The sequence below is a fragment of the Ferrovibrio sp. GW821-FHT12E11 genome (genome assembly GCF_058806975.1).
Genome location: NZ_JBXAQG010000001.1, coordinates 1,334,026 through 1,390,464, shown reverse-complemented (window position 1 = coordinate 1,390,464; position 56,439 = coordinate 1,334,026). Strand labels below are relative to the sequence as shown.

Below are 56,439 nucleotides of genomic sequence, written 5' to 3'. Positions count from 1 at the left end.
GGTGTCAGGATGGCAGCAGCCGTGCCGATCGGCGTCGGCACGCCCTTGGTGGCGATGTTTTCCTTCAGCGTGATCGGCACGCCGTCCAGCGGGCCGAGCGCTTCGCCCTTCTTCCAGCGTTTTTCGGCGGCCTTGGCCTGCGCCAGCGCGCCCTCGGCGTCGATGATGTACATGGCGTTGATCTTCGGTTCCCAGGCCTCGATGCGCTTGAGCGCGGCCTTGGTCGCCTCCACCGGCGAGAGACTGCCGGTGCGATAGCCCATCCACAGGTCATGGGCGGTCAGGTCATGCAGATCGGTCATGGCGGAGTCCTGTCTTCGCGAGCGGATGGTTTTTTGTGTCTTAAAGCCGATTGAGCCCGCACCAGCGTGCGGTGAACAGCGCCAGCACGGTGGCAACTTCCATCATGCTGTCGATCGATACCCATTCATCGATGCCGTGGATATTGGCGGCCTTCGCGCCATAGCAGGTGGCCGGGATGTTGCCGTAGAGATTGAAGAAGCGGGCATCGGTGGTGCCGGTGAAGGCGTTGAACTCGACCTCGCTGCCGGCGACGCTGCGATGGCAGTCGGCCAGCGTGGTGACCATCGGCGTGTTGATGTCGAGCACGAAACCTTCGGCCTGGAAGCCTTCGTAGATCACCTTGTACTCGATGCTGTTGTTCTGCGGATGCTGGCGATGGGCCTCGGCGAGCAGGGTTTCCACCGTCTCGCGCACTTCCGCCGGCGTGATGCCGGGATAGAAGCCGAGCCGGATATCGGCGCGGCAGGCCGTCGGCACCGAGGAGGCCCATTCGCCGCCCTGGATCTTGCCGAGGTTGAAATTCACCGGATGCTCATGGGCGTGGTATTCCGCATGGCGGCCGTCCGGCGCATTCCACTTATGCTCCAGTTTCTTCAGTTCGCCGAACATGTAGAGGGCGAAATCGATGGCGGCGACGCCGGTATGGGCCACCGAGGCATGCACCGGCTTGCCCGCCACTTCCAGCGCCAGCCACATGACGCCCATCTGCGCATGCATGATGCCGTTGAAGGGTTCCGGGATGATCGCGGCATCGGCGCGATAGCCCTGCACCAGGCAGGCGAGCGCGCCATTGCCGGTACATTCCTCTTCGACGACAGATTGCAGGATCACGTTGGCGGCGGGCTCGACGCCCAGCTTTTTCAGCGCCTTCATGGCAATGATATAGGCGACGATCCCCGATTTCATGTCGCCGCCGCCGCGGCCATAGAGTTTGTCGCCGTCCACCGAGGGCTCGAAGGGCGGCCGGGTCCACAGCGCCTCGGCGCCGACCGGCACCACATCGATATGGCCGTTGAAGATCAGCGATTTGCCTTTGGTGCCATGGCGGGGTTCATGCACGCCGACGATGTTGTGGCGCCCGTCGTAAGACACGATGGAGGGCGAGTAGCCCGGATGGTCTTTGATCTTCGCCTCGTCGATGGCGAATTCGTCCACCCGCAGGCCCATAGTCTCGAAATGGCCGCGCACCAGGGCCTGGGCCCCGGCCTCATCGCCCAGCAGGGAGGGTTCAGCCACCAGATCGGACAGGATCTGCACGGCCTCGTCGTGCAGGGACTGCACGGCATCGGCCAGATCGGCAGTCCGGGTATCGGCCAGCGTGGTCATCGTATCCTCCCCTGACAGCGTCGCAGTGGATACGGCCGCTGCGGTCAGTTGCTGCGTTCGGCCTCCAGCCAGTCGCGGCCGGGCAGGGCGGCGAACAGCTGCTGGGTATATTCATGCTGGGGCGCGGCAAACAGCTGCGCTGTCTCGGCGAATTCCACGATCTTGCCGCGCTGCATCACCGCGATGCGGTCGCACAGCCGGGCGGCAACGCGCAGGTCATGGGTGATGAACAGGATGCTGATGCCGAACTGGTCGCGGATGCTTTCCAGCAGGTCGAGCACCTGGGCCTGCACCGAGACGTCGAGCGCCGATACGGCCTCGTCGGCGACCAGGATTTCCGGCTCCATGGCCAGCGCGCGGGCAATGGCCAGGCGCTGGCGCTGGCCGCCGGAGAACTGGTGCGGATAGCGTTCCAGCGCATTGACGTCGATGCCGACGATGTTCAGCAGCCGGCGGGCGCGGTCCAGGGCTTCCTTTTTCGAGATGCCGTAATTCAACGGCCCCTCGATCAGCGACTGGCCGACGGTGCGGCGCGGATTGAGCGAGCGATACGGATCCTGGAACACCACCTGGATGCGGCGGCGGTAGGGATGCAGCTTGCGCACGTTCATATGGGCGATGTCGGTGCCGTCCAGCAGCACCTTGCCGCCGGTGGGATCGATCAGGCGGGCGACGCAGCGGGCCGCGGTCGATTTGCCCGAGCCGCTTTCGCCGACGATGCCGAGCGTCTGGCCCTTGTAGAGCTGCAGCTGGATGCCATCGACGGCGCGCACCTCACGGGTGCCCTTGAACATGCTGCGGCTGACATAGAGCTTGCTGAGGTTTTCCGCCGTCAGCACCGGCTCGGCGGTGATCGGCGTCGCCTGCCGGGGTTTCAGCCGTGGCACGGCCTTGATCAGCATCTTGGTATAGTCATGCTGCGGTCGGTAGAGCACGTCCTCGGTCTTGCCGCTTTCCACCACCTCGCCGTAGCGCATCACCACCACGCGGTCGGCGATATCGGCCACCACGCCGAAGTCATGGGTGATGAACAGCACGCCGGTGCCGCGCTTCTGCTGCAGCTCGCGCAGCAGGGTCAGGATCTGGGCCTGCGTGGTCACGTCCAGGGCGGTGGTCGGCTCGTCGGCGATCAGCAGCGCCGGTTCCAGTGCCAGTGCCATGGCGATCATCACGCGCTGGCGCTGGCCGCCCGAAAGCTGGTGCGGATAGGAATTGAACAGGCGCTCGGGATCGGGCAGATGCACGTCGGCGAACAGCTGCTGCACGCGCTCCTCGCGGCTGACGCCGCGGCCGGTCCAATGGTGGGCTTTCAGCAGTTCGACCACCTGCTCGCCAACCCGGTGCACCGGATTCAGCGCCGTCATCGGCTCCTGGAAGATCATCGACATGCGGCTGCCGCGCAGGTCGCGCAGGCGCGCCTTGGAGGCTTCACGCAGATTCTCGCCTTCCAGGCGGATTTCGCCGCTGACGATGGGCAGGCTGCCCAGCCCCATCACGGTGCTGGCGGTGACCGATTTGCCCGAGCCGCTTTCGCCGACCAGGCAGACGATCTCACCGGGCATGACCTCGAAGCTGACGCCCTGAACGGCGAGGCCGCGGTCGCCGCCCTTGGGCAGGGCGACGGACAGATTCTTGACGCTGAGAACCGGTGCAGGCATGGCTTCGGGCATCGGTTCAGGCCCCCAGCCGCTTTTTCATGCGCGGATCGAGCGTGTCGCGCAGGCCGTCGCCGAGGATGTTGACGGCCAGGATGGTGCAGGCGAGGAAGCTGCCGGGGAACAGGATGATCCAGGGCGCACGCTGAAACACCGAGCGGCCTTCGGCAATGATGTTGCCCCAGGTGGGGATTTCCGGCGGCAGGCCGGCGCCGAGGAAGCTGAGGATCGATTCGGTCAGGATGGCGGAGGCGCAGATATAGGTGCCCTGCACGATCAGCGGCGCGATGGTGTTGGGCAGGATATGCTGGATCAGGATTTTCACCGTCGGCGTACCCAGGCCAACGGCAGCCTCCACATAGGGCTCTTCACGGATCGACAGCACCACGCCGCGGACCAGTCGGGCAACGCGCGGGATTTCCGGAATGACGATGGCGACGATCACGGTGGAAAGCGAGGCGCCGCTCAAACTGACCAGCGCGATGGCCAGCAGGATGCCGGGGATCGCCATCAGGCCGTCCATGGCGCGCATCACCGGCCCGTCGAGCCAGCGGATATAGCCGGCGACCAGGCCGATGGTCAGGCCGATGGAGATCGCGGTGATGGCCACCACGGTGCTGACCAGCAGCGAAACGCGGCCGCCATGCACGACGCGGGTCCAGACATCGCGGCCCAGCATGTCGGTGCCCATCATGAATTCGCCCGACGGCATCCGCAGCCGGAAGCGCGGCGCGATCTGGCTGGGATCGAATGGCGTGAGCAGGGGCGCCAGCAGCGCGACGATCAGCAGAACGACCAGGATGCCGCCGCCGATCAGCACGGACGGATTGCGGAAGGCCGGGTGATGGAGAAGGCGCGGCATCAGTACCTGATTCTGGGATCGAGCAGCACATAGGCGATATCGATCGCCAGGTTGATCAGCACATAGATGCCGGAGAACAGCAGGATCACACCCTGGATGATCGGGTAATCGCGGGCCAGCACGGCATCCACCACCAGGCGGCCGATGCCGGGGATGTTGAACACGGTTTCGGTGATCACCACGCCGCCGATCAGCAGCGCGAAGCCGATGCCGATCACCGAGACGATCGGGATGGCGGCATTGCGCAGCGCATGCTTCACCAGCACCACATGATCCTTCAGGCCCTTGGCATGGGCGGTGCGGATGTAATCCTCGCCCAGCACGTCCAGCATGGCGGCGCGGGTGATGCGGGCGAACAGCGCGATATAGATGAAGCTGAGCGCGACGGTGGGCAGGGCGATGCGGGCCAGGAAGCCCGGCAGGCCGTCGCGCAGGCTCGAGAAGCCCTGCACCGGCAGGAGATCGAGTTTCATCGAGAAGATGAAGATCAGCACATAGCCTAGCACGAAGACCGGGATGGAAAAACCGGCCACCGAGACGGCCATGATGCCGCGATCCAGCCAGCTGCCCTGTTTCCAGGCGGCCAGAATGCCGGTCGGCACGGCGACGATGATAGCAAACAGCAGTGTGCACAGCGCCAGCGACAGGGTCGGCTCGACGCGCTGGCCGATCAGGGTGGTGACCGGCTGCTTGGAAAAGACCGAATGGCCCAGATTGCCCTGCACCAGCTGGCCGATCCAGGTGACAAACTGCTCCGGGATCGGGCGGTCGAGGCCAAGATCGCTGCGGATGGCCGCGATCATGTCCGGGGTGGCGGTGTCGCCGGCCAGGATCGCCGCCGGATCGCCCGGGCTCAGGCGCAGCAGAAGGAAAACGAAAATGGCCACCACCCCCATGACGGGGATGGCGGCCACCAGACGTGAAAGAATCAGACGAAGCATGGAAAAACGCTACGCAACAACTATGCCATGCTTGGAGATTACTTCTTTTCGACGTTCCACAGGGCGAGCGCCGGAGTCTGCAGCGTGCCTTCGACGTTTTTCCGCATGGCGCTGACCTGGTGGTATTCGCCCAGCGGGATGTAGATGACCTGCTCGTAGGCGCGCTTCTGCACGGCTTCGGCCAGGGCCTTCTGCTTCGCCGGATCGGTCTCGCGGGCATAGGCGTCGCGCAGCTTCTCGATCTCGGCATCTTCAGTCCAGCCGAAGAAGCCGCCGACCTTGCCCAGACCCTTCACGCCGGCATTGGCGATCGGGTTCATCATGTCGGCAGTGCCCCAGGCGGTATGGAAGATATGCCAGCCGCCCTGATCGATCGGGTCCATCTTGGCGCGGCGGCCCACCAGGGTCTGCCAGTCCATCGACTGCATGTCGATGTTCATGCCGATCGACTTCAGTGCCGCGGTGGTTACCAGCGGCAGCTGGTTGATGCTGTTCAGGTCGGTCGGGGCCATGATGACGATCTTCTCGCCCTTGTAGCCGCTCTCGGCCAGCATCTTCTTGGCGAGCGCCATATCGGGCTTCTTGACGCCGACGGCGCCGGCATCGGTCTTCAGCGGGGTCGAGCAGCCGAAGAAGGCGCCGCAGACGTTATAATACTCGGGATCGCCGATCTGCGCCGCCAGGTAGTCTTCCTGGTAGACGGCATGCAGGATCGCCTGGCGGACCTTGACGTTGTCCAGCGGCGGCTGCAGCCAGTTCATGCGCAGCATGTAGTTCATGCCGAGCGGCAGCAGGTCCTTGATGACCACGTCTTTCGACTTCTTCAGCTCTGGCAGCAGGTCATAGGAGGCCTGCTCGATCATGTCGATTTCGCCCTTGAGCAGCGCATTGGTCGAGGTCTGCGCATCGCTCATGGTGATCCACTCGACGCGGTCGACCTTGACGACCTTGCCGCCCGACAGGCTGCTGGCCGGCTCCGAACGCGGCTTGTAGTCGGGGTTCTTTTCGTAGACCACCTTCACGCCGGGCTGGAATTCGGCCTTGACCATGCGGAAGGGACCGGAACCGATTTCATCCGGCACATTCTGGTTGGCCGGGGTATCGGCCATTGCCTTGGGCATGATGAAGGGCACGTTCGAGCTGGGCTTGCCCAGCGAGTCGAGCACCAGGCCGTAGGGCTCCTTGAGGATCAGCTGGAAGGTCTTGTCGTTCACCGCCACCAGTTCCTTGGTGTAGCTGAACAGCTTCTGGCCCATGGCGTCGTTCTTGCCCCAGCGGGTCAGCGAGGCGACCACGTCGGCCGAGGTGACCGGCGCGCCAGTGTGGAATTTCAGGCCGTCGCGCAGGGTGAAGCTGTAGGTCAGCTTGTCGCCGCTGACCTCATATTTATCCACCATCTGCGGCTTCACAGCCATCTTGTCGTCCACACTGAACAGCGTGTCGTAGATCATGTAGCCGTGGTTGCGGGAGATGAAGGCGGTGGTGATGATCGGGTCGGTGATGCGCAGGCCGGAATGCGGCACCATCTTGAAGACTTTCTTGTCCTGGGCGGCGGCATCCGTGGCGGCGCCAGCCAGCAGACCCAGCCCGATGCTCAGACCGATGGCGGAAACGAGCATATGGAATTGACGCGAACGCATGGCACTCCCCCTTGTCATTGTTTGACCTCTAATGAAAGCTGACCATGGTATGTGTGTTCCGGTCAAGGGAGTCTTTGCCGATTGTTGAGGCACTCCCCGTAATGCCCTTTCGCTGTGCAGCATGCCTGTTGCCATGGCGGCCTTTGTATAACCAGGAGACATTGGTCCATGACGAAGACTCGTGACGGTTCCGGGATTTGCCGCAAACGGGAGAACGCCTGATGAAAGTCTTCATCGCCTGTCTCGGCACCGAGACCAACACCTTCTCGCCGCTGCCCACGGCCGAGGAAGGCTTCCGGGAATGGATGCTGTACCGCGGCGATGCAACCAAACGGCCGGAAAACCTGTTCTCGGCCCCGTTGCATGTCTGGCGCCGCAATGCCGAGGCCCAGCAGGCCCAGGTGGCGGAAAGCCTCTCGGCCTTCGCCCAGCCGGCCGGAATCACCGTGCGCAAGGTTTACGAGGGCTTCCGCGACGAAATCCTGGACGATCTGAAAGCTGCCATGCCGGTCGACATTGTGCTGTTCAGCATGCATGGCGCCATGGTGGCCGATGGGTATGACGACTGCGAAGGCGACCTGCTGGAACAGGCGCGGCAGATCGTCGGGCCCAAGGCCGCCGTCGGCGCCGAGCTGGATCTGCATTGCTCGATCACGGAAAAGATGCTGCAGAATGCCGATGCGCTGATCACCTTCAAGGAATATCCCCATATCGACAGCAAGGAGCGGGCTCAGGAGCTCTACGATATCCTGCTGGCCAAGCATCAGGGCACGGCGAAGCCGGTGATGGCGGTGTTCGATACCCGCATGATCAACCTGTGGCGCACGCCGCTGGAGCCGATGACCTCCTTTGTCAGCGAAATGAAGGCGCAGGAAGGCAAGGACGGTATCCTTTCCGTCTCCTTCGCCCATGGCTTCCCGATGCAGGACGTGCCCGACGCCACCGCCAAGATGATCGTCATCGCCGATGGCGATGCCGCCAGGGCCGCAGCCACCGCGGAGCGCTTCGGTAAAAAGATCTGGAGCCTGCGTGAACAGACGGCGGCGCAGAATCTCAGCATCGATGCGGCGCTGGATCGCGCCACGGCGGCCACGGCGAAGCGCCCGGTGGTGCTGGCCGATGTGACCGACAATCCCGGCGGCGGTGCTGCCGGCGATGCCACCTTCATCCTACGCCGCATCATCGAACGCGGCATCGGGAATGTGGTGAGCGGCCTGTACTGGGATCCGATGGCGGTGCGCTTCTGCCGTGATGCCGGGGAAGGCGCCACCTTCGCATTGCGGCTCGGCGGCAAATGCGGGCCGACCTCGGGCGATCCGCTCGATCTGACGGTGACGGTCAAGCGTATCATCACCGATGGCATGCAGCCGGCCCTGAGCGGCGCGGTGCCGATTGGCGATGCGGTCTGGGTGCAGCTGGCGGGCGATATCGATCTGGTGCTGATTTCCACGCGCACGCAGACCTTCCATCCCGGCGCGTTCGAGCAGTTCGGCATCGATGTGAAGGCCAAGGCGATCATCGTGGTGAAATCGACCCAGCATTTCCATGCCGGCTTCGCGCCGATTGCGGGCGAGATCCTGCATGTGGAAGCGCCGGGCGCCATGCGCTCGGACTTTGCCGATATCCCGTTCCAGAAGGTGCGCGGACCCTACTGGCCGCGCGTCGCCGATCCCTTCGCCGCCGAGTAATTTCTAAAAACGGAAGAGTCTCGCCATGTCCTCGAATCTCAATCGTACCCTGCAGTTCCGCAAATCCGCGGCCAGCAGCCGTCGCGGCGTTGTCGCGGCCCAGAACCAGAAGGCGGCCGATGTGGGCGCCGAGGTGCTGCGCGCCGGTGGCAACGCCATCGACGCCGCGGTCGCCACCTCCTTCGCGCTCGGCGTGCTGGAGCCATGGATGAGCGGTGTTGGCGGCATCGGCTATATGCAGGTCTGGGATGCGAAGGCAAAAAAGGCACATGTGATCGATTTCAGTGCGATCAGTGCGTCCGGGCTCGATCCGGCCGACTACCCGCTGGCGGGCGGCCAGGATGACAGCATGTTCGGCTGGCCGAGCGTGCTGGAGGACCGTAACATCTACGGCTATTCCTCGATGGCCGTGCCCGGCGTGGTCGACGGCATGCGGCTGGCGCTCGAAACCTTTGGCACCCGCAGTTGGGCCGAACTGCTGGCGCCGGCCATCGCGCTGGCACAGCGCGGCATGGAAGCCGACTGGTTCCTCAGCCTGCAGGTTACCGGCGCGGCGCGCAACCTCATCAAGTCGCCGGCGGCGAAGGCGGTCTTCCTCGCCGATGGCCTGCCGCCCAGCGCCGAAGCCGGCGGCTATCTGAAAAACGATGCCCTGCATGCCACGCTGGAGCGTCTGGCCAAGGCCGGCGCGCGCGACTTTTACGAGGGTGAGCTGGCGAAGAGCATCCTTGCCGATCTGGCAGCCGGCGGTTCGAAGATTTCCGCCGCCGATCTGAGCGGCTATCGCGCCCGGCTGCTTGAGCCGCTGCGGTATGAGTATGGCGGCAAGACCGTGCTGCTGCCGCCCAATCTCACCGCCGGTCCGTCCCTGCGCGACGCCTTCGAAGTCGCCGGGCCGAAGCTCGACCGCAAGGGCCTGAGCGCCCAGAGCTATGTCGCCTATATCGAGGGCCTGACGGCGGCCTACGAGAAGCGGCTGGCCGGCATGGGCGATGCCGATAATGGCAAAAGCTGCACCAGCAATTTCTGCATCGTCGATGGCGATGGCAACATGGTGGCGGTGACGCAAACGCTACTGGCCGCTTTCGGCAGCTGCACCATGCTGCCGGCCAGCGGCATCACCATGAACAACGGCATCATGTGGTTCGATACCCGGCCGGGCAATCCCAATTCGATCGGCGCCGGCAAGCGTCCCTTGAGCAACATGCTGCCCACCCTGGTGCTCGATAACGGCAGGCCCTGGCTTGCGGTCGGCGCTTCCGGCGGTCGCCGCATCATGCCGGCGGTCATGCAGATCATTTCCTTCCTGGTCGATTACGGCATGCCGCTGGAGGCTGCGTTCCATCAGCCGCGCATCGATGCCAGCGTGATGGGGCAGCCTTGGTACGATCCGCAGCATGACCAGGGCGTGCAGGAGGCCGTGAAGGCGCGCTTCCCCGGCGCGGTGCCGAAACGCCGCGATCCGCTGCCGCTGCATTACGCCTGTCCGGCGGCCGTGATGTTCGGGGCCGACGGCCTCTGCAGCGGCATGGTCGAGATCGCCCAGCCCTGGGCCAGTGTTTCGGCCGCCTGAGGAAAAGATCAGGCGGATCAAAGGCTAATCCGGCCGGACTTGCCTCCGGCCGGGGCTGGCCGTATATCCCGCCGCGCGTTTTCATTCAGGGACCAGGATCATGGATCGCCAGCGTTTCGAGGGCTTTGCCTATCTCGCCGCCTTTATCGCCTGCGTGCCGGCGGCCAACTGGCTGATCGGCAATGTCGGTACTGTCTGCATCCCGAAAGGGCCCTGCCTGATCCCGGTGGCGCCCTTCGGTATCACGGCGCCCAGCGGTGTGCTGATGATCGGCCTGGCGCTGGTGCTGCGCGATCTGGTGCAGCGCCGCCTGGGCAAGGGCTGGACACTCGGCGCGATTATCGTGGGTGCGGCGCTCTCCGGTCTGGTGGCGCCGCCCGCGCTGGTGGCGGCGAGCGTTGCCGCCTTCCTGCTGTCCGAACTGGCCGATTTCGCCGTCTACACGCCGCTGCAGAAGCGCGGCCTGATCCGCGCCGTGCTGCTGTCCAGCCTGGTCGGGCTCTGTGTCGATTCCGTGGTCTTCCTGCAGCTTGCCTTCGGCAGCCTCGATTATCTCGGCGGCCAGATCATCGGCAAGCTGTGGATGGTGCTGCTCAGCATTCCGGTGATCCGGCTGCTGCGCGACCGCGACCAGCGGCTGGGCATCGCGGCGGCCTAAACGCCGCGTTTCGCCTTCATGTCAGCGATGGCCTGCAGCCAGTAATCGGCATCCTCGTACTGCGTCGGGTCGGGCACATCGGCCAGATGGAAGGCTTCGCGCCGTTCCACGCAGGTACCGCAGCGGCCGCAATGTCTTTCGCCGCCCTTGTAGCAGCTCCAGGTCAGGTCATAAGGCACGCCGAGCCGTGACCCTTCGGCGACGATGCCGGCCTTGTCGGTACCGGTGAAAGGCGCGTAAAGCTCGATCTCCCACATGTCTTCCAGTGCGCAGTCCTGCATGGCGCGGAAGGCATCGACGAAAGCCGGACGGCAGTCGGGATAGATGAAATGGTCGCCACTATGCACGGCGATGCCGACGGCCTCGGCCTTGGCGCCGGCGGCGATGCCGAAGGCGATGCTCAGCATGATGGCGTTGCGGTTGGGCACCACGGTGGACTTCATGTTGTCCTGGGCATAGTGCCCGTCCGGCACCGCATCGCCGCCGCTGATCAGCGACGAGGAGGTGAGGAAACGGCCCAGCCCGGCGATATCCACCACGTCATGGCGTGCGCCCAGTTCGGCGGCGATCCGTGCGGCATGTTCGATCTCGCGGCGATGGCGCTGGCCATAGTCGAAAGAAATGAGGCGGTCGAGCTTGCGCTCGACCGCCACTTTGTAGGCCAGGGTGACGCTATCGATGCCACCCGAACAGAGAATGACGGTCTTCATGGGACCGTTTTTTACGCCGATCAGGCGGCTTGCGCCACTCCCTGATCGATCCGGCGGCGGCGGATCTGCCACAGGATGATCAGGCCGTAGAGCAGAATGGCCGGCGCTGCGACCCAGTAGGGATTGGGGCGCGGATTGGGCACCTTCACCCCGATCACCGCGTTGCCGGCGCGCACCTGCAGCTTGGCGGCTTCCGAACTCGGCCGCACCGAGCCGACGACGAAGCGGTCGCCCTGCTGGGTCACGGCGATGCCGGCGGCCTGCAGTTTCTCGGCCGCCGTGGTGCCGCTGGCCAGATTCAGGCGGATCGACTTCTCGACATCGTCGCCATCGCGATCCTGCGCCAGCAGGCGGAAGCGCACGGCATCGCCGGCCGGGGTCCGGTCGACCACCTGCAGGAACTGGGCGGCCGGCACATCCTGGTACGGCGGGATGATCTGATCCATCCAGTAATTCGGCCGCAGTAAGGTGAAGCAGACCAGCAGCAGCAGGATCACTTCCGCCCAGCTGCATTTGGTCAGCAGCCAGCGCTGGGTGGCCGCCACGAAGGCGCCCATGGCGATGGTGGCGCAGATGACCACGACGAGGAATTCGCCCACGCCGCCCACATCGATCATCAGCAACTGGGTGTTGAAGATGAACATGAAGGGCAGCACGGCAGTGCGTGATTCATAGATCGTCGCCTGCCAGCCCACCTTCATCGGGTCGGCGCCGGCAATCGCGCCGGCGGCATAGGCGGCCAGGCCCACCGGCGGCGAGACGTCGGCCATCAGGCCGAAGTAGAAGACGAACATATGCACGGCGATCAGCGGCACGATCAGGTCGTTCAGCTGGGCGATTTCCACCACCACCGGCGCCATCAGCGTGGCGACGACGACATAGCTGGCCGTGGTCGGCAGGCCGGTGCCCAGCACGATGTTGATGACAGCCACCAGCATCAGCATGATGACGAAGTTGCCGGCCGAGAGGAACTCGACCACTTCCACCAGCACGAGGCCGATGCCGGTCAGCGTCACGGTGCCGACGATGATGCCGGCGGCTGCGGTGGCGATGCCGACAGCAGCCATGTTGCGGCCGCCGGTTTCCAGACCGCTGACAAAATCGGTCCAGCCCTGTTTCCAGCGCGCCGCCATCTCGCCTTCCTTGCGGAAGAACGCGGTCAGCGGATGCTGGGTCAGCACCACGGCCGCCATGGCCACGCAGCCCCAGAAGGCCGACAGGCCGGGCGACAGTTCCTCGATCATCAGGCACCAGATCAGCACCCCGACCGGCAGCAGGTAATGCAGGCCGGTGCGCGCCGTCTCGAAGAAATCGGGCACGGTGACCAGGGGCTGGGTCGGATCGTCGATCGGCAGGTCCGGGTTCTTGGCGCGCAGGCGCACCAGGCCGGCATAGGCGATCACCAGCAGCACCAGGGCGATCCAGGTGGCGGCGCCGCCGAAGACGTCGACCATCCAGCCCAGGCCGTATTTGACGATGCCGCAGAGGATGATGAAGCCGCAGATCGTCATCAGGCCGCGCAGGGCCGATGCCGCGATGCTGCGCGTGCGGGTGAGCGGAATGCCCTTCATGCCGGCCTTCATCGCCTCGATATCGACGATGTAGAACAGCGCGCCGTAGGTCATGATCGCCGGCAGGAAGGCATGCTTCACCACCTGCGAATAGGGGATGCCGACATATTCAGCCATGATGAAGGCGGCGGCGCCCATCACCGGCGGCATCAGCTGTCCGTTGACGCCGGCGGCCGATTCAATGGCGGCGGCCTGCACCGGCTTGTAGCCGACGCGTTTCATCAGCGGGATGGTGAAGGTGCCGGTGGTCACCACATTGGCGACCGACGAGCCCGAGATCATGCCGGTCAGGCCCGACGACACCACGCCGGCCTTGGCCGGGCCGCCACGGAACTGGCCGAGCAGCGAGAAGGCGACCTGGATGAAATAGTTGCCGGCGCCGGCTTTCTCCAGCAGCGCGCCGAACAGCACGAACAGGAAGATGAAAGCGGTGGAAACGCCGAGCGCCACGCCGAAGACGCCTTCGGTGGTAAGCCAGAACTGCGAGGCCGCACGGTTCAGGGACGCGCCCTTGTGCGAGATCATCTCGGGCAGCCAGGGGCCGGTGAAGACATAGACCAGCAGGATGATGCAGGTGATCGGCATCCAGATGCCGTCGGCGCGGCGTGAGGCCTCCAGCAGCACCAGCACGCCGATCACCGATACCGTGATGTCGGCCGGCGTCGGCAGGCCGGGCCGGGTGGCCAGGGCGCGGTAGAACACGACGAGATAGAGCACGGCGGCAATCGACAGGCCGATGAAGATCCAGTCATAGGCCGGGATGCGGTCGCGCGGCGCTTTGGCGCTGGCCGGATAGGCGGCGAAGGCGAGGAACAGCGCGAAGGCGAGATGGATGCAGCGCGCTTCGGTGTCGTTGAAGATGCCGATATGGAAGATGAAGGGCAGCGGCGAGGCATACCACAACTGGAACAGCGACCAGGCGATGGCGGTGAAGGCGATGGCTTTGGTGACGATCGGGCCGGGATGGCGGCCGCCGCGGTCTGCCATCTCGACGAGCGCGTCGAGATCGACATTCTGCGGGATGTTTTCGCCCGCACCTTGGGATTTGCTAGTCATGGTAACTCACCGGATTGTGGATTTTGTGCCGCCCGTGGGCGGGATGACGGCTGCCTGCCGTCATAGAGAATGGGCGGCCCGGCCGATATTGGTGGCAGGGCCGCCCATCGCAGGCCGGATTACATCCAGCCCTTCTCCTTGTAGTACTTCACCGCGCCGTCATGCAGCGGGGCCGAATTGCCGTCCTTGATCATCGCCTTCGGGTCGAGGGCGGCGAAGGCCGGATGCAGCTTCTTGAACTCTTCGAAATTCTCGAAGGTGGCCTTGACCAGCTGGTACACGGTCTCGGTGTCGACCTTGGACGACGAGACCAGGGTGGCCAGCACGCCGTAGGTGGTAGTCGCCTGCGGGTTGTTGCTGTACAGGCCGGCCGGGATGGTGGCCTTGGCATAGTACGAATTGGCAGCAACCAGCTTGTCGACGGCCGGGCCCGTGATCGAGACCAGCTTGGCGCCGCAGCTCGTGGTCGGGTCCTGGATGTTGGCCGAGGGATGGCCGACGCCGTAGAAGAAGCCGTCGATCTTGTTGTCGCACAGCGCCGGGCCATGCTCATCAGCCTTCAGCTCGGAGGCGAGCGCAAAGTCGCTGAGCTTCCAGCCCAGGGCGCCGATGAACTCTTCCAGCGAGTTGCGGGTGCCCGAACCGGGATTGCCCACGTTGAAGCGCTTGCCCTTGAAGTCCTCGAACTTGGTGATGTTGGCTTCCTTGCGGGCCAGCACCGTGAAGGGCTCCGGATGCAGCGAGAAGACCGAGCGCAGTTCCTTGAATTCGCCGGCATCCTTGAACGGGCCGACGCCCTTCAGCGCCTGGTAATGCACGTCCGACTGGGCGGCGCCGAAATCGAGCTCGCCACCCTTGATGGTGTTGATGTTGTAGCCCGAGCCGCCGGTCGATTCGACCGAACAACGGATGCCGTGGACCTTGCGGTCCTTGTTGAGCAGGCGGCAGATCGCGCCGCCGGCAGCGTAGTACACGCCGGTCACGCCGCCGGTGCCGATGGTGACGAACTTCTGCTGCGCCATGCCGGCGCCCGGCAGGGCGGCCAGCAGGGCGGCGCCGAGCGCACCCATCGCAAGCTTGTTAGCAAACTGCATGATCACTTCTCCTCCGTAGGAAGCAGTCGCCGAGATTGGCGACTGCCGTAATGAGCCGTTGAATGCCGCATGATGGCGGCGGGATCGGACAGATGCGGAGCGCTCATGTCGGCCCGGCTGCACCCCGTTGCAGCCCTGGCCCGCTCCGCGCACCGCCCTGTGATAGCGGAAAGCCTGTCGGTTCCGCCATGCGTATCGGTGCCTGTCCCATAACCCAGTGGTATGGATACCGGCAGGGCCGGTCCCGTCAAGCCCGTTGTGGCCGTTTTGCCGCTGCCAGTGCGGCTGAAACGCTTTTTTCGGTCTGTGCCAAAAGGGCTATGAACTTGCGCGCCAGCACCGAGGCGGGCTGGTGTTTGGCGCGAATCGCCTGCACCGAAAAGCCGATGACCGGCTGCAGCGGACGGGCCGTTACCAGGGCCGGATCATGGGCGGCGGCGGTATACTGGTCGACGATGGCGGCGCCGGCGCCGCGGGAAACCAGGGAAAGTGCGATCTGGTTGGTTTTGACCTCGACAATCGGCCGCAATTCCACATCCGAGAGCTTGACCGCGGCGCCGAAGGCGGCGCCCAGCGGATCGTCGCTGCGCAGGCCGATGAAGGGATGCCGGCGGAACCAGTCGATCTTCACCGTCGGCGTCAACTGCGGTTCCATCGCCTTGGGGAAAATCCCGTAGAACTGCGCCGCCGCCAGGGTCTGGATGTCCAGGCCGGGATGCGGCTGCACGTCGAAGCCGATCCCTAGGTCCACCTCATGGTTCAGCACGACCCGCACCAGGTCGGCATATTGCCGTGTCTCCACCTCGAAACTGACATCGGCATGCTTCTGGCGGAATTTGGTGATCGCCAGCGGGATCAGGTCGATGCACAGCGCCGGAGCCGCGGCGATGCGCAGATGCCCGGTGGTGGCGGCGCCCAGGTTGCGCGAGAGTTTGCGCAGGTTGTCCAGGCCGCTGATGATGCGCTCGCTTTCGGCATGCAGCACCTGGCCCTCGCGTGTCGGCAGCAGGCGGCCTTTCACGCGGTCGAACAGGCGATAGCCGAGCTGGTCCTCGGCGCGCAGCAGCAGGCGGGTGGCGGCGGGCTGCGAGATATTCAGCAGCTTGGCCGCCGCCGTGATCGTGCCGGTCAGCATGATGGCGTGGAAGACTTCGAGATGGCGGAGTTGCATGTCTGATCCGGCGTGTGTGCGAGGCGCACTGTAGCGACACTGTAGCGCTGCGGTGAATTTTCCCCAAGGGTTGGCATAACCCAATGTTATGGACCATGCCTGCAACGGCAGTGGCGACGATGCCCTCTGCGCGCCTAGCTTGTACGGGACGTTCGCCGCATCTCCCCGCGGCGGCGCAATCGGAGTCTGGCATGAACATCGTGGTGATCGGCTCGGGCGTGGTGGGCATGACGACCGCCTGGCGCCTCGCCCGCGACGGCCATCGCGTCACCGTGGTCGATCGTGCGCCGGCAACCGCCCAGGGCGCGAGCCATGCCAATGGCGCCCAGCTCAGCTATTCCTATGTCGCGCCGCTGGCGGCGCCGTCGGTGTGGTTCGATCTGCCGAAATACCTGTTCGGCCGCAGCTCGCCGGTGCGTTTCCGCCCGACGCTGGAGCTGTTCCAGTATCGCTGGCTGCTGAAATTCATGGCCGCCTGCAACCGGCAGGAGGCTTACGCCACCACCGACAAGCTGCTGCGGCTGGCATATTTAAGTCGTGACGTGCTGCATGCCGCCAACGACATCCATGGCCTAGATTTCGTCTGGAACCGCGCCGGCAAGCTGGTGCTGCAGGGCGATGCGGCCGGCCTCGATGGCGCCCGCGCGCAGGTCGACTACCAGAGCCGCCTTGGCAGCGTGCAGCAGGTGCTGGACCGCGATGCCTGCCTCGCCGTCGAACCGGCGCTGAAAAGCATCGCGCATCGCATCCATGGCGGCGTCTACACGCCCAGCGAGGAAGCCGGCGATCCCTATCGCCTGTGCATGGGCATCGAAAGCCTGCTCACCGGCGACAACAGTGGCGTGACCTTCGTCTACGGCGCCCGGGTGCGCCGCCTGCTGCGCGCCGGCCACCGCCTGCTCGGCGTGGAAACCACCGACGGCAATGTGCTGGAGGCCGATGCCTATGTGCTGGCCGCCGGCGTCGCCAGCCGGCGCCTGGGTCTCACCGCCGGCCTCGATCTGCCGATCTACCCGATCAAGGGCTACAGCCTGTCGCTGCCGATTGCGCGCGACGATGCCGCCCCGCGGGTTTCGATCACCGATACCGACCACAAGGTGGTTTATGCCCGGCTGGGTGAAAAACTGCGGGTGGCCGGCATGGCCGATATCGTCGGCATGAATGACAGCATCGACCCGAGCCGTCTCAACCAGCTGGTCAAGCAGGCGCGCGAGACCTTTCCCGCCGCCTCCACCTGGCAGCAGATGGAGCCGTGGACCGGCCTGCGCCCGGCGACGCCCAAGGGTCTGCCGATCCTGAACGGCAGCGGCATCGACAACCTGCTGCTCAATGTCGGCCATGGCGCGCTCGGCTTCACGCTGGCCTTCGGATCGGCCGAAGTGATCGCGGCCTCGCTTGCCGGCCGGCCCGCGCCGGTGCCGCTGGACGATTTCGCGCTGAGCGCTGCCTAACGCAGATTCTGCAGGTAATGCCGCGCCGTTGCCGCATCGGCAATGCTGCGGCCCATCACGCCGGCATGAGTCACCGTCTGGCGTACCAGCGCGCCATTGTCCGGCGCCGGTGTGCCGTCGCTGAGCAGCGTGTTGTTCTCGAAGCCGATACGGGCATGGCCGTTCAGCGCCAGCGCCGCCAGCGCGCAGGCCGATTCCTTCGGCCCGAAGGCGCAGACCGCGAATTCGCCGTCGCTCGCCGTCCAGTCATGCATGAAGGGCAGCAGGTCGCTCGGTTCCGAACGCTGGCCGGCGGTATAACGGCCGAGCACGAACAGCACGAAATGCTTGCTCCCCGGAATGATGCCGCGCGCCTTCAGCTCGTGAAAGCGCTGCACGTCATCGGCGGCATAGAGGATGTACTGCATCATCACGCCGGCCTTGTAGAGTTCGGCCAGGAAAGCAGCGCCCTCGGCCTCGGCGGTTTCATCCGGCAGGATCTCGCGCACGGCGAGGCTGCAGGCCTCCGGCATCAGTGCCCGCATCGCCGCCATCTGTTCCTGGCGGTTATAGACGCCGGCGGCTTCCGAGGTCGCCTGGATGATGATCTCTTCGCCGGCCTCGCGCCGCACCGCCTTGATGGCGGCGCGGTAGAGGTCGGCATCCAGCGAATGCTTGCCGCTGGCCGGTTCCCGCACATGCAGGTGGATCATGGATGCGCCGGCCTCCAGGCATTGCGCGGCGCAAACGCCCAGTTCGTCGGCGCTCAGCGGCACCGCCGGATGGTCGGCCTTCAGCTTGCGCGCCCCGTTGGGGGCCACGGCGATGACGGCCGGCGCCAGCACGGCCGGAACGATCGGCAGGCCGGACATCAGGCCACCGCCTTCAGCGAGACGTCGACGGCCTCGCCCAGCTTTTCGACGATCAGGTCGATATCGGCACTGGTGCAGATGAAGGGCGGGGCGAGCAGCACGTGGTCGCCATGCAGGCCGTCGATGGTGCCGCCCATCGGATAGACCATCAGGCCCAGCTTCATGGCTTCCTGCTTGATGCGGGCATGCAGCTTCTTCGCCGGCTCGAAGGTCGCCTTGCTGGCGCGGTCCTGCACCAGTTCGATGGCCTGGAACAGGCCGCGGCCGCGGATATCGCCGACATGGCGGTGGTTGCCGAAGCGGTCCTGCAGGCGGTCCATCAGATATGCGCCCATGGCTTTCACATTGTCCAGCAGATGGTCGCGTTCGATCACCTGCTGCACGGCCAGGGCCGCGGCGCAGGCCATCGGATGGCCCAGATAGGTATGGCCATGCTGGAAGAAGCCGGAGCCGTTCTTGAACGCATCGAAGATATGCTGGCCCAGCAGGATGGCGCCGATCGGCTGGTAGCCGCCGCCCAGGCCCTTGGCGATGGTCATGATGTCGGGCGCGATGCCGTCCTGCTCGCAGGCATGCAGCGTGCCGGTGCGGCCCATGCCGCACATCACTTCATCGAGGATTAGCAGCACGCCATACTGGTCGCAGATCTCGCGGATGCGCTTGAAGTAGCCGGGCGCAGCCGTGACGGCGCCCAGCGTCGCACCCACCACCGGTTCGGCGACGAAGGCGATCACGCTGTCCTTGCCCAGCTCCAGGATCTTGGCTTCCAGCTCGTTGGCGGCGCGCAGGCCGTAGGCTTCCGCCGTCTCGTTATCGCGGCGGTCGCGATACTCAAAACACGGCGCGATATGATGCGCCTCGATCAGCATCGGGGCGAACTGCTGGCGGCGCCAGGCATTGCCGCCCACCGACAAAGCGCCGACCGTGTTGCCGTGATAGCTCTGGCGCCGCGCGATGAAATGCTTGCGCTGCGGCTCGCCGCGTTCGACGTGATACTGCCGTGCCATTTTCAGCGCTGCCTCGATGGCCTCCGAACCGCCCGACACGTAATAGACATGGCTGATGCCCTTGGGTGCCGTCTCGATCAGGCGGTCGGCCAGCTTTTCGGCCGGCTCGGTGGTGAAGAAGCTGGTATGGGCGAAGGCCAGTTTGTCGGCCTGCTCATGCATGGCGCGCGTGATGTCGGGATGGCCATGGCCCAGGCAGCTCACCGCGGCGCCGCCCGAGGCATCGATATACTGCTTGCCGCTGGCGTCGATGATGCGGATGCCTTCGCCGCCGACGGCGACCGGATAGGCATGGTTGATGCTGCGATGGAGAATACGGCTCGGCATGACTTACGACTTTCTGCTGCGGGACGGTTTGCGGGACCAGTAGGTGGAAAAGGCGCCGAGCTGGTGCTCGGCATTGGCGATGGCCTCCAGGGCCGTGTTGCCGGCCCGCGCCGCCACCAGCGCGATCAGGCTTTCGGCTACAGCAAAGGCAGGCGTGACGGCATGGAAGAAGGAGGGCGTGTCGGTCGGCACCAGGATGGCGTGGCGCGCACGCGCGGCAATCGGCGAGACCCGGCTGTCGGTGATCGCCACGATCTGGCAGCCGCGTTCGGCGGCATATTGCATGCGTTCGATGGTGGCGGTGGCATAGGGCGCCACGCTGGTGACCAGCAGCACGTCCTGGCTGCCGGCATGGCGCAGGGCATCGATGCCGGTATCGCCGGCGCCGTCCAGCAGCAGGCCGTTGTCGCGGAACAGGCCGTAGACATACTGCGCCTGGAAGGCCACGGCGTAGCAGGAGCGCAGGCCGAGGAAATACACCCGACGCGCCCGATCGATCAGGGCGGCGGCGGCGATCAGGCTGGCGATGCCGGCCTCGTCATGGCTGGCGGCGATATGCTCGGCCATGGCCCAGCCGATCTGGGCGGCCAGCTTGGCCTCGCCGCTCTGCTGCTGGCGCTGCTGCAACTGTCCGGCCTTGGCGCTGAAGCCGGCACCCGCCGGGGCCGGGCCGCGCCGCAGCGCCGCGGCCTGCAGGTCCCGGAAGGCGGCGTAATCGGCAAAGCCGAGCTGGCGCGCGAGGCGCGTCATGGTCACCGCCGGCACGCCGGCACGGCGGGCCTGCTCGCGCATCGACAGCAGCGCCACATCGTCGGGATGCTCCAGCACGAAGCGCGCCGCCGTCTGCAACTGCGGCGGCAGGCCGGAAAAGGCGGCGGCAATGCGGTCGGCAAGCGAGGACGGGGCCATGGGGCGGCATTCAACCGTGCTTCGGCCGGCCTTGCAACAAGTGATTCATAAATTAACAAATTGAAACATTCGTTGCAGTGCGGCAGGCCGGGCGGGGCTTGCCCAGACGCTTGCCTTGGCCCGATAAGCCGCGCTTATAGTATTTTCCGGTTTCCATCGGAATATCATCATGGCCGACCTGCGCAATCTCGAAACCTTCGTCTGGGTCGCCCATCTCGGCGGCTTCCGCTCCGCGGCCGAGAAACTCAATACGACGCAGCCGGCGGTGTCGCAGCGCATCGCCCTGCTGGAAGCCGAATTCGGCGTGCGGCTGTTCGACCGCGAGCCACGCGGCGTGGCGCTGACGGCCAAGGGCAACGAATTGCTGCCCTATGCCGAACGCATGCTGCAGTTGCATGCCGACCTGCTGCATGCGGCGCGCGAGAAGAAGGCGATGCGCGGCATCGTGCGCCTCGGCGTGGCTGAGACCATCGTGCATACCTGGCTGTCGAAACTGATCGAACGCATGCATGCGGTCTATCCGGCGCTGACGCTCGAGATCGAGGTCGATACCTCGCCGCTGTTGCGCGAACGCCTGCTGTCGCATCAGCTCGACATCGCCTTCGTGCTCGGACCGATCAGCGAACCGCGCATGAAAAACGTGGCTTTATCGAGTTATCCGCTGGCCTGGATCGCCAGTCCGTCGCTCGATCTGGGCGCCGAGCCGGTGCCGCTGGCAACCCTGGCGCGCTGGCCGATCATCACCTATCCGCGCAACACCCGGCCCTATATCATCATCCGCGAAATGATGACGCGGTCCGACATGCCAGCCCTGCGCATGTATGGCAACGCGTCGCTCTCCACCATCGTGCGCATGACGCTCGACGGCATCGGCATCTCGGCGATTCCGCCGCTGATCATCCGCCGCGAGCTGCAGGAAAAACGCCTGCGCGTGGTGAAGGCCGAACAGAATCTGCCCGATCTGAACTTCCATGCCTGTTATCCGGTCAAACCCGACAGCTATCTGGCCGAAGCGGTGACCGAGATCGCCCGCGAGATGGCGGCGGCCGAGGCGAAGCGGCGCGAAAAAAGGCTGCGAGCCTGATTTTTAACCGATAAGAATTTCTTATCGGCTGCCATCGGAACTCCCGATTGGACAGTCATGCACCCGTCATGATGCGATGATCGCGGACTGGAGGGGTGCATGAACGCCATTGCGTCAGGGACAATCTATGCCAGCGGCCGCGAGGCCCGGCAGGCCATTCGCCGCGGCGACCATCGCGGTCCCACCGCCGGCATCGCGCCGGGTTTCGTGCAGGGCAACCTGGCCATCCTGCCGCGGACGCTGGCCGACGACTTCTTCCGCTTCTGCCAGTTCAACCCCAAGCCCTGTCCGCTGCTGGCCGTGTCCGAGCCCGGCTCGCCGCGTCTGCCGGTGCTGGGCGATGACCTCGACATCCGCACCGACATCCCGCTCTATCGCGTCTGGCGCGACGGCAAACTGGTCGAGGAAGTGCCCGACCTGAAAGCCGTGTGGCGCGACGATCTGGTGGCGTTCCTGATCGGCTGCTCGTTTTCCTTCGAAGAGGCGCTGATCGAGGATGGCATCCCGCTGCGCCACATTGCCGCCGGCACCAATGTGCCGATGTACCGCACCAATATCCCCACCACGGCGGCCGGCCCGTTCCAGGGTCCGCTGGTGGTCTCCATGCGGCCGCTGAAGCCGGCCGATGCGATCCGCGCCGTGCAGATCACCTCGCGCTTCCCCGCCGTGCATGGCGCGCCGGTGCATCTGGGCAAGCCCGAACTGCTCGGCATCAAGGATCTGGCGAAACCCGATTACGGCGATCCGGTCGAGGTGAAGGATGATGAACTGCCGGTCTTCTGGGCCTGCGGCGTCACCCCGCAGTCGGTGATCGCCACCGTGAAGCCGGACTTCTGCATCACCCATGCGCCGGGGCACATGCTGGTGACCGATCTCAAGAACAGTCGTTTAGCGATTCTGTAATCTGTCCATCCAACAGGGGGTAATGATGACGATGAAGACTCTGCTGACTGCGGTCAGCCTGCTGGCAGCCACGGCTGCCACCTCGCCCGTTCTGGCCCAGGCCCTGCCGGCCGGCCCGAAAGTGTCGATCACCATGGCGACCCAGCCGGGTCCGGCCCTGCCGCAATACAGCAAGGTCGATGTGCCGATGCTGAAGGAAGGCGTGCCGGTCAAGAGCGGCGGCCGCATCGAGATCAAGCTGGCGAGCTGGCCGGAAATGAACCTCAACGGCCCCGAGATCATCCGTCTCGTGCGCGCCGGCCAGGTCGATATCGGCGCCGCCCCGCTCGCCACGGTCTCGGGCGACGTGCCGTTCCTGGATGGGGCCGATCTCGCCGGCCTCAATCCCACCATCGAACAGGCCCGCAAGGTGGTCGATGCGCTGGTGCCGCTGGCCAACCGCGAGCTGGAGCGTTTCAACACCCGCATCATCGCGGTCTATCCCTTCCCGGCACAGGTGCTGTTCTGCCGCACGCCGGTCACCTCGCTGGCCGAGCTGAAGGGCAAGAAGGTCCGCACCAATGGCGGCTCGATGAACGACTTCATGAACCATATCGGCGCCCAGCCGGTCGCCATCGGCTTCCCGGAAGTCTACGGCGCGCTGGAGCGCGGCGTGGCTGACTGTGCGATCACCGGCACGTCGTCCGGTAACGGTGCGAAGTGGTATGAAGTGGCCAAGCACATGTACACGCTGCCGCTCAGCTGGTCGACCTCGGCCTACATGGTCAATGTGCAGTGGTGGAACAAGCTCGATCCCGCCGTGCGCGACTTCATGGCCAAGACCATGAAGGAAGTGGAAGACGCCCAGTGGAAGCTCGGCGTGGAAGCCACCGAAGACGGCATCGCCTGCAACAGCGGCAATGCTGCCGGCTGCAAGATCGGCACGCTGGTGACCAATGCGCCGATGACCATCGTGCGCGAGAAGCCGGCCGACGTGGCCCTGCTGCGCCAGGCTGTCGGCGATGCCGTGCTGCCCGCCTGGGTCAAGCGCTGCGGCGAACGTTGCGGCAAGGTCTACGAGCAGGTGATCCAGCCGATCACCGGCGTCGCGCTCAAGCCCTGAGTTTACGCGTGACCGCCACTCCTCCGGCGGCTGGCGCCGCTGCGGCTTCTGCCGCAGCGGCCGCCAGGCTCCGCCGCCTGATCGAAGTCGCCTGCCGCTGGATGAATTACACCGCCGGCTGGGTCTTCGTCTTCTGCGCGCTCTTCGTCACCTTCGACGTGCTGGCGCGCGCCTTCCTCGGATTCTCCTCACAGTCGACCACCGAGCTGACCGGCTACATGCTGGCGTTTGGCATCGCCTGGGGCCTGCCGCATGCGCTGGCCACCCGCAACCATGTCCGCATCGACATGATCCTGAACAAGGTGCCGCTGCGCGGCCGCCAGTATCTGCATCTCTTCGCGCTCACGCTGCTCGGCGTGCTGGCCGGATTCTTGAGCTTCGGCGCCATCGAGCTGGTGCAGGAAAGCCTCGATTTCGGCGCCACCGACAACAGCCTGCTGCGCACGCCGCTGGCGCTGCCGCAGGGCCTGTGGGCCGTCGGCATCGTGGTCTTTTTCCTCCTGATCGTCGCCATGCTGGTCGAGACGCTGCTGCTGATCCTGGCCGGCCAGGCCGAAGCCGTCGATCGCCTGCTCGGTCCGCGCACCTATACCGAAGAGGCGGCCGAGGCGCTCGAAGCCGTCGCCGTCAGCCGTCAGGACGTGAAATAATGATTGCCGTTGTCTTCCTGCTGATCCTGCTCGGCATCACCGTTGCCAGCGCGCTGACCGGCGGCGGCAGCGCCCCGGTCGCCGAAATCATCCTGCTGGTCGGCGTGATGTGCACCTTCTTCGGCTCCGGCGTCTATATCGGCGCAGCGCTCGGCGCGCTCGGCCTTCTGGCCGGCTTTGCGTTCTCGGACCGGCCATTCTGGAATTTCCTCGGCCAGATGACCTGGGGCCCGAGCAGCAGCTTCGTGCTGGTCGCCGTGCCGCTGTTCCTGCTGATGGGCGAAATCCTGCTGCGCGCAGGATTATCCGATAAGCTCTATCGCGCGCTCAATGTCTGGCTCAACCGCCTGCCCGGCGGGCTGCTGCATACCAACATCGCCGCCAGCGCCATCTTTTCGGCGATCTCCGGCTCCAGCGTGGCGACGGCCGCCACCATGGGCTCGGTGGCGCTGCCGTTTTTCAAGAACACAAAATACAGCCCGAAGATGGTTCTGGGCTCGCTCGCCGCCGGTGGCGCGCTCGGTAATCTCATTCCGCCGGGCATCACCTTCATCATCTACGGCCTGATCACCGAAACCTCGGTCGGCGCGCTGTATATCGCCGCGCTCGGTCCCAGCCTGCTGGTGGTGGTGCTGTTCATCGGGCTGATCGTCATCCATGGCCTGCGCCATCCGATTGCGCCCGAAGGTCCGGCGATTCCGCTCAGCGTCAAGATTGCCAGCCTGAAGGACCTGGTGCCCACCGCGCTGCTGATCCTGCTGGTGCTGGGCACCATTTATGCCGGCATCGCCACGCCCACCGAGGCCGCAGCCCTCGGTGTCACCGGTGCGCTGTTGTTTGCCCTGGTCGGCGGCAAGCTGACGCTCAAGATGATCCATGACTCGGCCGAGGCGACCGCGCGCACCACGGCCATGATCGGGCTCATTCTCTTTGGCGCCTATCTGCTCAACTTCATCCTCACCAGTCTGCGCGTGCCGCAGATGATGGCGGATACGGTGGCCGGCCTGCCGCTGCCGGGCTGGGCGATCATCGCGCTGATTATCGGCTTCTACCTGGCGCTCGGCACCTTCATGGAGGGCTTCTCCATGATCCTGACCACCATCCCCATCGTCTTCCCGATCGTGAAGGCGCTGGGCTACGATCCGATCTGGTTCGGCGTCATCGTCACCATGCTGGTCGAGATCGCCATGATCAGCCCGCCCGACGGCACCGTGCTGTACGTATTGCAGGGCATGAGACCAGACCGGGGGCCGATCAGCGACGTCTTCTCCGGCGTGCTGCCCTTCATGCTCGTCTATATCTTCGCCATCGTGCTGATGATGGTCTGGCCGGGCATCGCGCTCTGGCTGCCGGCGCAGTTTAACTGAGGAATACCGCGTATGCTCACCTTCGACCGCTTCTGGCAGGACCGCCGCGACCGCGTGGCCGTGCAGATCGACACGCTGATCGTCGCCGGCTGGGCCGGCCGCGATGCCCATGCCATCGAGCATCATATCGAGGAACTGGCCGCCATAGGCGTGCCGCGTCCCAGCAGCGTGCCGCTGTTCTACCGCATCGGCACCGGCCAGCTCAGCCAGACCACGCATCTGCAGGTGCTGGGCCCGGATACCTCGGGCGAGGTCGAGCCGGTTGTCGTGTCTCTGGCTGATGGCCTCTGGGTCACGGTCGGTTCCGACCATACCGACCGCAAGGCGGAATCGATGGGTGTGGCGCTGTCCAAGCAGCTCTGCTCGAAAGTGGTCGGCACCGGCCTGTGGCGCTATGACGATGTGGCAAAGCACTGGGACAGCCTGATCCTGCGCGCCTGGGCCACCATCGACGGTCAGCGCGTGCTCTATCAGGAAGGCGCGGTATCGGGTCTGCGCAGTCCCGACGACCTGATGACCCGCTATCGCAACGAAGCCATGCTGCCGCCCGGCACGCTGATGTTCGGCGGCACGCTGGGCGCCATCGGCGGCATCCGGCCCAGTTCGCGCTTCGAGATCGAGCTGGAAGACCCGGTGCTGAAGCGCAAGCTGTCACATGCCTATGATGTGGAAGCGCTGCCTGTTGTCGCCTGAGCGCTGACGCCGTTAGACTTGAGGTCATGAGCGCCTATCCCCAGATCCGGTCCTTCGGCGACACGGCCTTCAGCGTCGAGTTCGGCGAGGGGATCGATCGCGCCGTCAATGCCATGGTGATGGCGCTGCATGCGGCGCTGATGGATGCAAAGCCCGCCGGCCTGATCGAGACCATCCCGTCCTTCCGCGCCCTGCTGGTGCAATACGATCCGCTGGTCACGGCCCGCGCCGATCTGGAAACCCAGGTGCGCGGGCTGTTTGCCGGGCTGAAACCCGCGCAGCGCGCCGGCCGGCTCTGGCGCCTGCCGGTCTGCTACGCGCCCGAATTCGGCCCTGACCTGGCCGAGGTGGCCGAGCGCTGCAAGGTGACGCCCGAGCAGGTGATCGCCACCCATACCGGCGGCCGGTATTTCGTCTACATGCTCGGTTTCATGCCGGGCCTTGCCTATATGGGCGGGCTCGATGCGTCGCTGCATCTGCCGCGCCGGTCCTCGCCGCGCACGAAAGTGCCGCAGAGCTCGGTCGCCATCGCCGAGTCCATGACCACGATCTACCCTTGGGAAAGTCCGGGCGGCTGGCATCTGCTCGGCCGTACGCCGCTGCGGCTGTTCGATGCCGCGCGCGCCGAACCGATCCTGTTCGCCGCCGGCGACGAGGTGACCTATGTCGCCGTCTCGACCGGTGACTATGCCGCCATGGCGCGGCAGGTGGAGCAGGGCGCGTTCGACTATGCGGGCCTGCAGGTGAAGCCATGAGTGCCGGTTTCCTCGATATCATCGCGCCCGGCCTGATGACTTCGGTGCAGGATCTCGGCCGCCGCGGCCATCAGGCGCTCGGCATGCCGGTGGCCGGCGCCACCGATCCGCTGGCGCTGCGGCTGGTCAACAAGCTTGTCGGCAACGACGAAAACACCGGTGCGCTGGAGATCGGTTTCCTCGGGCCAACCTTCACCGTGAATGCCGAAGCCGTGCGCGTTGTCTTCGGCGGCGCGGCGAAACTCACCCTGCAGCCGGCCGGCAATGGCGAGGCGCGCGCCCTCAAGCCCTGGCGTTCGGCTTTGCTGAAGCGCGGCGACAAACTCGCGATTGGCGCAGTGGAAGCGGGCAGTGTGGCCTATCTCGCTGTCGAAGGCGGTTTCGCGATTGCGCCCTTCATGGGCAGCCAGGCGACCTACATGCGCTCCGGCCTGGGCGGCTTCGAGGGTCGCGCGCTCAAAGCCGGCGATCAGCTTCCTCTCAATCGCGTTGCACAGGAAGGCGACGAGCGCGAAGCCTCTGATGCCATCGACTACGGCAGCGGCTCCATCCGCGTCGTGCTCGGCCCGCAGGAGGACCGCTTCACGCCCAAGGGCATCGAGACCTTTTTGTCTGCGACCTACACCCTGACCAAGGAAGCCGACCGCATGGGCATCCGGCTGGAGGGCGAGAGCGTCGAACACACCCGCGGCGCCGATATTGCCTCCGAAGGCGTGGTCAGCGGCTCGATCCAGGTGCCAGGCAACGGCAAGCCGATCATCCTGATGGCCGACCGCCAGACCACCGGCGGCTATACCAAGATCGCCACCGTGATCTCGGCTGACTTACCCCGCGTCGGTCGCATGAAGCCCGGCGACACGCTCACCTTCACAGCCATTGGCGTGGCCGAAGCCGAGGCGATCCGCCGCACCCAGGAACAGATGCTGAAGCGCCTGATCGACGGCATCCGCACGGCTTTGCCCGATGTCACTCTCGACCTGGATGCGCTATATACGCAGAACCTGATCAGCGGCGCCGTCGATGCTCCCAGCGGGCACTGGCGCTAAGGCAAGCGAGGCCTCCATGACCGTGAAAACCAACCTGAACAGCGATCTCGGCGAGAGCTATGGCGCCTGGACCATGGGCGACGACGCGGCGATGCTGGCCGTGGTCGGCACCGCCAATGTCGCCTGCGGCTTCCATGCCGGCGACTGGAGCGTGATGCAGGCTACCGTGGCCGAGGCCGTGAAGAACGGCGTCTCCATCGGCGCGCATCCCTCCTACCCGGACCTGCAGGGCTTCGGCCGCCGGCCGATGACCATGAGCAACAAGGAAGTCGAGGCGCTGATGGCCTATCAGATCGGCGCGCTGATGGGCGTCGCGGCCACCAAGGGGGCCAAGGTCACCCATGTGAAGCCGCATGGCGCCATCAACAACAAGGCCGCTGTCGACATGGACCTCGCCATGGCATTGGCGCGCGGCATCGCCGGTGTCTCGAAAGACCTGATCTTCCTCGCCCCGGCCGGCTCGGCCATGGTTGCGGCGGCCGCGAAAGCCAACCTGCCGGTGGCGCAGGAAGTCTTCGCCGATCGCAATTACGACGACGAGGGCAACCTGGTGCCGCGCGGCCAGCCGCATGCCATGGTGCATGACAATGACGAGGCGCTGCGCAATGTGCTGCGCATGGTGCAGGAACGCGCCATCGTCTCGGTCAGCGGCAAGCGCATCCCCTGCAATGTCGATTCCATCTGCGTCCATGGCGACAGCGCCGGCGCCGTCTCGATGGCCCGGCATATCCGCGCAGGACTCGAACAGGCCGGCGTCAGGCTGGTGACCCTGCCGGAGATGATCGGGTAAGGCCTCCAGTCTTTCCATCGTCATTCCCGCGCAAGCGGGAATCCAGAGTCTGGAGCTCAGGCCTTTCCCCTGGGTCCCCGCTTTCGCGGGGACGACGGCGCAGAGCTATACCTTGACGTCGCCCCCCGTCGCCCGGCAAGACTGGGTGAGGGGAGACCGCATGCCGAAGTCGAAAGCCGCAAAACCAACCGCCACGAAGCCACGCCAGCCGGACGTGACGCGGCGCAACATCCTGGATGCGGCGCTGGTGGAATTCGCCGCCCATGGCCTGGCCGGCGCCCGGGTGGACGAGATCGCGGCGCGCTCCGGCTCCAACAAACGCATGATCTACGAGTATTTCGGCAACAAGGATGGCCTGTGGCTGACCGTGTTGGAACGCGCCTATGAACGCATGCGCGAGGAAGAACACGCCATCGACGTTGCCCGCATGTCGCCGGTCGAGGGCATGCGCTACCTGATGGAATTCAATTTCAAATTCTGCTCGCGCAACCCCGAATTCATCGCGCTGCTGAATGCGGAAAACCTGCACAAGGCCAGCTTCCTCAAGGATTCCAAGAAAATCCGCGAGCTGTATACGCCGCTGCTGGTGGTGATCACCGATTTGCTGCAGCGCGGCCAGCGCGACGGGGTGTTTCGCAAGAATGTCGATCCCGTCGAGCTTTACACCACGATTGCGGCGCTCGGGTTCTTCTATTTTTCCAATATCCATACCCTGTCGACCATTTTCGGCCGCAACCTCCTGTCGCCGAAGCAGCAGAAAATCCGCATGGAACACTCCATCGAGGTTGTGCTCGGCTATCTGCGGCCCTGATGCAGCGCAGCAGGCCGGTCTTCGCCCAAGGTCGAATTTCGTAACTGACCGGTTACTTCCCCGTTGACAAGTTTGCCCGGCGACGGAATGCTGGGGCCAACAACAAAGGACCATCGGTCCATAAACGGAGGAAACCACCATGCAAGGCAGTCTTGCCATTCGTATTGCTGTCGCCGCATTTGCGGTCGGCACCCTGGGTCTCGTCGCCCAGCCGGCCGCCGCGCAGGCGACCTGGAAGCCGACCCGCCCGATCACCGTGATCGTGCCCTGGGCCGCCGGCGGCTCCACCGACCAGGTCATCCGCATCACGGCGGCCGAGCTGGAAAAGGAACTCGGCCAGAAGATCGTCGTGGTGAACCAGCCCGGCGCGTCGGGTTCGATCGGCACCAAGAGCGTGCTGGAAGGCCCGAAGGACGGCTACACCTGGGCCTCCGGCGCCGCCAAGGATATCGGCTCCTATGCCGTGTCCGGCCTGCTCGACACCACCGCCAAGGACTGGGATTTCTATCTCACCGTGGCGAACCAGTCGGTGATCAGCGTCAATCCGAACACCCCCTACAAGTCCGTCGCCGAGCTGCTGGCCGCCATGAAGGCCAAACCGGGCCAGGTGTCGTTCTCCACCGCCGGCGTGAATTCCTCGGGCCATTACGGCTCGGAAGCGCTGTCGCGTGCGGCCGGCGCCACCTACAAGCATGTCTCCTATGACGGCGGCAACCCGGCGGTGATCTCCACCGTCGCCGGCGAAACCGAAGTGACCAGCCAGCTCGGCGTCGAGCAGATCGAAATGATCCGCGGCAAGCGCCTGCGCGCGCTGGCCGTGCTGGCCGACAAGCCGCTGGTCGTCGACGGCGTGCCGCCGATCGAGCCGATCACCAAGACCCTGCCGAACTTCCGCACCGAGACCAACTACTTCGGCATCTTCCTGCCCAAGGGCGTGCCGGCGGAAGTCACCGCCACGCTGAACAAGATCTGGGACGAGAAGATCAAGACCTCGGAAGCGCTGAAGAAGTATTCGGCCGACAAGGGCGCGATCTTCGACCCGCGGTCCGGCGAAGATGCCAAGAAGGCGTCCTTCCCGGCGATCCAGGGCGCTGCCTGGATCCTGCAGGAAGGCGGCAAGGCCAAGATCAACCCGGAAACCATCGGCATCCCGAAGCCGTAATCCGGTGTGAACACCACGGCCGCCTGGCTTGATCCGAGCCGGGCGGCCGATTGTTTTTAACGGGAGTGCGATCATGAGTGCAGGCGAAGACGAGGCGAAGGTCGTTCCCGCGCGGTCCGATGTCTGGTGGGGGATCGGCTGGGTGGTGCTCGGCCTCGCCATCACCTGGGGCGCGGTGAAGATGGACCGCCTCGAGAACCTGCATATCAATCCCTACACGATCCCGGGCCTGCTGCCCGGCATCCTCGGCATTTTCATCGCCTTCTTCGGCGTGATCCTCGCCATCCGCACGATCCGTGCCGGCGCCTTCGCCGCGCCGCAGGAGCAGTCTGCGGACGAGCGCGCGGAATCGCGGGTTGCCTGGCAGCGCGTCGTTCTCACCGCAGCGATCTGCGTGACCTTTGCGCTCGGCCTGATCGGACGCGGGCTGCCCTTCTGGGCCACCTCTGCGGCCTTCATCTTTTCCTTCGTGACGATTTTCCAGTGGAAGGAACGCGGCGCGGCGAACCAGCGCCTGCGCGGCCTGCTGGCGGCTGCCGGCGTCGCCATCGGTGGCGCTGCCGTCATCACCTTCATCTTCCAGGAACTCTTCCTGGTGCGGTTGCCGTAAGCGGGGATTCAGTATGTTTGAAGGTCTTGTCCTCCTCGGCTCCTCGCTGGCCAGCTTCCTCGGTCCCTGGCAGCTGTTCTATGCCTTCGGCGCCACGCTGGCCGGCATCATCATCGGCTGCATGCCGGGCCTCAGCGCCACGCTCGGCATTGCCTTGTTCACCACGCTCACCATCCGGATGCCGCCCAACGACGCCATCCTGATCCTGATCTGCGCCTATTCGGGTGCGATCTACGGCGGCAGCCGCACGGCCATCCTGCTCAACATCCCGGGCACGGCGGCCAATGCCGCCGCCTGCCTCGACGGCTACCAGCTCGCCCGCCAGGGCCAGGCCGGCCGCGCCATGGGCATCGCCACCACCGGCTCGGTGGTCGGCTCGATCTTCGGTATCATCTGCCTGGCGCTGTTCACGCCGCTGCTGGGCGAAGTCGCGCTCACCTTCGGCGCCTTCGAATTCTTCTGGCTCACCATGTTCGGCGTCATGATGTCGGGCAGCATCACCGGCGAGGATGCCCTGAAGGGCTGGATCATGGGCTTCCTTGGCCTGTTCATCGCCCTGATCGGCCAGGACGGCATCCATGCCTATGATCGCTACAGCTTCGGCATCAGCGATCTCACCGGCGGCTTCTCGCTGATTCCCTCGCTGGTCGGCGCCTTCGGTTTTGCCGAAGTGCTGACCGTGATGAAGGAGCGGCAGGCGCGGCCGGCGATCCACACGGTCGACTCCGTCTTCCCGCGCTTCGGCGACGTGATCAAATACTGGCGCACCGTGCTGCGCTCCGGCGTGATCGGCGTCTATGTCGGCATCCTGCCCGGCGTGGGCGAGGACATGGCGGCCTGGAGTTCCTATGCCGCCGCGCGCCGCGCCAGCAAGGAAAAGGAAAAATTCGGCAAGGGCTCGATCGAAGGTCTGATCGCCGCCGAGACCGGCGACAACGCCTCGATCCCCGGCGCCATCATTCCCTCGCTGGCGCTCGCCATCCCCGGTTCGGCCCCGGCCGCCGTGCTGCTCGCCGCCATGATGATCCATGGCGTGCGCCCGGGTCCGATGCTGATGATCGAAAGCCCGCAATTCGTCTATGACGTGGTGGCGATGAACCTGATGGCCACCGTGGCCATGCTGTTCTTCGGCCTGTTCCTGGTGCGGCCGCTGCTGATGGTGCTGCAGATTCCGCGCACCTACATCATGGCGATCATCTTCGTGCTCTGCACCGTCGGTTCCTACTCGCTGGCCGGCCGCCTGTTCGACGTCTGGACCATGATCGGCTTCGGCATCGGCGGCTATATCCTGCGGCAGAACGGCTATTCCATGGCCCCGCTGGTGCTGGGTCTGGTGCTGGGCGATCTGATGGACAAGAGCCTGCGCCGCGGCCTGGTGCTGTCGGATGGCGACCTGACGCCGTTCTTCACCCGGCCGATCTGCGTGGCGCTCTGGGTGGTCGTCGTCATCATGCTGCTGATGAGCATTCCCGCCACGGCCAAGATCATCCGTGGCCAGATTCAGGCGGCGAAGACCCGTCTCGGTTTCGGCGGCGCCTGAGTTATGGGCGCATTGACGATCCGGCTCCCGTCCCGTTATAAGTAACTGAATGGTTACTTCAGGAAGATACCTGAAATGCGCGTCTCGCTCTGTAACGAAGTCCTCAGTCCCATGCCCTTCGCCCAGCAATGCACGCTGGCGGCGGAGCTGGGCTATGACGGGCTGGAAATCGCGCCCTTCACGCTGAGCGACGATCCGCTCTCCTTGAGCGCCGCCGAGCGCCGGGTACTGCGCCGCACCGTGGAAGAGGCGGGGCTGGCGGTCACCGGCCTGCACTGGCTGCTGGTGACGCCGAAAGGCCTGTCGATCACCGATACCGACCCGGCGGTGCGCCGCCGCACCCGCGAGATGATGCAGGGCCTGTGCGATCTCTGCGCCGATCTCGGCGGCCGCTACCTGGTGCATGGCTCGCCGGCGCAGCGCCAGCTGCCCGACCGCGACATCCATGCCGCCAAGGGCTATGCGCTGGAAGCCTTCCGCTATGCCGCCCGCGCCGCCGAGAAGGCCGGCGTGATCTACTGCCTGGAGCCGCTGTCGCGGCGCGAGACCAATTTCGTCAACACGGTGGGCGAGGCCATCGGCGTGGTCGAGGGCATCGCCAGCGATGCCTTCCGCACCATGATCGACTGCAGCGCCGCCGGCCTGGCCGAAGACGAGAGCGTACCCGCGCTGATCGACCGCTGGATGCCCAGCGGTCTGATCTCGCATGTGCAGGTGAATGATCCCAATCGAAAAGGCCCCGGCCAGGGCGATATGGATTTCGTGCCGATCCTCGCGGCGCTGAAGCGTCACGGCTATGCCGGCGATATCGGCGTCGAGCCCTTCGTCTACGAGCCCGATGGTCCCGGCGTTGCCGCCCATGCCATCCGCTATCTGCGCGACCTGATGGAGGCGGCGTAATGGCTGCCGCACCCGCCTTCACCATTGGCGATATCCAGCTTTTCGAGCGGCCCGTCACCCTGCGCCTGCCCTTCCGTTTCGGCGTGGTGACGCTGACCGCCGCGCCGCAGGCCTATGCACGGCTGCGCATCACGCTGGCCGATGGTCGCAGCGGCTGGGGTGCGGCGGCCGAGCTGATGGCGCCGAAATGGTTCGACAAGAACCCGGACCTGAGCAACGAGCAGAATTTCGACCAGCTCCGCCTCAGCCTGCTTCATGCCGTGAATGCCTATGCGGCCGATCCGACGCCGCGCACCGCGTTTGGCCATTCCGCCGCCCATCATGCCGCCCTGGTGGCGCAGGGTGCGAAGACCGGCCTGAATGCGCTGGTGGCGTCTTATGGCCCGGCGCTGCTCGACCGCGCGGTGATGGATGCGCTCTGCCGCCTACGTGGCGTGCCGTTCGTGGCGCTGTTGGGCAAGAACCAGTTCGGCATCGAGGCGACGGCACTGACGCCGGACCTCGCCGGTTTCGACCTCGACGGCTGGCTGGGCTCGCTCAAGGCCGTGCGCACTATCGCCGCCCGCCACACGGTCGGCCTGGTCGATCCGCTGCGCGAGGGCGATGTGGCCGCGCCGCGGCTGGATGACGGCCTGCCCGAAAGCCTGGAAGGCGCCGTGCAGCAGTATGGTCATCGCTGGTTCAAGCTGAAGGTCGGCGGCAATGTCGCCTCCGACCTCGCACGCCTGCAGGGTATCGCCGCCGTCCTCGACCAGTCGAACGAACCCTATCGCGCCAGCCTGGACGGCAACGAACAGTATGACGACGTGAACGGCATTGCCGCGTTATGGGCGGCGATGAAGGATGACCGCCTGTTGCGCCGGCTCTGCTCCTCGATCCTCTATGTCGAGCAGCCGATCAGGCGGGCATCGGCGCTGGCCCGGCCGGTGACCACACTGGCCGCCGAGATTCCGCTGATCGTCGATGAATCCGATGCCGATTATGATGTCTTCCCCAGGGCGCGCGAACTCGGTTATCGCGGCATTTCGTCCAAGACCTGCAAGGGCATCTATCGCGCCATCCTCAATGCGGCGCGCTGTGCACACTGGAACGGGCAGGCGGGCGGCGGCTATTTCATCACCGGCGAAGACCTGACCTGCCAGGCCGGCCTGGCCCTGCAGCAGGATCTGGCGCTGGTGGCGGCGCTGGGCCTCACGGATGTCGAGCGCAACGGCCATCACTATGTCGACGGCTTCGGCACCGCCTCGCAGGCCGAGCAGGATGCCTTCCTCGCCGCCCATCCCGATCTCTATCACCGCGACACGCGCAGCGGCCGTGTGCGGCTGACCATCCGCAGCGGCAATCTCGACCTGCGCAGCACCATGGACGCCGCCGGCCTTGGCGCGGCGGCTGAACCCGACTGGGGCGATCTCGCCCCCATGACACTCGAATCGTGAAAGAAGGACTGAAGACCATGAGCAAGGATATCCGTCTCGGCATCATCATGAACGGCGTCACCGGACGCATGGGCATGAACCAGCATCTGATCCGTTCGATCTGCGCGATCCGCAAGGATGGCGGCGTGGTGCTGAAGAACGGCCGTCGCGTGATGCCCGATCCGATCCTGGTCGGCCGCAACCTCGACAAGGTGGCGCGTCTGGCCAAGCAGCATGGCATCGAACGCTATACCGACGATCTGGACGCGGCGCTCAAGAACAAGGACGACACGCTGTTCTTCGATGCCGCCACCACCCAGGCCCGCGCCGGCCTGCTGAAAAAGGCGATGGCTGCCGGCAAGGATGTCTATTGCGAGAAGCCGACGGCGGAGAAGCTCAGCGTCGCGCTCGACCTGGTGAAGGCGGCGAAGAAATACAAGATCAAGCATGGCGTGGTGCAGGACAAGCTGTTCCTGCCCGGCCTGCAGAAGATCAAGATGCTGATCGACAGTGGCTTCTTCGGCGAGATCCTCTCGGTGCGCGGCGAATTCGGCTACTGGGTCTTCGAGGGCGACTGGCAGACGGCGCAGCGCCCCAGCTGGAACTACCGCTACAAGGATGGCGGCGGCATCATCCTCGACATGCTCTGCCATTGGCGCTACGTGCTCGACAACCTGTTCGGCGAAGTGGAAAGCGTCTCCTGCCTGGGTGCCACCCATATCAAGAAACGCTGGGACGAGAACGGCAAGCCCTACAAGGCCGATGCCGACGACGCCGCCTATGCCACTTTCCAGCTCAAGGGCGGCGTGATCGCCCAGATCAATTCCTCCTGGACCACCCGCGTGCGCCGCGACGATCTGGTCACCTTCCATGTCGATGGCACGCTGGGTTCGGCGGTGGCCGGCCTCACCAGCTGCCGCACGCAGTCCCGTGTGAACACGCCGAAGCCGGTGTGGAACCCCGATGTGCCGCAGACCATCGACTTCTTCGACACCTGGCAGGACGTGCCGGACAACCAGGTCTACACCAACGGCTTCCGCGCCCAGTGGGAGATGTTCATCCGCCATCTGGTCGACAACGAGCCGTTCAAGTGGACCCTGCTCGAAGGCGCCAAGGGCGTGCAGCTCGCCGAAGCCGGCCTGAAGAGCTGGAAGGAACGCCGCTGGATCGACCTGCCCGAGTTGAAGGTCTGATCCGAGTCTGAAGGAGTTTCGCCATGGCGATCATGCTCAACCTGCCGGATGCTCCCGGCCATATCAGCCCCTACCGGCTGAAGACGCCGAAGGCCTTCCCGGTTTCGAAGCCGCCATTCAGCCGCATTGCTTTTGCTGCGGCCCATGTGGTGGCCGATCCGCTGGCCGAGCATGATCCCTGGCTGACCCCGGCCATCGACTGGGAGCGCACCATCGCCTTCCGCCGGCATCTCTGGTCGCTCGGCTTCGGTGTGGCCGAGGCCATGGACACCGCCCAGCGCGGCATGGGTCTGGACTGGAACGATGCGCAGGAATTGATCCGCCGCTCGCTCGATGCGGCAAAAGACGTGCCCGGGGCTGTCGTCGCATCCGGTGCCGGCACCGATCACCTGGCGCCGGGGCCCGATGTCACCATCGATACGGTGATCCGCGCCTATGAGGAACAGTGCGCCGCTATCGAGAAGCTCGGCGGCCGCATCATCCTGATGGCCAGCCGCGCGCTGACGGCCGCGGCCAAATCGCCCGACGACTACATCAAGGTCTATGGCCGGATCCTGTCCCAGGTGAAGCAGCCGGTGGTGATGCACTGGCTGGGCGAGATGTTCGATCCCGCACTCGCCGGTTACTGGGGCAATGCCGACCATATGACGGCGATGGACACCTGCCTGGACGTCATCGCCGCCAATGCCGCGAAGGTCGACGGCATCAAGATTTCGCTGCTCGACAAGGACAAGGAAATCGTCATGCGCCGGCGCCTGCCGAAAGGCGTGCGTATGTATACCGGCGACGACTTCAACTATGCCGAACTGATCGCCGGCGACGCGCAGGGCCATTCCGATGCGCTGCTGGGGATTTTCGACGCCATCGCGCCGGCGGCGTCTGCGGCGCTGGGCGCGCTGACCCGCGGCGACGAGAAGACCTTCCACGAGATTCTCACCCCCACGGTGCCGCTGTCGCGCCATATCTTCAGGGCGCCGACGCGCTTCTACAAGACCGGCGTGGTCTTCATGGCCTATCTGAACGGTCATCAGGATCACTTCCTGATGGTCGGCGGCCAGCAGAGCACGCGCTCGGCCCTGCATCTGGCCGAGCTGTTCCGCCTCGCCGACGCGGCCGGGCTGCTGACCCATCCGGAGCAGGCAGCGCAGCGCATGAAGGCCGTCATGGCCGTGCACGGGATCGACGCATGAAAAAGCCCGGTCCTCTGTCGCTCAACACCGCCACCGTGAAGAAACAGTGGTCGCTGCAGCAATGCATCGAGGGCTGCGCCCGCCATGGCATCACCGGCATCTCGCCCTGGCGCGACAAGCTGGCGGAATACACCACCGCGAAAGCCGCGAAGCATATCCGCGATGTCGGGCTTACCGTCACCGGCCTGTGCCGCGGCGGCATGTTCCCCGCGGCGGATGCCGCCGGCCGCCAGGCGGCGATCGAGGACAACAAACGTGCCATCGATGATGCGGCGGCGCTGAATGCGCAATGCCTGGTGCTGGTGGTGGGCGGCATGCCCGCCGGATCGAAGGATATCGCCGGGGCGCGCAGCCAGGTGCAGGACGGCATCGCCGCCGTGCTGGAGCATGCCCGGGCCGCGAACGTCCCGCTGGCGATCGAGCCGCTGCATCCCATGTATGCCGCCGACCGCGCCTGCGTGAACACGCTGGGCCAGGCGCTGGATCTCTGCGATGCGCTGGGGTCCGGTGCGAACGACACCCATCTGGGCGTTGCCGTCGACGTCTATCACGTCTGGTGGGATCCGCAGTTATCCGCGCAGATCAAACGGGCGAACAAGCGCGTGCTGGCCTTCCATGTCTGCGACTGGCTGGTGCCGACCACCGACCTGCTGCTGGACCGCGGCATGATGGGCGATGGCGTGATCGATATTCCCGCGATCCGCACCATGGTTGAAGGCGTCGGCTACACCGGCTTCTGCGAGGTCGAGATCATGTCCACCAACAACTGGTGGAAAAAGGATGCCGACACCGTGCTGAAGACCTGCGTCGAGCGCCACGCGACGGTGGTCTAACCTCGTCGAGGTCTGGGCGCCCGCTTTCGCGGGTGCGACAAAAATATTTTCGTCATGCCCGCGAAAGCGGGCATCCAGACGGATCAGTCGGGATCTCGCCCTTGATTCGACGGCGATGCACCCGCCATGATGGGGCGCCCCGTTCTCTCGCCCGGTTCATCCATGTTCAAAGCCAAACCGCTGTCGATCCCCGGCCTGCTGGAGCTGTTTCCGGCGACCGTGATGAATACGCGGGGCTGGATCAGCGCCGTGCATAACGAGGCCCTGCTCGGCGGCCTGGGGATTCACGACCGCTTCGTCGACGACCGCATTGTCTATGCCGACAAGGCCGGCACGGTCGGCGGCCTGCGCTACCAGATCGAACCGGCGCGGCAGGCCATCATGCTGCGGGTGCTGCGCGGCAGCCTGTTCGTCGCCGCCGTCGATGTGCGTCGCAGTTCGCCCACCTTCGGCCGCCATGCGACGCTGGTCATCACCTATATGAGTGCCAACCAGTTCTACGCCATGCCGGGCTTCGCCATCGGCTGGTGCAGCCGCGAACCGGCCACCGAAGTTCTGGTCAAGGCCAGCGCCGATCATGTGCCGCATCTGCAGCGTGGCATCGACTGGCGCGACCCGGCGCTGAAGATCGACTGGCCGGTGCGTGCCGCCGACGCCATCATCGAGCCGGGCGATGTGGATCAGCCGCAGCTGTCGGAACAGACCGACCTGCTGGAATGACCGGCACGCCCGCATCCTTGATAACCGAGTCCGGCGAGTCCGGGCGGCTGCAGCGGGCCGATGGCGCGCTGACCCTGCGGTTTGATGCCGACAGCGCCGGCATCACCCGGCTGGCCGATCTGTACCAGCGCGATCCCTGCCGCGCCCTGCTGCCGGAGCCCGATCCGGGCGAGCCGCGCACCGCCGTGCTCATCACCACGGCCGGCGGTCTCACCGGCGGCGACCGGCTTGCGGTGGATGTTTCCGTCAGCACCCAGGCCACGGCGCTCTGCACGCCGCAGGCGGCGGAAAAAATCTACCGCTCGCCCGGCAATGCGGCGGTCATCGATATCCATATGGGCATCGCTGCCGGCGCGGCGCTGGAATGGCTGCCGCAGGAAATGATCCTGTTCGACGGCGCGCAGCTCCGGCGCAGCATCAGGATCGACCTCGCCGGCGATGCACGCCTGCTGGCTGGCGACATCACCGTCTTCGGCCGCACGGCGCGCGGCGAACACTTCAGCCATGGCGGCCTGTTCGACCGCTGGCAGGTTCGCCGCGACCATCGCCTGGTCTGGACCGATGCCACCCGGCTGGCCGACGACATTGCCGCCCGGCTCGACCATCCCGCCGGGTTCGATGGCGCGGTGGCCCAGGCCCTGATCCTTTATCGCGGGTTGGGCGACGCCCCGGCGATGCGCGACCGCCTGCGCGGCCTGCTGGCCGAAGCGCCCGAGGGCACGGTGGCCGGTGTCACAGCCGGGGCCACAATCGGCACCACGGTCGGTGCCACGGTGATCGACGATCTGTTGCTGGTCCGCCTGCTGGATCGCGATGCCGTCCGCCTGCGCCAGGCCTTTGCCATGCTCTGGGCCGCCCTGCGGCCCGGCCTGGCCCTGCCGGGGCGGATGCCCCGGCTCTGGCGGCTCTGACCGGAACTGATTCAAAGAGAGTCACTGCGCCTATTTTTTGCACTCACGCCGGCAATGGCCTCGAAAGCGTGCACATAAAACAGGCATGGTCCGGTTTGGTACGCGTACGACCAAGGTCGGGTCGCCCGCCCCGGTAGGTATCGCAGGCCTGTCATATTGCGGCGCGGAATCAGCATATTACCCCCGGTATTGGCCTATGCTTTGCGGGTATGCCCGGCTTGGCACGCTCCTTGCCATTTCCTTTCCGTCTGGTCGCGCCCTGGGGGGGCCGGCCCAAGCAGGAGAGGAATACAATGAGCAAGTTCATGCGGACGATGGCCGCGGCAGGCGCCATGCTGGGCGCAGTCGCCGCCGGCCAGGCCCAGGCTCAGGACACGATCAAGGTCGGCGTCCTGCACTCGCTGTCGGGCACCATGGCGATTTCCGAGACGACCCTGAAGGACACGGTCCTGATGATGGTCGACGACATCAACAAGAAGGGCGGTCTGCTCGGCAAGAAGGTCGAGGCCGTGGTGGTCGATCCGGCCTCCAACTGGCCGCTGTTCGCCGAAAAGGCGCGCGAGCTGATCTCGAAGGAAAAGGTTTCGGTGGTCTTCGGCTGCTGGACCTCGGTGAGCCGCAAGTCGGTTCTGCCGGTCTTCGAAGAGCTGAACAGCATGCTGTTCTACCCCGTCCAGTATGAGGGCGAGGAAAGCTCGAAGAACGTGTTCTACACCGGCGCTGCTCCGAACCAGCAGGCCATTCCCGCTGTCGAATACCTGATGAGCAAGGAAGGTGGTGAAGTCAAGCGCTGGGTGCTCGCCGGCACGGACTACGTCTATCCGCGTACCACCAACAAGATCCTCGAAGCCTTCCTGAAAGCCAAGGGCGTCAAGCAGGAAGACATCATGATCAACTACACGCCGTTCGGTCATTCCGACTGGCAGACGATCGTGGCCGACATCAAGAAGTTCGGCACCGCCGGCAAGAAGACCGCCGTGGTTTCGACCATCAACGGCGACGCCAACGTTCCCTTCTACAAGGAACTGGCCAATGCGGGCATCAAGGCCTCCGACATTCCGGTGGTCGCCTTCTCGGTCGGCGAGGAAGAACTCGCCGGCATCGACACCAAGAACCTCGTCGGCCATCTCGCCGCCTGGAACTACTTCCAGTCGGTCAAGAGCCCGGTCAACGACGCGTTCATCAAGCAGTGGAAGACCTTCATCAAGGATCCGAAGCGCGTGACGAACGATCCGATGGAAGCCACCTATATCGGCTTCAAGATGTGGGCCCAGGCTGTCGCCCAGGCCGGCACCACCAACGTGGATGCCGTCCGTCAGGCGATGTATGGCCAGAAGGTCAAGGCGCCGGGTGGTTTCACCTCGGTGATGAACACCAACCACCATCTGTCCAAGCCGGTGCTGATCGGCGAAATCCGCCCCGACGGCATGTTCAACATCGTCTGGCAGACCAAGGGCCCGGTGAAGGCCGACGCCTGGTCGAAGTACATCCCGGAAAGCGCCAAGCTGACCGCCGACTGGACCTTCCCGTGGGTCTGCGGCAACTGCGAGAAGCCGAAGTATGCGGCTCTGGCCAACTAAGGCGTAAAGCGTAACGCATGGCATCCGGTCCCTCCCTTCGCCGCAATGCGAGGGGAGGGATTTGGAGCGCCCAATCAAAAACAATCCGTCCCGTCATCGTTCAGGCCATCGTAAAAATGACCCGCTTTCTGCCTATTCTGATGGTCGCGTTGATGCTGACCCTGCTGGCGCTGCGCCCTGCGGCCGCCCAGGATCTGACAACCACGCTCAGCGGCCTGACCGAGGCCGACCCCAAGCCCGCCATTGCGGCGCTGACCGCCAGCGACGATGACAAGGCCAAGGCGGCGCTCGCCGCGCTGGCTGCCGGCAACCTTTATCTCCGCATCTCCGACAATGCGGTGGTGATCGGCGAAAAGGATGGCGACATGATCGTCGTCACCAATGCCGCCACCGGCGATGTCGAAGACATGCTGAAACCCGAAGACCTGCAGGCCATCGCCCTGCCCGACGATGCCAAGTCGCTGCTGGCCGCGGCCGCCGGTGATGCGCAGGCAGCCGGCCCGGTCGATTTCGCCACCGCCGTGAATGGCCTCAAGGCCGACAGCTTTGCCGACAAGGCCAAGGCGATTGCAGCGTTGAGCGCGCTGGGCGATGCCCGCGCCGTGCCGGCCTTCCAGGCGCTGGCCGATGGCCGCCTGTTCACCCGCAAATCCGACGGCCTGCTGGTGATCGGCAGCGCCAGCGGCAACGATATCGCGCTCACCGATGCCGTCACCGGCGAGAAGCTGGGCATTGTGGCGCCGGCGACGCTCGATCCGCTGTTCGTCAACAACAACCTGCGCAACACGCTGCGCGAAGCCATCGGCCGCCTGGGTCTGGCCAGCAGCGATCCGGCCGTGCGCCGCTCGGCGGCGGCAGCCCTGCTCGACAGTCCGGCGCCGGAAGCCGTGGCGCTGCTGCGCGAGGCCTATGCCAAGGAACAGAATGCCAGCGTCAAATCGGCGATGGCGCTGTCGCTGGCCGCCACCGAACTGAGCGACCCTGACAAGTCCAAGCGCATCCTGGCCATCCAGACCATGAGCGGCACCGCCGAGCTGCGGGTGCGCTCGCTGCTGCAGGCCCGCCTCAACCAGGAAACCGATACGGAAGTGAAGGCCGCGCTGACCAAGGCCTTCGACACCATGCAGACCAAGATCACGCTGTTCTCCTATGCGGAGAATTTCGTGCAGGGCATCTCGCTCGGCTCGGTGCTGCTGCTGGCCGCCGTCGGCCTCGCCATCACCTTCGGCGTCATGGGCATCATCAACATGGCCCATGGCGAAATGATCATGCTGGGTGCCTATTCGGCTTATGTGACGCAGGAAATCTTCCGCGCCCTGCTGCCGCCCTCGTGGATCGGCGCCTATCTGCTGGCCGCGCTGCCGGTCGCCTTCCTGGTCGCTGCCCTCGTCGGCATCGCCATTGAGCGCGGCATCATCCGCTGGCTCTATGGCCGGCCGCTGGAAACCATGCTGGCCACCTGGGGCGTCAGCCTCTGCCTGCAGCAGGCCGTGCGCAGCATCTTCGGCGCCACCAACAAGGAGGTCGCCAATCCCAGCTGGATGACCGGCGCCATCGATGTGGCCGGCGGCCTCGCCGTCACCTGGAACCGCGTCTACATTATCATCTTCTGCTTCGCCGTGCTCGGCCTGATCGCGCTCATCCTCAAGCGCACCAGCTTCGGCCTGCATATGCGTGCCGTCACGCAAAACCGCCAGATGGCCGCGGTGATGGGCATTCCGACGGCCCGCGTCGATGCGCTCACCTTTGCCCTGGGGTCGGGCATCGCCGGCATGGCCGGCGTGGCGCTCAGCCAGATCGGCAACGTGTCGCCCAATCTCGGCACCATCTACATCGTCGACAGCTTCCTGGTTGTCGTCTTTGGCGGCGTCGGCAGCCTGATGGGCACCCTGGTCGGCGCGCTGACGCTCGGCGTGGTCAACAAGATCCTCGAACCCGTCGCCGGTGCGGTGCTGGGCAAGGTGGTGGTGCTGGTCTGCATTATTCTCTTCATCCAGAAACGCCCGCGCGGACTCTTCGCGGCGAAGGGGCGCTCCGCCGATGCTTAATCCGCAGAATGGGCTTGAGGACCTGAAGACTCTCGCCAAGCCGCGGCCGCTGCTCAGCCGTACCGGTTGGGCCGCCTTCCTCGCCATCGGCTTCGTGCTGATCGTGGTCGTGCCGCTGCTCAATATCCTGCCGGGCCGCGGCAGTTTCGCGCAGCTGCCGGATTACCTGATTCCGCTGCTCGGCAAATACGCCTGCTACGCCATCCTGGCGCTCAGCCTCGACCTGGTCTGGGGTTATGCCGGCATCCTCAGCCTCGGTCATGGCGCCTTCTTCGCGCTCGGCGGCTATGCCATGGGCATGTACCTGATGCGCCAGATCGGCACCCGCGGCGTCTATGGCAATGCCACGCTGCCCGATTTCATGGTCTTCCTGAACTGGAAGGAACTGCCCTGGTACTGGCAGGGCTTCGACAGCTTCCCCTTCGCCATGCTGATGGTGCTGCTGGCGCCTGGCATCCTGGCGCTGGTGCTCGGCTGGTTCGCCTTCCGCAGCCGCGTCACCGGCGTCTATATCTCCATCGTCACCCAGGCGATGACCTTCGCCCTGCTGCTGGCCTTCTTCCGCAACGACATGGGCTTCGGTGGCAATAACGGCCTCACCGATTTCAAGGATATCCTCGGCTTCCCGATCCAGGCCGCTTCCACCCGCATCGGGCTCTATGTCATCTCGATTATCGTGCTGGGCCTGTGTTTCCTGCTCTGCCGGTTTGTCACGCTGTCCAAGCTCGGCCGCGTGCTGCTGGCGGTGCGCGATGCCGAAAGCCGCGTGCGCTTCCTCGGCTATTCGCCAACATCCGCCAAGCTCTTCGCCTTCGTGCTCTCGGCGCTGCTGGCCGGCATTGCCGGCGCGCTCTATGTGCCGCAGGTCGGCATCATCAACCCGAGCGAGTTCTCGCCGGCCAATTCCATCGAGATCGCCATCTGGGTGGCGGTCGGCGGCCGCGGCACGCTCTATGGCGCCATCCTCGGCGGCGTGGTGGTCAACTTGGTCAAGACCTGGCTGACCGGCGCGGCGCCCGAACTCTGGCTCTTCGTGCTCGGCGGCCTGTTCATCGCCAGCACGCTGCTCTTCCCCAAGGGCATTGTCGGCCTGCTTGGCCAGTGGAAGGCCTGGCGCGACGAAAAACGCGCCTATGCCCTGAATGAAAAAGCGCCCGTGGCCGAAAAGGCAGGTGAATGATGCGTCCTGCCATGCCGCCCCCCTCGCCACTGATCGAACAGGCCACCGCCGGCATGGCGCCCGCCGTGGTCGACCGCCCGCGCGTTTCCGATACCCAGCTCTATCTGGATGGCGTCAGCGTCTCCTTCGATGGCTTCCGCGCCATCAACAACCTCGCGCTGATGGTTGCCCCTGGAGAGCTGCGTACGATCATCGGTCCCAACGGCGCCGGCAAGACCACGATGATGGATATCATCACCGGCAAGACCAAGCCTGACTCGGGCGAGGTGCTGTTCGCCGGCCGTGTCGATCTTACGAAACTCGATGAAGTCGAGATCGCCAATCTCGGCATCGGCCGCAAGTTCCAGAAGCCCACGGTGTTCGAGAACCTGACCGTGTTCGAGAATTTCGAGCTGGCGCTGAAATCGGCGCGCGGCGCCTGGAAGACCCTGCTCGGTCGATTGAATGCTGAGGCGCTCGACCGCATCGCCTGGGCCCTGCACACGGTGGGCCTGGAAACCAAGATCCGCGACCAAGCCGGCGCGCTCAGCCATGGCCAGAAGCAGTGGCTGGAAATCGGCATGCTGCTGGTGCAGGACACCCAGCTCATTCTGCTTGATGAACCGGTCGCCGGCATGACCGATGCCGAAACCAAGCAGACCGCCGAACTGATCCTGACGCTGAAGGGCGAGCGCACCCTGGTGGTGGTTGAACACGACATGGAATTCGTGCGCGATCTCGGCGCCAAGGTTACCGTGCTGCATGAGGGCAGCGTGCTGTCGGAAGGCACGGTCGATCATGTACAGAACGATCCGCGCGTCATCGAAGTCTATCTGGGGCGTTGAAGATGCTGACCGCCGAAAATATCAATCTCTACTACGGCGCCAGCCATGCCCTGCGCGATGTCGGTGTCAGTGCCGAACCCGGCAAGATCACCTGCGTGCTCGGCCGCAATGGCGTCGGCAAGACCTCGCTGATGCGGGCGCTGGTTGGCCTGCAGACGGTGCGCTCGGGCAAGGTGATCTGGGAAGGCCAGGATATCACCGCGCTCAAGCCCCATGAGCGGGCCCGGCGTGGCATCGCCATGGTGCCGCAGGGCCGCGAGATTTTCGCCCGTCTCAGCGTCTACGAGAATCTGCAGACCGGCATGGCGCCGCTTCCCAGAGCCGAACGCCGGATCGAGGACGAGATTTTCGCGCTGTTCCCGGTGCTGCACGAGATGCGCAACCGGCGCGGCGGCGACCTTTCGGGGGGACAGCAGCAGCAGCTGGCGATCGCGCGGGCCCTGGTCACGCGGCCCCGGCTGCTGCTGCTGGACGAACCGACCGAGGGCATCCAGCCTTCGATCATCAAGGATATCGGCCGGGTCATCCGTGAACTGGCCAATCGCGGCACCATGGCCATCGTGCTGGTCGAGCAGTATTTCGACTTCGCCAAGGCGCTCACCGACCGCTTCATCCTGCTGCAGCGCGGTGAAGTCGTGGTGGAGGGTGATGCCGCAAGACTGGATGCAGACGACGTCCGCCGCTATCTTACCGTCTGACATCGCCATCTGGTTTTGAGGGGAGGGGAGCTGTCATGAATCTGACGCCCCGCGAAAAGGACAAACTGCTGGTCGCCATGGCGGCCACCGTCGCCCGCCGGCGCCTGGAGCGCGGCGTCAAGCTCAACCACCCCGAAGCCGTGGCCCTGATCACCGATTATGTGGTGGAAGGCGCCCGCGACGGCCGCTCGGTGGCCGATCTGATGCAGGCCGGCGCCACCGTCATCACCCGCGCGCAGGTGATGGACGGTATTGCCGAGATGATCCACGAGATCCAGGTTGAAGCCACCTTCCCAGACGGCACCAAGCTGGTGACCGTGCATAACCCGATCCGCTGACGGAAAGGCGCGCGCCCATGATCCCCGGCGAAATCATCACGGCACCTGGCGAGATCGAACTGAATGCCGGCCGGCCCACGGTCACGCTGGAGATTGCCAATACCGGCGACCGGCCGATCCAGGTCGGCAGCCATTACCATTTCTTCGAGACCAATCCGGCGCTGAAATTCGACCGCGACAAAGCCCGCGGCATGCGGCTCAACATCGCCGCTGGCACCGCCGTGCGCTTCGAACCCGGCCAGACCCGGCAGGTGACGCTGGTGAGCTTCGCCGGCAAGCGCGAGGTCTACGGTTTCCGCGCCGATATCATGGGCAAGCTGTAAGAGGGGATGGAGAGATGACCAACCGCATTCCCCGCAAGGCCTATGCCGGCATGTACGGCCCCACCGTGGGCGACAAGGTGCGGCTCGCCGATACCGACATCATCATCGAGGTGGAAAAGGACTTCACCTCGATGCCGCCGACGGCGAAGGCCGGGCAGGGTGGTTACTCGGCGAACACGCCGCTCTATGGCGAAGAAGTGAAATTCGGCGGCGGCAAGGTGATCCGCGACGGCATGGGCCAGAGCCAGGTCACCAATGCGGCTGGCGCGGTGGATACGGTCATCACCAATGCGCTGATCCTCGATCACTGGGGCATCGTCAAGGCTGATATCGGCCTCAAGAACGGGCGTATCGCCGCCATCGGCAAGGCCGGCAATCCCGATATCCAGTCCGGCATCGATATCATCATCGGCCCGGGCACCGAAGCCATTGCCGGCGAAGGCAAGATCATCACCGCCGGCGGCTTCGATGCGCATATCCATTTCATCTGCCCGCAGCAGATCGAGGAAGCGCTCTATTCCGGCGTCACCACCATGATGGGCGGCGGCACCGGCCCGGCGGCCGGCACCAGCGCCACCACCTGCACGCCTGGTCCGTTCCACATCATGCGCATGCTGCAGGCGGCCGAAGCCTTCCCCATGAATATCGGCCTGCTCGGCAAGGGCAATGCGGCCAAGCCGGACGGCCTGGTCGAACAGATCCGCGCCGGTGTCTGCGGCCTTAAATTACATGAAGACTGGGGCACCACACCCGCCGCCATCGACAACTGCCTGACCGTGGCCGACGAATACGACGTGCAGGTGGCGATCCATACCGACACGCTGAACGAAAGCGGCTTCGTCGAAGACACGATTGCTGCTTTCAAGCACCGCACCATCCATGCCTTCCATACCGAAGGTGCGGGCGGCGGCCATGCCCCCGATATCATCAAGGTGGCGGGGCTGGCCAATGTGCTGCCCAGTTCCACCAACCCGACCATGCCCTACACGGTCAATACCGTGGACGAGCATCTCGACATGCTGATGGTCTGCCATCATCTCGACCAGCGCATCCCCGAAGACGTGGCCTTCGCCGACAGCCGCATCCGCCGCGAGACCATTGCGGCAGAAGACATCCTGCACGATCTCGGCGCGTTTTCGATGATGTCGTCCGACAGCCAGGCCATGGGCCGGGTGGGCGAGGTGATCATCCGCACCTGGCAGACCGCCGACAAGATGAAGAAGCAGCGCGGCCGTCTGCCGGAAGAAAAAGGCGACAACGACAATGTGCGCGCCAAGCGCTACATCGCCAAATACACCATCAATCCGGCGCTCTCCCATGGCGTGGCCCATGAGATCGGCTCGGTGGAAGTCGGCAAGTTCGCCGATCTGGTGATCTGGTCGCCGGCCTTCTTCGGCGTGAAGCCCGATATGATCCTGAAGGGCGGTTCAATCGCGGCGGCGCCGATGGGCGATCCCAATGCCTCGATCCCGACGCCGCAGCCGGTGCATTACCGCCCGATGTTCGCCAGCTTCGGCCGCAACATGGTGCAGTCGAGCCTCACCTTCGTCAGCCAGGCCGGCATCGAGGCCGGCATCGCTAAAGAGTTTGGCCTGCAGCGGCCGCTGGTGGCGGTGAAGGGCACGCGCAAGGTGACCAAGAAGGACATGGTGCATAATGCCTATATGCCGGTGATCGAGGTCGATACCGAGACCTATGTGGTGCGCGCCGACGGCAAGCTGCTGACCTGCGAACCGGCCAAGGAACTCGCCATGGCGCAGCGGTATTTCCTGTTCTGATGTTTTGTGTCGTCGTCCCCGCGAAAGCGGGGACCCAGAATCGCAGAAAGACTGGATGCCCGCTTTCGCGGGCATGACGAGGGAGAGAAGCAGTGCTGAAATCACATGACGTCATCCCCGCGACCAGGTGGCCCGCATCCGAGCGCAAAGCCACCGTCACCTTGGCGCATCACGACCGTCATCGCCGCCGCATCCGCCTCACCGCCGATGACGGCACCGCCTTCCTGCTCGATCTGGCCGAGGCCACCGTGCTGCGCCATGGCGACGGACTGAAGCTGGAGACCGGCGGCTATATCGAGGTGCGGGCGGCGCCCGAACAGCTGATCGAGGTCTCGGCGCCGACGCCCGAGCTGCTGGCGCGGCTCGCCTGGCATCTGGGCAACCGCCATCTTCCTGCAGAAATTAAAGCGGACTGCATCCTGATTCGCGACGACCATGTCATTGTCGAGATGCTGAAGGGTCTCGGCGCTTCGGTGCAGGCGGTCGATGCGCCCTTCGATCCCGAAGGCGGCGCCTACGGCCAGCACAATCACGATCCCTCGCATCCTTACGGGCTGGGCTCGCGCTACGGCAAGGGCGGCGAACAGGCCGGTGGCCACAGCCACGTGCATGATCACGGGCATGATCACAGTCATGACCACGCGCACGATCACGATCATGGCGACGGCCATCACAGTCATGATCACCACCACGACCATGACCACAAGCACTGAGCTTTACCGGCTGCTGGCCTGGTTCTCGCCAAGCTATCCGATCGGCGCCTTTTCCTACAGCCACGGGCTCGAATACGCGGTCGAGACCGGCCGCATCAAAACCGCCGCCGATCTTTCGCAATGGATCGGCCATATCCTGCGCCATGGTGCCGGCTGGGTCGATGCCGTGCTGCTGAAGGAAGCCCATGCGGCGGCCGATGACGCGGCAAAGCTCGACGACCTCTGCGACCTGGCCGCCGCCTGGCGCGGCACGGTGGAGATGGCGCTGGAAAGCGGCCAGCAGGGCGGCTCGTTCCTGAGCGTCACCCGTGCCGCCTGGGGTCATCCCGCCCTCGATGCCTTTGCGCAGCTGCGCAGCGAGAAACCGACGCCGCTCTGCATCGTCATCGGCGTTGCCGCTGCCGCGCACGGCCTCGACATTGCCACCGTGCTGGCCGCCTATCTGCATGCCTTTGCCGCCAACCTGGTCTCGGCCGCGGTGCGCCTGATCCCGCTGGGCCAGACCGATGGCCAGCGCGCGCTGAACGCCCTGATGCCGGTGGTCGATGCCGTTGTGCCTTGCGCGCTGGCCTGCGCGCTGGAAGACTGCGGCACGGCAGCGCCCATGGTCGATCTCACATCCATGCTGCACGAAACCCAGTATACGAGGCTGTTCCGCTCATGAGTTCTTCCAATCCCCTTCGCGTTGGCATCGGCGGCCCGGTCGGTTCGGGCAAAACGGCGCTGGTCGAGCGGCTGTGTCGCCACCTGCGCGACGACTGGAACATCGCCGTCGTCACCAACGACATCTACACCAAGGAAGACGCCGAATTCCTGACGCGGGCCAATGCCCTGGCGCCCGAGCGCATTGCCGGCGTCGAGACCGGCGGCTGCCCGCATACGGCTATTCGTGAAGACGCCTCGATCAACCTGGCCGCCGTCGCCGACATGCAGAAGAAATTCCCCGGTCTCGACGTCATCTTCGTCGAATCCGGCGGCGACAACCTGGCGGCCACGTTTTCGCCTGAGCTGGCCGACATCACCATCTACGTGATCGACGTTTCGGCCGGCGACAAGATTCCGCGTAAAGGCGGCCCTGGCATCACCCGCTCGGACCTTCTGGTGATCAACAAGATCGACCTGGCGCCGCTGGTCGGCGCCGATCTCGGCGTCATGGACCGCGACTCGAAAAAGATGCGCGGCCAGCGCCCCTTCATCTTCGCCAACCTGAAGGCCCAGCAGGGCGTCGCCGAGATCGCCGACTTCATCCTCAAGTCCGGCGGCCTGAAGGAATAAGATAAAAAAAGGAAACGACGTCATGTCGAAACCTGTCTTCGAAGACCTGTTCACGCTGTCCGGCCGGCGCAACCGCAAATCCTATTTCCTCTTCCTGCTGGCGATGATCGCCGTACAGATAGCGGTTACCGCCATAGGCGGCATTGTCAGTGCCGCAGATGTTTTGGTGGGGGTGGTGCTGCTGGTGCATCTGGCGCTGGTGATTCCTGCCGCCATTGTTGGCGCGCAGCGCTGCCGCGATTTCGGCTGGACCGGCTGGGCCGTGCTGATCGCCCTGATCCCGGTTGTCGGCACGATTTTCGCCATCGCCATCATCTTCATCCCCGGCACGCTCGGCCCCAACCGCTACGGCCCCGATCCGCTCGTATCCGACACGCCGGTCGCGTGAGGCTGCCAATGATCGAAACCTTGCGCGCCACCATCACGGCTCTGCTTGACCGCCTGCCGCCTGCCATCGACCCGCGCCGCCGCATGCGCCGGCAGTCCTATTTCGCCTTCCATCTGGCGGTGTTCGCGCTCGGCTACATCCTGCCCTATCTGGCCTTTGCGGTGGCGCCGCTGCTGCGGGCGATGCCCGCCGACCTGGCAGACAGGCCATGGTTCACCGCTGTCGCCATGGTCATCAGCACGCTGCTCGCCCTGCTGCAGATGACGGTGGTGGCGCGGCGCAGCCACGATTTCGGCTGGACCGGCTGGCTTTCGCTGCTCACGCTGGTGCCCTGGCTCGACCTGGCGGTCATCGCCGTGCTGCTGTTCATCCCCGGTACCAAAGGCCCGAACCGCTACGGCCCCGATCCGCGCGACGCATTCGAGCCTGACACCGTCCATTGACCTCAGAGGTTATTGTCGGACTTACCCCGCGGGCCTAGCATGCGCCCATGAGCGGCAGCGCAGCCATGGCACGCCCCAGTCCCGCCGGTCCGGATTTCCCCGGCCTGCTGCGGCACTGGCGCGGCCGGCGCCGCATGAGCCAGCTCGGCCTGTCGCTGGAAGCCGGCATTTCCACCCGCCATCTCTGCTTCCTCGAAAAGGGCAAGTCGCGCCCGAGCCGCGAGATGGTGACGCTGCTGTCGCATGTGCTGGATATCCCGCTGGAGGCGCGCAATGCGCTGCTGGTCGCCGCCGGCTATGCCCCGGCCTTCAGCGCCGGCAGCCTAGCCGCGCCGGAACTGGCGGCGGCGCAGCGCGCCCTGGATTTCATGCTGGCCCAGCAGGAACCCTATCCGGCCCTGGTGCTGGACGAGGGCTGGACCATCCGCCAGCGCAACACCGCTGCCGTGAAGGTCTTCGGCGCCATGCGCGCGGCCTATACGCTGCCGCCGGCGCTGGCGCAGAATGCCATGCATATCCTCTGTCATCCCGGCGGCCTGCGGCCCTTCCTGCTGAACTGGGCCGAATTCGTCGGCGCCTTCCTGCAGGTGCTGCAGCGCGAGGCCAGCCAGGGCCTGAACGGCGCCGCGGCCCGCCTGCGCGACGAGCTGCTCGCCTATCCCGACATGCCCGCCGTCTTTGCCGATGCGCCGATGCCAGACGGACCTATGACCGTGATGCGCCTGCGGCTGGGCGCCGAGGTGCTGTCCTTCTTCGTCACGCTCACAACCTTCGCGATGCCACGCGATGTGACGTTACAACAGGTCAAGATCGAAGGATTCTTCCCGGCCGACGACGCCACCGCCGAGGCGGCGCGCCGGATGGCTGCCGCGGATTGACCTCCCCAATTGACCTCTGACGTCATTGTTTCGCCGCACCGGCCTTTGGCATGGTCCCCGCAGATCGAACACGGAGACCATCATGCCGACCGACCCGCTCACCACCCTGCGCAGCCTGAATGCCAGGTTCATCCATAATTTCGTCACCAACGACGTGGCCTCGCATGACGCGCTGATCCACGAGCGCTTCGTCTACATCGCCTCCAGCGGCGCACGGGTCGAACGCGCGCCCTATCTGGCCGCCTGGGCCACCGGCTTCGACCCCGCCGTGATCCTCTACTGGGATTATCGCGACGAGCGTATCGAGATTTTCGGCGATACGGCGCTGGTCTGCTCCACCAACCGCTGCACGCGGCTGCAGGACGGCGTGGAACACACCGGCATGACCACCTATACGGACACGTATCTGCGTGAAGACGGCACCTGGCGCTGCATCCAGGCCCAGATCACCACGCTGCAGCCGGCGCATTGGCCCGGCGACGACACCATCGTGCGGCGCTATATCCGCGGCGTGGCCCAGCCGGCCATGGCGGCCTGAGCCGGGCACGGCCCGAAAGAGTAGCCATTCGCCTGCCGGCCCGGCTATCCTGCTAAAAAACAGCGGGAGGACCCATGCCGGATACGAGTGCAGAGCGCAACGCGGCCCTGGATGCCATTCTGGGCCAGGTGCCGGTGATTCCCGTGCTGGTCATCGAGGACGCGGCCACCGCCGTGCCGCTGGCCCGGGCGCTGGTGGCGGGCGGCGTCACCGTGCTGGAAATCACGCTCCGTTCGGCCGCGGCGCTCGATGTCATCAAACGCATCGCCGCCGAGGTGCCCGAGGCCAGGGTTGGCGCCGGCACGGTGCTCAATCCGGCGCAGTTCGCAGCGGCGCAGCTCGCCGGCGCGCAGTTCGTCATCTCGCCCGGCGCCACCGAGGCTTTGTATTTCACCGCCAAGGACACCGGCCTGCCCTATCTGCCGGCGGTGGCCACGGCGTCTGACGTGATGCGCGCGATCGAGCATGGCTTTGCCCGCGCCAAGTTCTTCCCGGCCGAAAGCAGCGGCGGCATTCCCGCTTTGCGCAGCCTGGCCGGGCCGTTCCCCGGCATGCGCTTCTGCCCCACGGGGGGTATTACGGAAGCCAACCTGCGCAGCTACACGGCTTTGCCCAATGTCTTCGCGGCTGGCGGCAGTTGGCTGGCGCCGAAAGAGCTGGTGCAGAAGGCCGACTGGGCCGGCATCACCGCCATTGCGAAAAAAGCCATCGCCACTGCCAAAGGGCAATAACCGGGAGTCTAGGCTCATGCTCGAACTGCGCCCGAACTGCGAATGCTGCAACATCGATCTCGCGCCCGACGCGGAGAACGCGATGATCTGCACCTTCGAATGCACCTTCTGCAGCAGTTGCGCCGACAATACCTTGAAGGGCCTCTGCCCGAACTGCGGCGGCAACCTGGTCAGCCGGCCGATCCGCCCGGCCGCCAAGCTGGCGAAATTCCCCGCCAGCACCAAGCGCGTGTTCAAGGCGGAAGGCTGCGCCGCAGCCGCAGAGTAAGTCATGTCGAAATACGTCCTCGCCATCGACCAGGGCACGACATCGAGCCGCGCCATCGTCTTCGATGCCGCCGGTCTGCCGGTCGCCACCGCGCAGACCGAGCTGCGGCAGCATTACCCGGCCGATGGCTGGGTCGAGCATGATGCCGAGGATATCTGGCGCGACGTTTGCCAGGTGATGCGCGAGGCGGTGGCGAAAGCCGGCCTGCGCGGCACCGATATCGCGGCCATCGGCATCACCAACCAGCGCGAAACCACCGTGGTCTGGGAACGCAGCAGCGGCCGTCCGATCCACCATGCCATCGTCTGGCAGGACCGCCGCACGGCCGAGGTCTGCCGCCGCAAGGTGGCCGATGGCGTCGGCAGCCTGGTCCAGGCCAAGACCGGCCTGCTGGTCGACAGCTATTTCTCCGCCACCAAGATCGCCTGGCTGCTGGATAACGTGCCGGGTGCGCGGGCGCGGGCGGAAAAAGGCGAGCTCTGCTTCGGTACCATCGATTCCTTCCTGCTGTTCCGCCTGACCGGCGGCCCGGGAAAGACTGGTGTTCATGCGACGGACGCCACCAATGCCTCGCGCACCATGTTGTTCGACATCACGGCACAGGACTGGGACGACACGCTGCTGCAGGTTTTCAACGTGCCGCGCGCCCTGCTGCCGAAGGTGCAGGATTGCAGCGGCCTGTTCGGCGCCACCACGACCGAGATTCTCGGCCATGCCATCCCCATCACCGGCATCGCCGGCGACCAGCAGGCCGCCACCTTCGGCCAGGCCTGTTTCCAGCCCGGCATGGTCAAATCCACCTATGGCACCGGCTGCTTCGCCCTGGTCAATATCGGCAGCAAACCCGTGCAGTCGAACCACCGCCTGCTCACCACGGTGGCTTACAGATTGAACGGCAAGGTCACCTATGCGCTGGAAGGCTCGATCTTCGTCGCCGGCGCCGCCGTGAAATGGCTGCGCGACGGGCTCGGCATCGTCGGCAGCGCCGCCGAGACAGCAACACTCGCGGCCAGCGCGCCGGAAAACCACGGCGTCTATCTGGTGCCGGCCTTTGTCGGCCTGGGTGCGCCCTACTGGGACCCCGATGCGCGCGGTGCGCTGCTTGGCCTCACGCTCGATGCCGGACGCGCGCATATTGCCCGCGCCACGCTGGAATCGGTGGCCTACCAGACCCGCGACCTGACCGCGGCGATGAAATCCGATGGCGCGCCGGCGCCGGCCGCCATCCGTGTCGATGGCGGCATGGTGGCCAATGACTGGCTCTGCCAGTTCCTCGCCGACATGCTGAATGTCGCGGTCGAACGCCCGAAGGTGATCGAGACCACGGCGCTCGGCGCCGCCTATCTCGCCGGTCTGGCCACCGACGTCTATGCCGGGCTGGATGCGGTGGCTTATGGCTGGCATTGCGAGCGCCGCTTCGAGCCGCGCATGAATGCCGCGATGCGGGCCCAGCTCTACGAGGGCTGGCAGAAGGCGGTCCAGCGCGTGCTGACGAAATGATGCGTTCCGTCGCCGCCGTGTTGCTCGGCCTCCTGCTCGCCGGCTGCGTCACCACCGCGGATCGCGCCAGCATCCAGACCGGTGAGCGCGTCACCTGGGACAGCGTCGCCTGCACCGGCCAGCCGGTGATCTGCAACCGCCTGCCGGGTGTCGGCTATCTCTTCCGGCCCAAGGATACGGTCGCCACGGCGCTGGTGCTGGTCAGCCATGGCTCGCAGGGGCTGGATTCGCGGCTGTTCGAATATGCCGATGCGCTGCGCAAGGACGGCTTCGCCGCCCTGGTGATCGATCACTGGTCGCCGCGCGGCATCAGTGTCACGCATAACGATTACGTCGCCGCTGCGCTGAAGGGCGGCAACGAACTCAACATGGCCTTCGACAGCCTGACGGCCGCCGCCTGGGCGCGCGGGCAGGGCTTTGCGAAGATCGGCAGCATCGGCGAATCCCAGGGCGGCGGCGCGGCGATCA

56 protein-coding genes (2 of these 56 cut by a window edge) are annotated in these 56,439 nt (G+C 65.3%); 43 read left to right on the top strand and 13 right to left on the bottom strand.

The window, feature by feature from the left end; genetic code table 11:
* The 6 genes in view from AC1ROT_RS06875 to AC1ROT_RS06850 are tightly spaced (at most 44 nt apart) and all read right to left on the bottom strand, a layout consistent with a single transcriptional unit that may run on beyond the window.
* Positions 1–302, bottom strand: partial view of an amidase gene (locus AC1ROT_RS06875; protein ID WP_492997955.1) — the beginning only. 1,087 nt of this gene lie to the left of the window's left edge; 302 of the gene's 1,389 nt are visible here — the first part of the coding sequence; its start codon is at positions 300–302; its stop codon lies off the left edge, out of view.
* Between the two features lie 40 nt (positions 303–342).
* Positions 343–1,629, bottom strand: a complete 1,287-nt coding sequence (locus tag AC1ROT_RS06870) for a M20 family metallopeptidase (RefSeq protein WP_492997953.1) — start codon at positions 1,627–1,629, stop codon at positions 343–345.
* 44 nt (positions 1,630–1,673) lie between these two features.
* Positions 1,674–3,287: an ABC transporter ATP-binding protein gene (locus tag AC1ROT_RS06865; protein ID WP_492969405.1), complete on the bottom strand. Its 1,614-nt coding sequence runs from the start codon at positions 3,285–3,287 to the stop codon at positions 1,674–1,676.
* Positions 3,288–3,303: 16 nt separating this feature from the next.
* The gene (locus AC1ROT_RS06860; protein ID WP_492969406.1) at positions 3,304–4,146 is read right to left on the bottom strand and encodes an ABC transporter permease; all 843 of its coding nucleotides are present in this window, start codon (positions 4,144–4,146) and stop codon (positions 3,304–3,306) included.
* A complete protein-coding gene (locus tag AC1ROT_RS06855; RefSeq protein WP_492969408.1) occupies positions 4,146–5,087 on the bottom strand; it encodes an ABC transporter permease in 942 nt (313 codons plus the stop codon). The genes AC1ROT_RS06860 and AC1ROT_RS06855 overlap by 1 nt, the downstream gene beginning before the upstream one ends.
* Positions 5,088–5,125: 38 nt before the next feature.
* Positions 5,126–6,727, bottom strand: a complete 1,602-nt coding sequence (locus tag AC1ROT_RS06850; RefSeq protein WP_492969409.1) for an ABC transporter substrate-binding protein — start codon at positions 6,725–6,727, stop codon at positions 5,126–5,128.
* A 221-nt stretch (positions 6,728–6,948) separates the two neighbouring features.
* On the opposite strand from AC1ROT_RS06850, the gene AC1ROT_RS06845 reads away from it, so the two are divergent.
* The 3 genes from AC1ROT_RS06845 (at position 6,949) to AC1ROT_RS06835 (ending at position 10,646) form a co-directional block, all read left to right on the top strand.
* On the top strand, positions 6,949–8,415 hold the full coding sequence (locus tag AC1ROT_RS06845) for a M81 family metallopeptidase (RefSeq protein WP_492997951.1): 1,467 nt from the start codon (positions 6,949–6,951) through the stop codon (positions 8,413–8,415).
* A gap of 25 nt (positions 8,416–8,440) precedes the next feature.
* Positions 8,441–9,988 (top strand): gamma-glutamyltransferase family protein, encoded by a 1,548-nt coding sequence (locus tag AC1ROT_RS06840; RefSeq protein ID WP_492997950.1) that lies wholly within the window; start codon positions 8,441–8,443, stop codon positions 9,986–9,988.
* A gap of 100 nt (positions 9,989–10,088) precedes the next feature.
* Positions 10,089–10,646, top strand: coding sequence for a VUT family protein (locus AC1ROT_RS06835; RefSeq protein ID WP_492969412.1), 558 nt, complete (start codon positions 10,089–10,091; stop codon positions 10,644–10,646).
* Here the strand turns inward: AC1ROT_RS06835 and queC are convergent.
* The 4 genes from queC to AC1ROT_RS06815 form a co-directional block, all read right to left on the bottom strand.
* Positions 10,643–11,356: a 7-cyano-7-deazaguanine synthase QueC gene (queC, locus tag AC1ROT_RS06830; RefSeq protein ID WP_492969413.1), complete on the bottom strand. Its 714-nt coding sequence runs from the start codon at positions 11,354–11,356 to the stop codon at positions 10,643–10,645. The two genes, AC1ROT_RS06835 and queC, sit on opposite strands and share 4 nt — an antisense overlap.
* 20 nt (positions 11,357–11,376) lie before the next feature.
* Complete coding sequence (locus AC1ROT_RS06825; protein ID WP_492997948.1) at positions 11,377–13,983, bottom strand: TRAP transporter permease; 2,607 nt, start codon at positions 13,981–13,983, stop codon at positions 11,377–11,379.
* 119 nt (positions 13,984–14,102) lie between these two features.
* Positions 14,103–15,077, bottom strand: a complete 975-nt coding sequence (locus tag AC1ROT_RS06820; protein WP_492969415.1) for a TAXI family TRAP transporter solute-binding subunit — start codon at positions 15,075–15,077, stop codon at positions 14,103–14,105.
* A gap of 247 nt (positions 15,078–15,324) precedes the next feature.
* The gene (locus tag AC1ROT_RS06815) at positions 15,325–16,248 is read right to left on the bottom strand and encodes a LysR family transcriptional regulator (protein ID WP_492969416.1); all 924 of its coding nucleotides are present in this window, start codon (positions 16,246–16,248) and stop codon (positions 15,325–15,327) included.
* A 191-nt stretch (positions 16,249–16,439) separates the two neighbouring features.
* Between AC1ROT_RS06815 and AC1ROT_RS06810 the strand changes: the two genes are divergently transcribed.
* Positions 16,440–17,699, top strand: coding sequence for a D-amino acid dehydrogenase (locus AC1ROT_RS06810; protein WP_492997946.1), 1,260 nt, complete (start codon positions 16,440–16,442; stop codon positions 17,697–17,699).
* Here the strand turns inward: AC1ROT_RS06810 and AC1ROT_RS06805 are convergent.
* Genes AC1ROT_RS06805 through AC1ROT_RS06795 form a run of 3 tightly spaced genes read right to left on the bottom strand, consistent with a single transcriptional unit; the run spans position 17,696 to position 20,793 of the window.
* Positions 17,696–18,550: a beta-keto acid cleavage family enzyme gene (locus tag AC1ROT_RS06805; RefSeq protein ID WP_492997944.1), complete on the bottom strand. Its 855-nt coding sequence runs from the start codon at positions 18,548–18,550 to the stop codon at positions 17,696–17,698. The two genes, AC1ROT_RS06810 and AC1ROT_RS06805, sit on opposite strands and share 4 nt — an antisense overlap.
* Positions 18,550–19,884, bottom strand: coding sequence for an aspartate aminotransferase family protein (locus AC1ROT_RS06800; RefSeq protein ID WP_492997942.1), 1,335 nt, complete (start codon positions 19,882–19,884; stop codon positions 18,550–18,552). The genes AC1ROT_RS06805 and AC1ROT_RS06800 overlap by 1 nt, the downstream gene beginning before the upstream one ends.
* Before the next feature lie 3 nt (positions 19,885–19,887).
* The gene (locus AC1ROT_RS06795; protein WP_492997941.1) at positions 19,888–20,793 is read right to left on the bottom strand and encodes a MurR/RpiR family transcriptional regulator; all 906 of its coding nucleotides are present in this window, start codon (positions 20,791–20,793) and stop codon (positions 19,888–19,890) included.
* Between the two features lie 169 nt (positions 20,794–20,962).
* On the opposite strand from AC1ROT_RS06795, the gene AC1ROT_RS06790 reads away from it, so the two are divergent.
* The 39 genes from AC1ROT_RS06790 to AC1ROT_RS06600 form a co-directional block, all read left to right on the top strand.
* Positions 20,963–21,877: a LysR family transcriptional regulator gene (locus AC1ROT_RS06790; RefSeq protein WP_492969421.1), complete on the top strand. Its 915-nt coding sequence runs from the start codon at positions 20,963–20,965 to the stop codon at positions 21,875–21,877.
* A 99-nt stretch (positions 21,878–21,976) separates the two neighbouring features.
* Positions 21,977–22,780, top strand: coding sequence for a putative hydro-lyase (locus tag AC1ROT_RS06785; RefSeq protein ID WP_492969422.1), 804 nt, complete (start codon positions 21,977–21,979; stop codon positions 22,778–22,780).
* Between the two features lie 25 nt (positions 22,781–22,805).
* Positions 22,806–23,882, top strand: coding sequence for a TRAP transporter substrate-binding protein (locus AC1ROT_RS06780; protein WP_492969423.1), 1,077 nt, complete (start codon positions 22,806–22,808; stop codon positions 23,880–23,882).
* 8 nt (positions 23,883–23,890) lie between these two features.
* Positions 23,891–24,532, top strand: a complete 642-nt coding sequence (locus tag AC1ROT_RS06775; protein ID WP_492969424.1) for a TRAP transporter small permease subunit — start codon at positions 23,891–23,893, stop codon at positions 24,530–24,532.
* Positions 24,532–25,899, top strand: coding sequence for a TRAP transporter large permease (locus AC1ROT_RS06770; protein WP_492969425.1), 1,368 nt, complete (start codon positions 24,532–24,534; stop codon positions 25,897–25,899). The genes AC1ROT_RS06775 and AC1ROT_RS06770 overlap by 1 nt, the downstream gene beginning before the upstream one ends.
* Before the next feature lie 12 nt (positions 25,900–25,911).
* Positions 25,912–26,592 (top strand): DUF2848 domain-containing protein, encoded by a 681-nt coding sequence (locus tag AC1ROT_RS06765; protein WP_492969426.1) that lies wholly within the window; start codon positions 25,912–25,914, stop codon positions 26,590–26,592.
* A gap of 26 nt (positions 26,593–26,618) precedes the next feature.
* Positions 26,619–27,347, top strand: coding sequence for a 5-oxoprolinase subunit PxpB (gene pxpB, locus AC1ROT_RS06760; protein WP_492997939.1), 729 nt, complete (start codon positions 26,619–26,621; stop codon positions 27,345–27,347).
* The gene (locus AC1ROT_RS06755) at positions 27,344–28,393 is read left to right on the top strand and encodes a 5-oxoprolinase subunit C family protein (protein ID WP_492997938.1); all 1,050 of its coding nucleotides are present in this window, start codon (positions 27,344–27,346) and stop codon (positions 28,391–28,393) included. The genes pxpB and AC1ROT_RS06755 overlap by 4 nt, the downstream gene beginning before the upstream one ends.
* A gap of 16 nt (positions 28,394–28,409) precedes the next feature.
* Positions 28,410–29,183 (top strand): LamB/YcsF family protein, encoded by a 774-nt coding sequence (locus AC1ROT_RS06750; protein ID WP_492997934.1) that lies wholly within the window; start codon positions 28,410–28,412, stop codon positions 29,181–29,183.
* A 160-nt stretch (positions 29,184–29,343) separates the two neighbouring features.
* A complete protein-coding gene (locus tag AC1ROT_RS06745; RefSeq protein WP_492969431.1) occupies positions 29,344–29,994 on the top strand; it encodes a TetR/AcrR family transcriptional regulator in 651 nt (216 codons plus the stop codon).
* A 139-nt stretch (positions 29,995–30,133) separates the two neighbouring features.
* On the top strand, positions 30,134–31,156 hold the full coding sequence (locus AC1ROT_RS06740; RefSeq protein WP_492969432.1) for a Bug family tripartite tricarboxylate transporter substrate binding protein: 1,023 nt from the start codon (positions 30,134–30,136) through the stop codon (positions 31,154–31,156).
* Between the two features lie 73 nt (positions 31,157–31,229).
* A complete protein-coding gene (locus AC1ROT_RS06735) occupies positions 31,230–31,766 on the top strand; it encodes a tripartite tricarboxylate transporter TctB family protein (protein ID WP_492997930.1) in 537 nt (178 codons plus the stop codon).
* A 13-nt stretch (positions 31,767–31,779) separates the two neighbouring features.
* Positions 31,780–33,306, top strand: a complete 1,527-nt coding sequence (locus tag AC1ROT_RS06730; protein WP_492969434.1) for a tripartite tricarboxylate transporter permease — start codon at positions 31,780–31,782, stop codon at positions 33,304–33,306.
* Positions 33,307–33,381: 75 nt separating this feature from the next.
* Positions 33,382–34,206 (top strand): sugar phosphate isomerase/epimerase family protein, encoded by an 825-nt coding sequence (locus AC1ROT_RS06725; RefSeq protein ID WP_492997927.1) that lies wholly within the window; start codon positions 33,382–33,384, stop codon positions 34,204–34,206.
* Complete coding sequence (locus AC1ROT_RS06720; RefSeq protein WP_492997925.1) at positions 34,206–35,642, top strand: enolase C-terminal domain-like protein; 1,437 nt, start codon at positions 34,206–34,208, stop codon at positions 35,640–35,642. The genes AC1ROT_RS06725 and AC1ROT_RS06720 overlap by 1 nt, the downstream gene beginning before the upstream one ends.
* A 17-nt stretch (positions 35,643–35,659) precedes the next feature.
* Complete coding sequence (locus AC1ROT_RS06715; protein WP_492969437.1) at positions 35,660–36,814, top strand: Gfo/Idh/MocA family protein; 1,155 nt, start codon at positions 35,660–35,662, stop codon at positions 36,812–36,814.
* A 23-nt stretch (positions 36,815–36,837) separates the two neighbouring features.
* The gene (locus tag AC1ROT_RS06710) at positions 36,838–38,004 is read left to right on the top strand and encodes a dihydrodipicolinate synthase family protein (protein WP_492997923.1); all 1,167 of its coding nucleotides are present in this window, start codon (positions 36,838–36,840) and stop codon (positions 38,002–38,004) included.
* Positions 38,001–38,837, top strand: coding sequence for a sugar phosphate isomerase/epimerase family protein (locus AC1ROT_RS06705; protein WP_492997921.1), 837 nt, complete (start codon positions 38,001–38,003; stop codon positions 38,835–38,837). Before AC1ROT_RS06710 ends, AC1ROT_RS06705 begins: the two co-directional genes overlap by 4 nt.
* Positions 38,838–38,999: 162 nt before the next feature.
* Positions 39,000–39,557, top strand: a complete 558-nt coding sequence (locus AC1ROT_RS06700; RefSeq protein WP_492997919.1) for a dTDP-4-dehydrorhamnose 3,5-epimerase family protein — start codon at positions 39,000–39,002, stop codon at positions 39,555–39,557.
* The gene (locus AC1ROT_RS06695) at positions 39,554–40,468 is read left to right on the top strand and encodes an urease accessory protein UreD (protein ID WP_492997917.1); all 915 of its coding nucleotides are present in this window, start codon (positions 39,554–39,556) and stop codon (positions 40,466–40,468) included. The genes AC1ROT_RS06700 and AC1ROT_RS06695 overlap by 4 nt, the downstream gene beginning before the upstream one ends.
* A gap of 314 nt (positions 40,469–40,782) precedes the next feature.
* Positions 40,783–42,048, top strand: coding sequence for an urea ABC transporter substrate-binding protein (gene urtA / locus AC1ROT_RS06690; protein WP_492970751.1), 1,266 nt, complete (start codon positions 40,783–40,785; stop codon positions 42,046–42,048).
* A gap of 116 nt (positions 42,049–42,164) precedes the next feature.
* A complete protein-coding gene (gene urtB, locus AC1ROT_RS06685; protein WP_492997916.1) occupies positions 42,165–44,096 on the top strand; it encodes an urea ABC transporter permease subunit UrtB in 1,932 nt (643 codons plus the stop codon).
* Complete coding sequence (gene urtC, locus AC1ROT_RS06680; protein WP_492969443.1) at positions 44,089–45,276, top strand: urea ABC transporter permease subunit UrtC; 1,188 nt, start codon at positions 44,089–44,091, stop codon at positions 45,274–45,276. The genes urtB and urtC overlap by 8 nt, the downstream gene beginning before the upstream one ends.
* Positions 45,277–45,329: 53 nt before the next feature.
* Positions 45,330–46,100: an urea ABC transporter ATP-binding protein UrtD gene (gene urtD / locus AC1ROT_RS06675; protein ID WP_492970752.1), complete on the top strand. Its 771-nt coding sequence runs from the start codon at positions 45,330–45,332 to the stop codon at positions 46,098–46,100.
* A gap of 2 nt (positions 46,101–46,102) precedes the next feature.
* A complete protein-coding gene (gene urtE, locus AC1ROT_RS06670; RefSeq protein ID WP_492997913.1) occupies positions 46,103–46,798 on the top strand; it encodes an urea ABC transporter ATP-binding subunit UrtE in 696 nt (231 codons plus the stop codon).
* Positions 46,799–46,833: 35 nt separating this feature from the next.
* The gene (locus tag AC1ROT_RS06665) at positions 46,834–47,136 is read left to right on the top strand and encodes an urease subunit gamma (RefSeq protein WP_492969445.1); all 303 of its coding nucleotides are present in this window, start codon (positions 46,834–46,836) and stop codon (positions 47,134–47,136) included.
* 17 nt (positions 47,137–47,153) lie between these two features.
* The gene (locus tag AC1ROT_RS06660; protein ID WP_492969446.1) at positions 47,154–47,459 is read left to right on the top strand and encodes an urease subunit beta; all 306 of its coding nucleotides are present in this window, start codon (positions 47,154–47,156) and stop codon (positions 47,457–47,459) included.
* A 14-nt stretch (positions 47,460–47,473) separates the two neighbouring features.
* A complete protein-coding gene (gene ureC, locus AC1ROT_RS06655) occupies positions 47,474–49,237 on the top strand; it encodes an urease subunit alpha (RefSeq protein WP_492997911.1) in 1,764 nt (587 codons plus the stop codon).
* Between the two features lie 92 nt (positions 49,238–49,329).
* On the top strand, positions 49,330–49,950 hold the full coding sequence (locus tag AC1ROT_RS06650) for an urease accessory protein UreE (RefSeq protein WP_492997909.1): 621 nt from the start codon (positions 49,330–49,332) through the stop codon (positions 49,948–49,950).
* Entirely contained in the window at positions 49,871–50,614 is a 744-nt protein-coding gene (locus tag AC1ROT_RS06645) for an urease accessory protein UreF (RefSeq protein ID WP_492997907.1), read from the top strand. The genes AC1ROT_RS06650 and AC1ROT_RS06645 overlap by 80 nt, the downstream gene beginning before the upstream one ends.
* Complete coding sequence (gene ureG / locus AC1ROT_RS06640) at positions 50,611–51,225, top strand: urease accessory protein UreG (protein ID WP_492969450.1); 615 nt, start codon at positions 50,611–50,613, stop codon at positions 51,223–51,225. Before AC1ROT_RS06645 ends, ureG begins: the two co-directional genes overlap by 4 nt.
* Before the next feature lie 22 nt (positions 51,226–51,247).
* Complete coding sequence (locus AC1ROT_RS06635) at positions 51,248–51,613, top strand: DUF805 domain-containing protein (protein WP_492997905.1); 366 nt, start codon at positions 51,248–51,250, stop codon at positions 51,611–51,613.
* Between the two features lie 8 nt (positions 51,614–51,621).
* On the top strand, positions 51,622–52,056 hold the full coding sequence (locus tag AC1ROT_RS06630; protein ID WP_492997903.1) for a DUF805 domain-containing protein: 435 nt from the start codon (positions 51,622–51,624) through the stop codon (positions 52,054–52,056).
* 47 nt (positions 52,057–52,103) lie between these two features.
* Entirely contained in the window at positions 52,104–52,934 is an 831-nt protein-coding gene (locus AC1ROT_RS06625) for an MmyB family transcriptional regulator (protein ID WP_492997902.1), read from the top strand.
* An 82-nt stretch (positions 52,935–53,016) separates the two neighbouring features.
* Positions 53,017–53,472, top strand: a complete 456-nt coding sequence (locus tag AC1ROT_RS06620; protein ID WP_492997899.1) for a nuclear transport factor 2 family protein — start codon at positions 53,017–53,019, stop codon at positions 53,470–53,472.
* Positions 53,473–53,546: 74 nt separating this feature from the next.
* Positions 53,547–54,203 (top strand): bifunctional 4-hydroxy-2-oxoglutarate aldolase/2-dehydro-3-deoxy-phosphogluconate aldolase, encoded by a 657-nt coding sequence (gene eda / locus AC1ROT_RS06615; RefSeq protein ID WP_492997897.1) that lies wholly within the window; start codon positions 53,547–53,549, stop codon positions 54,201–54,203.
* Between the two features lie 16 nt (positions 54,204–54,219).
* Positions 54,220–54,471 (top strand): DUF1272 domain-containing protein, encoded by a 252-nt coding sequence (locus AC1ROT_RS06610; RefSeq protein ID WP_492997895.1) that lies wholly within the window; start codon positions 54,220–54,222, stop codon positions 54,469–54,471.
* A gap of 3 nt (positions 54,472–54,474) precedes the next feature.
* Positions 54,475–55,971, top strand: coding sequence for a glycerol kinase GlpK (glpK, locus tag AC1ROT_RS06605; RefSeq protein ID WP_492997894.1), 1,497 nt, complete (start codon positions 54,475–54,477; stop codon positions 55,969–55,971).
* A protein-coding gene (locus tag AC1ROT_RS06600) for a dienelactone hydrolase family protein (protein WP_492997892.1) crosses the window boundary here: on the top strand, positions 55,968–56,439 show its 5' portion. 518 nt of this gene lie beyond the right edge of the window; the window shows 472 of its 990 coding nt (coding positions 1–472); the start codon lies at positions 55,968–55,970; its stop codon lies beyond the right edge, outside the window. Before glpK ends, AC1ROT_RS06600 begins: the two co-directional genes overlap by 4 nt.

Coding starts and splice junctions, on each gene's coding strand:
- AC1ROT_RS06870 (WP_492997953.1), bottom strand. CDS start 1,629: ATGACCACGCTGGCCGATACCCGGACTGCCGATCTGGCCGATGCCGTG.
- AC1ROT_RS06865 (WP_492969405.1), bottom strand. CDS start 3,287: ATGCCTGCACCGGTTCTCAGCGTCAAGAATCTGTCCGTCGCCCTGCCC.
- AC1ROT_RS06860 (WP_492969406.1), bottom strand. CDS start 4,146: ATGCCGCGCCTTCTCCATCACCCGGCCTTCCGCAATCCGTCCGTGCTG.
- AC1ROT_RS06855 (WP_492969408.1), bottom strand. CDS start 5,087: ATGCTTCGTCTGATTCTTTCACGTCTGGTGGCCGCCATCCCCGTCATG.
- AC1ROT_RS06850 (WP_492969409.1), bottom strand. CDS start 6,727: ATGCGTTCGCGTCAATTCCATATGCTCGTTTCCGCCATCGGTCTGAGC.
- AC1ROT_RS06845 (WP_492997951.1), top strand. CDS start 6,949: ATGAAAGTCTTCATCGCCTGTCTCGGCACCGAGACCAACACCTTCTCG.
- AC1ROT_RS06840 (WP_492997950.1), top strand. CDS start 8,441: ATGTCCTCGAATCTCAATCGTACCCTGCAGTTCCGCAAATCCGCGGCC.
- AC1ROT_RS06835 (WP_492969412.1), top strand. CDS start 10,089: ATGGATCGCCAGCGTTTCGAGGGCTTTGCCTATCTCGCCGCCTTTATC.
- queC (WP_492969413.1), bottom strand. CDS start 11,356: ATGAAGACCGTCATTCTCTGTTCGGGTGGCATCGATAGCGTCACCCTG.
- AC1ROT_RS06825 (WP_492997948.1), bottom strand. CDS start 13,983: ATGACTAGCAAATCCCAAGGTGCGGGCGAAAACATCCCGCAGAATGTC.
- AC1ROT_RS06820 (WP_492969415.1), bottom strand. CDS start 15,077: ATGCAGTTTGCTAACAAGCTTGCGATGGGTGCGCTCGGCGCCGCCCTG.
- AC1ROT_RS06815 (WP_492969416.1), bottom strand. CDS start 16,248: ATGCAACTCCGCCATCTCGAAGTCTTCCACGCCATCATGCTGACCGGC.
- AC1ROT_RS06810 (WP_492997946.1), top strand. CDS start 16,440: ATGAACATCGTGGTGATCGGCTCGGGCGTGGTGGGCATGACGACCGCC.
- AC1ROT_RS06805 (WP_492997944.1), bottom strand. CDS start 18,550: ATGTCCGGCCTGCCGATCGTTCCGGCCGTGCTGGCGCCGGCCGTCATC.
- AC1ROT_RS06800 (WP_492997942.1), bottom strand. CDS start 19,884: ATGCCGAGCCGTATTCTCCATCGCAGCATCAACCATGCCTATCCGGTC.
- AC1ROT_RS06795 (WP_492997941.1), bottom strand. CDS start 20,793: ATGGCCCCGTCCTCGCTTGCCGACCGCATTGCCGCCGCCTTTTCCGGC.
- AC1ROT_RS06790 (WP_492969421.1), top strand. CDS start 20,963: ATGGCCGACCTGCGCAATCTCGAAACCTTCGTCTGGGTCGCCCATCTC.
- AC1ROT_RS06785 (WP_492969422.1), top strand. CDS start 21,977: ATGAACGCCATTGCGTCAGGGACAATCTATGCCAGCGGCCGCGAGGCC.
- AC1ROT_RS06780 (WP_492969423.1), top strand. CDS start 22,806: ATGACGATGAAGACTCTGCTGACTGCGGTCAGCCTGCTGGCAGCCACG.
- AC1ROT_RS06770 (WP_492969425.1), top strand. CDS start 24,532: ATGATTGCCGTTGTCTTCCTGCTGATCCTGCTCGGCATCACCGTTGCC.
- AC1ROT_RS06765 (WP_492969426.1), top strand. CDS start 25,912: ATGCTCACCTTCGACCGCTTCTGGCAGGACCGCCGCGACCGCGTGGCC.
- pxpB (WP_492997939.1), top strand. CDS start 26,619: ATGAGCGCCTATCCCCAGATCCGGTCCTTCGGCGACACGGCCTTCAGC.
- AC1ROT_RS06755 (WP_492997938.1), top strand. CDS start 27,344: ATGAGTGCCGGTTTCCTCGATATCATCGCGCCCGGCCTGATGACTTCG.
- AC1ROT_RS06750 (WP_492997934.1), top strand. CDS start 28,410: ATGACCGTGAAAACCAACCTGAACAGCGATCTCGGCGAGAGCTATGGC.
- AC1ROT_RS06745 (WP_492969431.1), top strand. CDS start 29,344: ATGCCGAAGTCGAAAGCCGCAAAACCAACCGCCACGAAGCCACGCCAG.
- AC1ROT_RS06740 (WP_492969432.1), top strand. CDS start 30,134: ATGCAAGGCAGTCTTGCCATTCGTATTGCTGTCGCCGCATTTGCGGTC.
- AC1ROT_RS06735 (WP_492997930.1), top strand. CDS start 31,230: ATGAGTGCAGGCGAAGACGAGGCGAAGGTCGTTCCCGCGCGGTCCGAT.
- AC1ROT_RS06730 (WP_492969434.1), top strand. CDS start 31,780: ATGTTTGAAGGTCTTGTCCTCCTCGGCTCCTCGCTGGCCAGCTTCCTC.
- AC1ROT_RS06725 (WP_492997927.1), top strand. CDS start 33,382: ATGCGCGTCTCGCTCTGTAACGAAGTCCTCAGTCCCATGCCCTTCGCC.
- AC1ROT_RS06720 (WP_492997925.1), top strand. CDS start 34,206: ATGGCTGCCGCACCCGCCTTCACCATTGGCGATATCCAGCTTTTCGAG.
- AC1ROT_RS06715 (WP_492969437.1), top strand. CDS start 35,660: ATGAGCAAGGATATCCGTCTCGGCATCATCATGAACGGCGTCACCGGA.
- AC1ROT_RS06710 (WP_492997923.1), top strand. CDS start 36,838: ATGGCGATCATGCTCAACCTGCCGGATGCTCCCGGCCATATCAGCCCC.
- AC1ROT_RS06705 (WP_492997921.1), top strand. CDS start 38,001: ATGAAAAAGCCCGGTCCTCTGTCGCTCAACACCGCCACCGTGAAGAAA.
- AC1ROT_RS06700 (WP_492997919.1), top strand. CDS start 39,000: ATGTTCAAAGCCAAACCGCTGTCGATCCCCGGCCTGCTGGAGCTGTTT.
- AC1ROT_RS06695 (WP_492997917.1), top strand. CDS start 39,554: ATGACCGGCACGCCCGCATCCTTGATAACCGAGTCCGGCGAGTCCGGG.
- urtA (WP_492970751.1), top strand. CDS start 40,783: ATGGCCGCGGCAGGCGCCATGCTGGGCGCAGTCGCCGCCGGCCAGGCC.
- urtB (WP_492997916.1), top strand. CDS start 42,165: ATGACCCGCTTTCTGCCTATTCTGATGGTCGCGTTGATGCTGACCCTG.
- urtC (WP_492969443.1), top strand. CDS start 44,089: ATGCTTAATCCGCAGAATGGGCTTGAGGACCTGAAGACTCTCGCCAAG.
- urtD (WP_492970752.1), top strand. CDS start 45,330: ATGGCGCCCGCCGTGGTCGACCGCCCGCGCGTTTCCGATACCCAGCTC.
- urtE (WP_492997913.1), top strand. CDS start 46,103: ATGCTGACCGCCGAAAATATCAATCTCTACTACGGCGCCAGCCATGCC.
- AC1ROT_RS06665 (WP_492969445.1), top strand. CDS start 46,834: ATGAATCTGACGCCCCGCGAAAAGGACAAACTGCTGGTCGCCATGGCG.
- AC1ROT_RS06660 (WP_492969446.1), top strand. CDS start 47,154: ATGATCCCCGGCGAAATCATCACGGCACCTGGCGAGATCGAACTGAAT.
- ureC (WP_492997911.1), top strand. CDS start 47,474: ATGACCAACCGCATTCCCCGCAAGGCCTATGCCGGCATGTACGGCCCC.
- AC1ROT_RS06645 (WP_492997907.1), top strand. CDS start 49,871: ATGACCACGCGCACGATCACGATCATGGCGACGGCCATCACAGTCATG.
- ureG (WP_492969450.1), top strand. CDS start 50,611: ATGAGTTCTTCCAATCCCCTTCGCGTTGGCATCGGCGGCCCGGTCGGT.
- AC1ROT_RS06635 (WP_492997905.1), top strand. CDS start 51,248: ATGTCGAAACCTGTCTTCGAAGACCTGTTCACGCTGTCCGGCCGGCGC.
- AC1ROT_RS06630 (WP_492997903.1), top strand. CDS start 51,622: ATGATCGAAACCTTGCGCGCCACCATCACGGCTCTGCTTGACCGCCTG.
- AC1ROT_RS06625 (WP_492997902.1), top strand. CDS start 52,104: ATGAGCGGCAGCGCAGCCATGGCACGCCCCAGTCCCGCCGGTCCGGAT.
- AC1ROT_RS06620 (WP_492997899.1), top strand. CDS start 53,017: ATGCCGACCGACCCGCTCACCACCCTGCGCAGCCTGAATGCCAGGTTC.
- eda (WP_492997897.1), top strand. CDS start 53,547: ATGCCGGATACGAGTGCAGAGCGCAACGCGGCCCTGGATGCCATTCTG.
- AC1ROT_RS06610 (WP_492997895.1), top strand. CDS start 54,220: ATGCTCGAACTGCGCCCGAACTGCGAATGCTGCAACATCGATCTCGCG.
- glpK (WP_492997894.1), top strand. CDS start 54,475: ATGTCGAAATACGTCCTCGCCATCGACCAGGGCACGACATCGAGCCGC.